The sequence below is a fragment of the Clostridium sp. J1101437_171009_A5 genome, assembly GCF_015547905.1.
Classification (GTDB): Bacteria; Bacillota; Clostridia; order Oscillospirales; family Oscillospiraceae; genus Pseudoflavonifractor_A; species Pseudoflavonifractor_A gallinarum.
The window spans coordinates 39,922-95,539 of the sequence record NZ_JADMVY010000013.1; the positions used below are offsets into that span (position 1 = coordinate 39,922).

At 59.9% G+C, this 55,618-nt stretch carries 51 protein-coding genes, 3 tRNA genes, 1 pseudogene and 1 riboswitch; of the genes and pseudogenes, 34 read left to right on the plus strand and 21 right to left on the minus strand.

All coding sequences use genetic code 11. The features are described from left to right. Positions 1-1,092 (plus strand): annotated as a pseudogene (locus I2C21_RS14865) (hypothetical protein); the annotation flags it as partial. Between the two features lie 81 nt (positions 1,093-1,173). On the opposite strand, the gene carB reads toward I2C21_RS14865, so the two are convergent. Next, positions 1,174-4,350 carry a carbamoyl-phosphate synthase large subunit gene (carB, locus tag I2C21_RS14870; protein WP_195279640.1) on the minus strand — a complete coding sequence of 1,059 codons (3,177 nt, stop codon included), beginning with the start codon at positions 4,348-4,350 and terminating at the stop codon, positions 1,174-1,176. Then, positions 4,343-5,437, minus strand: a complete 1,095-nt coding sequence (gene carA / locus I2C21_RS14875) for a glutamine-hydrolyzing carbamoyl-phosphate synthase small subunit (protein WP_193538816.1) — start codon at positions 5,435-5,437, stop codon at positions 4,343-4,345. The genes carB and carA overlap by 8 nt, the downstream gene beginning before the upstream one ends. 366 nt (positions 5,438-5,803) lie before the next feature. On the opposite strand from carA, the gene I2C21_RS14880 reads away from it, so the two are divergent. After that, the gene (locus I2C21_RS14880) at positions 5,804-6,673 is read left to right on the plus strand and encodes an aldose 1-epimerase family protein (protein WP_195279641.1); all 870 of its coding nucleotides are present in this window, start codon (positions 5,804-5,806) and stop codon (positions 6,671-6,673) included. A 56-nt stretch (positions 6,674-6,729) separates the two neighbouring features. On the opposite strand, the gene dapD is transcribed toward I2C21_RS14880, so the two are convergent. Genes dapD through dapA form a run of 3 tightly spaced genes read right to left on the minus strand, consistent with a single transcriptional unit; the run spans position 6,730 to position 9,063 of the window. After that, entirely contained in the window at positions 6,730-7,425 is a 696-nt protein-coding gene (gene dapD, locus I2C21_RS14885) for a 2,3,4,5-tetrahydropyridine-2,6-dicarboxylate N-acetyltransferase (protein WP_195279642.1), read from the minus strand. Positions 7,426-7,441: 16 nt separating this feature from the next. Further along, complete coding sequence (gene dapB / locus I2C21_RS14890; RefSeq protein WP_195279643.1) at positions 7,442-8,176, minus strand: 4-hydroxy-tetrahydrodipicolinate reductase; 735 nt, start codon at positions 8,174-8,176, stop codon at positions 7,442-7,444. Continuing rightward, positions 8,173-9,063 (minus strand): 4-hydroxy-tetrahydrodipicolinate synthase, encoded by an 891-nt coding sequence (dapA, locus tag I2C21_RS14895; protein ID WP_193538824.1) that lies wholly within the window; start codon positions 9,061-9,063, stop codon positions 8,173-8,175. Before dapA ends, dapB begins: the two co-directional genes overlap by 4 nt. A gap of 135 nt (positions 9,064-9,198) precedes the next feature. Continuing rightward, a riboswitch (Lysine riboswitch) is annotated at positions 9,199-9,368 on the minus strand. 132 nt (positions 9,369-9,500) lie between these two features. Between dapA and I2C21_RS14900 the strand changes: the two genes are divergently transcribed. The 13 genes from I2C21_RS14900 (at position 9,501) to I2C21_RS14960 (ending at position 23,202) form a co-directional block, all read left to right on the plus strand. Next, positions 9,501-10,601, plus strand: coding sequence for a M20 metallopeptidase family protein (locus I2C21_RS14900; RefSeq protein WP_195279644.1), 1,101 nt, complete (start codon positions 9,501-9,503; stop codon positions 10,599-10,601). A 449-nt stretch (positions 10,602-11,050) separates the two neighbouring features. Next, a complete protein-coding gene (locus tag I2C21_RS14905) occupies positions 11,051-11,926 on the plus strand; it encodes a YitT family protein (RefSeq protein ID WP_101691052.1) in 876 nt (291 codons plus the stop codon). Positions 11,927-11,968: 42 nt separating this feature from the next. After that, positions 11,969-12,106 carry a hypothetical protein gene (locus I2C21_RS14910; protein ID WP_502709461.1) on the plus strand — a complete coding sequence of 46 codons (138 nt, stop codon included), beginning with the start codon at positions 11,969-11,971 and terminating at the stop codon, positions 12,104-12,106. A 2-nt stretch (positions 12,107-12,108) separates the two neighbouring features. After that, the gene (locus I2C21_RS14915) at positions 12,109-12,687 is read left to right on the plus strand and encodes a dipicolinate synthase subunit B (protein ID WP_101691053.1); all 579 of its coding nucleotides are present in this window, start codon (positions 12,109-12,111) and stop codon (positions 12,685-12,687) included. A 194-nt stretch (positions 12,688-12,881) separates the two neighbouring features. Further along, the gene (locus I2C21_RS14920) at positions 12,882-13,808 is read left to right on the plus strand and encodes a DUF2156 domain-containing protein (protein ID WP_195279645.1); all 927 of its coding nucleotides are present in this window, start codon (positions 12,882-12,884) and stop codon (positions 13,806-13,808) included. Between the two features lie 271 nt (positions 13,809-14,079). After that, positions 14,080-15,036 (plus strand): ABC transporter permease, encoded by a 957-nt coding sequence (locus tag I2C21_RS14925; protein ID WP_101691055.1) that lies wholly within the window; start codon positions 14,080-14,082, stop codon positions 15,034-15,036. A gap of 3 nt (positions 15,037-15,039) precedes the next feature. Beyond that, on the plus strand, positions 15,040-16,362 hold the full coding sequence (locus tag I2C21_RS14930; RefSeq protein WP_101691056.1) for an ABC transporter permease: 1,323 nt from the start codon (positions 15,040-15,042) through the stop codon (positions 16,360-16,362). A gap of 16 nt (positions 16,363-16,378) precedes the next feature. Next, entirely contained in the window at positions 16,379-17,458 is a 1,080-nt protein-coding gene (locus tag I2C21_RS14935) for an ABC transporter ATP-binding protein (RefSeq protein WP_235964343.1), read from the plus strand. Beyond that, positions 17,451-18,485, plus strand: coding sequence for an ABC transporter ATP-binding protein (locus I2C21_RS14940; RefSeq protein ID WP_101691057.1), 1,035 nt, complete (start codon positions 17,451-17,453; stop codon positions 18,483-18,485). The genes I2C21_RS14935 and I2C21_RS14940 overlap by 8 nt, the downstream gene beginning before the upstream one ends. A gap of 361 nt (positions 18,486-18,846) precedes the next feature. After that, positions 18,847-20,565 (plus strand): peptide ABC transporter substrate-binding protein, encoded by a 1,719-nt coding sequence (locus tag I2C21_RS14945; protein WP_195279646.1) that lies wholly within the window; start codon positions 18,847-18,849, stop codon positions 20,563-20,565. Positions 20,566-20,846: 281 nt separating this feature from the next. Further along, positions 20,847-21,695 (plus strand): transporter substrate-binding domain-containing protein, encoded by an 849-nt coding sequence (locus I2C21_RS14950; RefSeq protein ID WP_235964344.1) that lies wholly within the window; start codon positions 20,847-20,849, stop codon positions 21,693-21,695. 102 nt (positions 21,696-21,797) lie between these two features. Beyond that, positions 21,798-22,493, plus strand: coding sequence for an amino acid ABC transporter permease (locus I2C21_RS14955; protein ID WP_101691059.1), 696 nt, complete (start codon positions 21,798-21,800; stop codon positions 22,491-22,493). After that, entirely contained in the window at positions 22,480-23,202 is a 723-nt protein-coding gene (locus I2C21_RS14960; RefSeq protein WP_193538831.1) for an amino acid ABC transporter ATP-binding protein, read from the plus strand. The genes I2C21_RS14955 and I2C21_RS14960 overlap by 14 nt, the downstream gene beginning before the upstream one ends. 61 nt (positions 23,203-23,263) lie before the next feature. Here I2C21_RS14960 and I2C21_RS14965 read toward each other — a convergent pair whose 3' ends face one another. Both I2C21_RS14965 and I2C21_RS14970 read right to left on the minus strand, forming a co-directional pair. Beyond that, complete coding sequence (locus I2C21_RS14965) at positions 23,264-24,949, minus strand: DAK2 domain-containing protein (RefSeq protein ID WP_195279647.1); 1,686 nt, start codon at positions 24,947-24,949, stop codon at positions 23,264-23,266. A 34-nt stretch (positions 24,950-24,983) separates the two neighbouring features. Beyond that, positions 24,984-25,334 carry an Asp23/Gls24 family envelope stress response protein gene (locus I2C21_RS14970; protein WP_101691062.1) on the minus strand — a complete coding sequence of 117 codons (351 nt, stop codon included), beginning with the start codon at positions 25,332-25,334 and terminating at the stop codon, positions 24,984-24,986. A gap of 180 nt (positions 25,335-25,514) precedes the next feature. Between I2C21_RS14970 and I2C21_RS14975 the strand changes: the two genes are divergently transcribed. Continuing rightward, positions 25,515-25,703, plus strand: a complete 189-nt coding sequence (locus I2C21_RS14975) for a hypothetical protein (protein WP_101691063.1) — start codon at positions 25,515-25,517, stop codon at positions 25,701-25,703. 67 nt (positions 25,704-25,770) lie between these two features. Continuing rightward, positions 25,771-26,274 carry a GreA/GreB family elongation factor gene (locus I2C21_RS14980; RefSeq protein WP_101691064.1) on the plus strand — a complete coding sequence of 168 codons (504 nt, stop codon included), beginning with the start codon at positions 25,771-25,773 and terminating at the stop codon, positions 26,272-26,274. 65 nt (positions 26,275-26,339) lie between these two features. On the opposite strand, the gene I2C21_RS14985 is transcribed toward I2C21_RS14980, so the two are convergent. From I2C21_RS14985 to I2C21_RS15025, 9 genes are all read right to left on the minus strand, one after another. Next, the gene (locus I2C21_RS14985) at positions 26,340-26,777 is read right to left on the minus strand and encodes a helix-turn-helix domain-containing protein (RefSeq protein WP_101691065.1); all 438 of its coding nucleotides are present in this window, start codon (positions 26,775-26,777) and stop codon (positions 26,340-26,342) included. A gap of 64 nt (positions 26,778-26,841) precedes the next feature. Further along, a tRNA-Gly gene (locus tag I2C21_RS14990) sits at positions 26,842-26,917 on the minus strand. A 105-nt stretch (positions 26,918-27,022) separates the two neighbouring features. After that, positions 27,023-27,098: transfer RNA gene (locus I2C21_RS14995), tRNA-Gly, on the minus strand. A gap of 105 nt (positions 27,099-27,203) precedes the next feature. Further along, positions 27,204-27,279: transfer RNA gene (locus I2C21_RS15000), tRNA-Gly, on the minus strand. 68 nt (positions 27,280-27,347) lie between these two features. Further along, positions 27,348-28,427, minus strand: coding sequence for a hypothetical protein (locus tag I2C21_RS15005; RefSeq protein ID WP_195279648.1), 1,080 nt, complete (start codon positions 28,425-28,427; stop codon positions 27,348-27,350). Between the two features lie 34 nt (positions 28,428-28,461). Further along, complete coding sequence (locus tag I2C21_RS15010) at positions 28,462-29,052, minus strand: lactate utilization protein (RefSeq protein ID WP_101691067.1); 591 nt, start codon at positions 29,050-29,052, stop codon at positions 28,462-28,464. A gap of 34 nt (positions 29,053-29,086) precedes the next feature. After that, positions 29,087-29,956, minus strand: a complete 870-nt coding sequence (locus I2C21_RS15015; RefSeq protein ID WP_101691068.1) for a YitT family protein — start codon at positions 29,954-29,956, stop codon at positions 29,087-29,089. Positions 29,957-29,986: 30 nt separating this feature from the next. Beyond that, complete coding sequence (locus tag I2C21_RS15020; RefSeq protein ID WP_195279649.1) at positions 29,987-32,230, minus strand: DNA gyrase subunit A; 2,244 nt, start codon at positions 32,228-32,230, stop codon at positions 29,987-29,989. Positions 32,231-32,300: 70 nt separating this feature from the next. After that, the gene (locus tag I2C21_RS15025; RefSeq protein ID WP_195279650.1) at positions 32,301-34,289 is read right to left on the minus strand and encodes a DNA gyrase/topoisomerase IV subunit B; all 1,989 of its coding nucleotides are present in this window, start codon (positions 34,287-34,289) and stop codon (positions 32,301-32,303) included. Between the two features lie 415 nt (positions 34,290-34,704). Between I2C21_RS15025 and I2C21_RS15030 the strand changes: the two genes are divergently transcribed. Both I2C21_RS15030 and I2C21_RS15035 read left to right on the plus strand, forming a co-directional pair. Then, positions 34,705-35,031: a YaaL family protein gene (locus I2C21_RS15030; protein WP_186964298.1), complete on the plus strand. Its 327-nt coding sequence runs from the start codon at positions 34,705-34,707 to the stop codon at positions 35,029-35,031. Positions 35,032-35,086: 55 nt separating this feature from the next. Then, positions 35,087-35,347 (plus strand): pro-sigmaK processing inhibitor BofA family protein, encoded by a 261-nt coding sequence (locus I2C21_RS15035; protein WP_101691099.1) that lies wholly within the window; start codon positions 35,087-35,089, stop codon positions 35,345-35,347. A 67-nt stretch (positions 35,348-35,414) separates the two neighbouring features. Here I2C21_RS15035 and I2C21_RS15040 read toward each other — a convergent pair whose 3' ends face one another. Further along, positions 35,415-38,027 carry a cation-translocating P-type ATPase gene (locus I2C21_RS15040; protein WP_195279651.1) on the minus strand — a complete coding sequence of 871 codons (2,613 nt, stop codon included), beginning with the start codon at positions 38,025-38,027 and terminating at the stop codon, positions 35,415-35,417. A gap of 112 nt (positions 38,028-38,139) precedes the next feature. On the opposite strand from I2C21_RS15040, the gene I2C21_RS15045 reads away from it, so the two are divergent. The 14 genes from I2C21_RS15045 to I2C21_RS15110 all read left to right on the plus strand — a co-directional run bounded on the left by I2C21_RS15045 (position 38,140) and on the right by I2C21_RS15110 (position 51,946). Further along, positions 38,140-38,403, plus strand: a complete 264-nt coding sequence (locus I2C21_RS15045) for a hypothetical protein (RefSeq protein ID WP_186964297.1) — start codon at positions 38,140-38,142, stop codon at positions 38,401-38,403. A 117-nt stretch (positions 38,404-38,520) separates the two neighbouring features. Beyond that, positions 38,521-39,153: an S-layer homology domain-containing protein gene (locus tag I2C21_RS15050; RefSeq protein WP_195279652.1), complete on the plus strand. Its 633-nt coding sequence runs from the start codon at positions 38,521-38,523 to the stop codon at positions 39,151-39,153. A gap of 210 nt (positions 39,154-39,363) precedes the next feature. Further along, positions 39,364-39,747 (plus strand): MarR family winged helix-turn-helix transcriptional regulator, encoded by a 384-nt coding sequence (locus I2C21_RS15055; protein WP_286167317.1) that lies wholly within the window; start codon positions 39,364-39,366, stop codon positions 39,745-39,747. A gap of 27 nt (positions 39,748-39,774) precedes the next feature. Continuing rightward, positions 39,775-40,863, plus strand: a complete 1,089-nt coding sequence (locus I2C21_RS15060) for a putative glycoside hydrolase (protein WP_195279653.1) — start codon at positions 39,775-39,777, stop codon at positions 40,861-40,863. Between the two features lie 369 nt (positions 40,864-41,232). Then, positions 41,233-41,580 carry a hypothetical protein gene (locus I2C21_RS15065; protein ID WP_286167318.1) on the plus strand — a complete coding sequence of 116 codons (348 nt, stop codon included), beginning with the start codon at positions 41,233-41,235 and terminating at the stop codon, positions 41,578-41,580. After that, positions 41,580-43,514 carry a V-type ATP synthase subunit I gene (locus tag I2C21_RS15070; RefSeq protein WP_101691076.1) on the plus strand — a complete coding sequence of 645 codons (1,935 nt, stop codon included), beginning with the start codon at positions 41,580-41,582 and terminating at the stop codon, positions 43,512-43,514. The genes I2C21_RS15065 and I2C21_RS15070 overlap by 1 nt, the downstream gene beginning before the upstream one ends. A 21-nt stretch (positions 43,515-43,535) precedes the next feature. Continuing rightward, positions 43,536-44,063: a V-type ATP synthase subunit K gene (locus tag I2C21_RS15075; RefSeq protein WP_235964347.1), complete on the plus strand. Its 528-nt coding sequence runs from the start codon at positions 43,536-43,538 to the stop codon at positions 44,061-44,063. A 38-nt stretch (positions 44,064-44,101) separates the two neighbouring features. Further along, the gene (locus I2C21_RS15080) at positions 44,102-44,701 is read left to right on the plus strand and encodes a V-type ATP synthase subunit E (protein WP_193538847.1); all 600 of its coding nucleotides are present in this window, start codon (positions 44,102-44,104) and stop codon (positions 44,699-44,701) included. A gap of 33 nt (positions 44,702-44,734) precedes the next feature. Next, on the plus strand, positions 44,735-45,736 hold the full coding sequence (locus I2C21_RS15085) for a V-type ATPase subunit (protein ID WP_235964348.1): 1,002 nt from the start codon (positions 44,735-44,737) through the stop codon (positions 45,734-45,736). Then, on the plus strand, positions 45,723-46,037 hold the full coding sequence (locus tag I2C21_RS15090) for a V-type ATP synthase subunit F (RefSeq protein WP_186964293.1): 315 nt from the start codon (positions 45,723-45,725) through the stop codon (positions 46,035-46,037). The genes I2C21_RS15085 and I2C21_RS15090 overlap by 14 nt, the downstream gene beginning before the upstream one ends. 77 nt (positions 46,038-46,114) lie before the next feature. Then, positions 46,115-47,890 carry a V-type ATP synthase subunit A gene (locus tag I2C21_RS15095; protein WP_195279654.1) on the plus strand — a complete coding sequence of 592 codons (1,776 nt, stop codon included), beginning with the start codon at positions 46,115-46,117 and terminating at the stop codon, positions 47,888-47,890. Continuing rightward, positions 47,887-49,269, plus strand: coding sequence for a V-type ATP synthase subunit B (locus I2C21_RS15100; RefSeq protein WP_101691080.1), 1,383 nt, complete (start codon positions 47,887-47,889; stop codon positions 49,267-49,269). The genes I2C21_RS15095 and I2C21_RS15100 overlap by 4 nt, the downstream gene beginning before the upstream one ends. A gap of 3 nt (positions 49,270-49,272) precedes the next feature. Further along, the gene (locus I2C21_RS15105; RefSeq protein WP_195279655.1) at positions 49,273-49,986 is read left to right on the plus strand and encodes a V-type ATP synthase subunit D; all 714 of its coding nucleotides are present in this window, start codon (positions 49,273-49,275) and stop codon (positions 49,984-49,986) included. A gap of 130 nt (positions 49,987-50,116) precedes the next feature. Then, on the plus strand, positions 50,117-51,946 hold the full coding sequence (locus tag I2C21_RS15110) for an LTA synthase family protein (protein ID WP_195279656.1): 1,830 nt from the start codon (positions 50,117-50,119) through the stop codon (positions 51,944-51,946). A 64-nt stretch (positions 51,947-52,010) separates the two neighbouring features. Here I2C21_RS15110 and I2C21_RS15115 read toward each other — a convergent pair whose 3' ends face one another. After that, entirely contained in the window at positions 52,011-52,391 is a 381-nt protein-coding gene (locus I2C21_RS15115; protein WP_195279657.1) for a hypothetical protein, read from the minus strand. A 228-nt stretch (positions 52,392-52,619) separates the two neighbouring features. Here I2C21_RS15115 and spoVAC point away from each other — a divergent pair, with 228 nt between their 5' ends. After that, positions 52,620-53,063 (plus strand): stage V sporulation protein AC, encoded by a 444-nt coding sequence (gene spoVAC / locus I2C21_RS15120; protein ID WP_101691084.1) that lies wholly within the window; start codon positions 52,620-52,622, stop codon positions 53,061-53,063. 33 nt (positions 53,064-53,096) lie between these two features. On the opposite strand, the gene I2C21_RS15125 is transcribed toward spoVAC, so the two are convergent. From I2C21_RS15125 to metA, 3 genes are all read right to left on the minus strand, one after another. Next, the gene (locus I2C21_RS15125; RefSeq protein WP_195279658.1) at positions 53,097-53,507 is read right to left on the minus strand and encodes a NifB/NifX family molybdenum-iron cluster-binding protein; all 411 of its coding nucleotides are present in this window, start codon (positions 53,505-53,507) and stop codon (positions 53,097-53,099) included. Positions 53,508-53,581: 74 nt separating this feature from the next. Further along, a complete protein-coding gene (locus I2C21_RS15130) occupies positions 53,582-53,926 on the minus strand; it encodes a DUF134 domain-containing protein (protein ID WP_195279659.1) in 345 nt (114 codons plus the stop codon). Between the two features lie 528 nt (positions 53,927-54,454). Next, positions 54,455-55,369: a homoserine O-acetyltransferase MetA gene (gene metA, locus I2C21_RS15135; protein ID WP_101691087.1), complete on the minus strand. Its 915-nt coding sequence runs from the start codon at positions 55,367-55,369 to the stop codon at positions 54,455-54,457. Between the last annotated feature and the right edge of the window lie 249 nt (positions 55,370-55,618).

The following is a 55,618-nucleotide window of genomic DNA, read 5'->3' on the forward strand; positions in this document are numbered from 1 at the left end:
CTGAATGCGATCTATCGCTTCCAGGTCGTGGTGACCGCGGATAACGAGGGCAAGCTGACGGCTGAGCTGAAGGATCAGAACGGCAATGCGATCGATGGTAAGTTTGCCTTTACCAACACCTACAATGGCTTCTATCAGCCCGCCGGAGAGCGGCTTGTGGTTCTTCAGGGCGGTGTCCGCCAGGCGGACGGCAGCCTGAAGCAGCTGTATCTGGAGAGCTATCACGTCTCGGTCAATGAGCGCTACGACATGACCGATGAGCTGGCTGCTCTGGAAAAGGAGCACTGCGCTGGATACACGCAGAAGGAAGTGTTTGGCAACCTGAAGGGTGAGGCCGGAAATTCCGATGTCAAGATCCTGGTGGAGTACACCAAGAACGAGACCCCGGAGACCGAGGGCACACTGACCATCCAGGTGGTGAACGAGAACGCCACACCGAATAGCTTCACTATCGTTGTGACCGGTCCCGATGATTTCCGCAAGGAGATCTCCAGCAGTGAGATGACCGGCCTGCAGACGATCCTTTCCAACCTGAAGCCCGGCACCTACACCGTGGTGGAGAGCGGCGCCGGTCTGAGCGAGTATGATCTCGTTGTCACCTATATGGTGGGGGATCAGAATGGCAACACCGTAGATGTGACTGCCGGCAGCAGTCAGACCATGGTGATCACGAATACATATGTCCGTGACGATGGCGGCGATGGTGGTGACGGTGGCGACGGCGGAAATACCGGCGATGGTGGTGACGGTGGCAACACGCCCACCCCCACTCCGACGCCCACTCCGGAGGAAGAGATCCCCGACGAGAACACGCCTCTGGGCCCCGGCCCTGAGGAGCCCGGCACCGGTACCGGTACCGAGTCTGGCACTGGCACCGAGCAGCCCGGCACCGGCACCGGCGACGGCGAGGGCGAAGCGGTCGTGGATATCGACGACGGGGAGACTCCTCTCGGAAACCTGCCTCAGACCGGTATGGTCGCCACGCCTGTGAATCCGGCTGTGACGGCTGGCCTGGTGGCCCTGGCCTTCTCCATGGTAGGCGCTGGCCTGCATCTCTCCTTCTCCCGGAAGAAGGGTGAGGAAGAGGACTGAGCCTCTGAGTAAGACCACAACAAAATAAGATCCAAAGCCCCCGCGGACATCGTCCGCGGGGGCTTTCCAATTCCTATAGAATTAGGCGATGGGGGCTACGCCCAAGGTCATCTCTTCCAGTACTTCCAGTACCATACGCACCGTGTCCAGAGAGGTAAAGATGGTGGCGCCATTTTCCACCGCACAACGGCGGATGAGGGTGCCGTCCTGGTAATGCTCCCCGGAAAGGATTGCGCGGGTATTGACTACACAGTTGATCCGTCCGCTGCGCAGATCCTGGAGGATCTGGTCATCGCCCTCGCAGATCTTACCGTAAACTCGGGTGCGCAGACCGCGCTGCCGCAGGTATTGGGCGGTGGCCTGGGTGGCACAGAGACTGTACCCCAGCCGATAGAAGCGCTCGGCCAGAGGGAATGCTTCGGCCTTGTCCTCGTCCGCCACGGTGAAGAGAATGGTGCCGTGGTCAGCCACCCGCACGCCTGAGGCCTGGAGCGCCTTGTACATGGCGCGGGTCAGACTGGGATCGTACCCAATGGCCTCGCCGGTGGACTTCATCTCGGGGGAGAGATAGGCATCCAGTCCGCTGAGTTTGGAGAAGGAGAAGGCGGGGGCCTTCACATACCAGCAGGCGGGACGGACAGGGGGGCGGTCGGCATAGCCCTGTTCCTTGAGCGAGATGCCCAGCATGACCCGGGTGGCGATGTCGGCCAGCGGCAGGCCGGTAGCCTTGGAGAGGAAGGGGACCGTGCGGGAGGAGCGGGGGTTGACCTCGATGATGTAGACCCGGTCCTCTTTGTCCACAATAAACTGGATGTTGTAGAGGCCCTTGATGCCGATGCCGGGGCCCAGCTGGCGGGTATAGGCCTCGATCTGCTCCAGTGCCTTCTGAGAGACCGAGAAGGTGGGGAACACGCTGATCGAATCTCCCGAGTGAATACCCGTCCGCTCCACCAGTTCCATGACACCGGGGAGGAAGACGTCGGTGCCGTCGCAGATGGCGTCTACCTCCAGCTCCTTGCCGGTGATATACTGGTCTACCAGCACGGGCTGGTCCTCGTTGACGGCGACCGCGGTGCGCAGGTAAGTGCGCAGGTCCTCCGGTTTGGAGACAATCTGCATGGCCCGGCCGCCCAGCACATAGCTGGGACGCACCAGGACGGGATAACCGATCTCGGCGGCGGCCTGCTCCCCGGCCTCCACACTGGTGACTGCCACCCCCTTGGGCTGAGGAATGCCGAGGGAGGAGAGTACCCGCTCAAAGGCGTCCCGGTTTTCGGCCCGCTCGATGGCTTCACAGTCGGTGCCGATGAGGGGAACCCCGCGCCGGGCCAGAGGCTCGGCCAGATTGACGGCAGTCTGTCCGCCCAGACAGGCCACGACGCCCAGAGGCTGTTCCAGCTCCACCACATTCATCACATCCTCCGGTGTGAGGGGCTCAAAGTAGAGCTTGTCGCTGGTGGTATAGTCGGTGGAGACCGTTTCGGGATTGTTATTCAGAAGAATAGCCTCATAGCCGTGGGCGCGGATGGTCTGGACCGCGTGGACAGTGGAGTAGTCAAACTCCACGCCCTGGCCGATCCGGATGGGACCGGAGCCCAGGACCAGGATTTTGGGCCGGTCGCTGACCCGGGACTCGTTCTCCGCCTCATAGGTGGAGTAGAAGTAGGGAATGTAGCTGTCGAATTCGCTGGCACAGCTGTCGATCATCTTGTAGACCGGCAGGATGCCATGCTCCTTCCGCAGGGCGCGGAGGGCGTCCTCTTCCATCCCCCAGGTCCGGGCGATCCAGGCATCGGAGAATCCGGCGCGCTTGGCCCGGAGGAGGACGTCGGGGTCGCGGGGAGCGGCAGAAAGCGCCTGCTCCAGGGCTACGATGTTCCCCAGCTTATCCAGGAAAAAGGGGTCGATCTGGGTTCGGGCTGCAATGAGCCCGGGGTCCATGCCCAGGCGCAGCAGCTGAGCCACGGCATAGATCCGGTCATCGGTACCCAGGGTGATATAGGAGAGAAGCTCCTCCCCGGTCATGGGGTCAAACTTGGGCAGGTGGAGGTGGCAGGCGCCGATCTCCAGAGAGCGTACCGCTTTGAGCAGGCTCTCCTCCACGGTGCGGCCCACGCTCATGACCTCGCCGGTCGCCTTCATCTGGGTGCCCAGGCGGTTGGAGGCGTCGGTAAACTTGTCAAAGGGGAAGCGGGGCATCTTGGTCACCACATAGTCCAGGGCGGGTTCAAAGCAGGCGGGCGTATTGGCCAGCTGGATCTCGTCCAGGTGCAGGCCCACGGCGATCTTGGCCGAGACCCGGGCGATGGGATAGCCGCTGGCCTTGGAGGCCAGGGCCGAGGAGCGGGAGACCCGGGGATTGACTTCAATGACATAGTAGCGGAAGGACTGGGGGTCCAGGGCAAACTGGACATTGCATCCGCCCTCGATGCGCAGGGCGCGGATGAGCCGCAGGGCGCTGTCCCGCAGGAGATGATATTCCTTATTGGTCAGAGTTTGGCTGGGCGCCACCACGATGGAGTCGCCGGTGTGGATGCCCACGGGGTCCAGATTCTCCATGTTGCAGATGGTGATAGCGGTGTCGTTGGCATCCCGGATGACCTCGTATTCGATCTCTTTATAGCCCTTGATGCTCTTTTCCACCAGAACCTGCCCCACGGGGGAGAGAGCCAGGGCGTTGACCAGCAGGTCAGCACACTGCTGGGGATCGTCAGCAAAACCGCCGCCGGTGCCGCCCAGGGTGAAGGCGGGGCGCAGGACCACCGGATAGCCAATGGAATCCGCCGCGGCAAGTCCTTCCTCCACACTGTGGACGGTCTCGGAGGGAAGGACGGGCTCCCCCAGAGACTGGCACAGGGCTTTAAACTCCTCCCGGTCCTCCGCCCGGCGGATGCTCTCCCGGCTGGTGCCCAGCAGCTCTACGCCGCACTCCTCCAGCACGCCCAGGTCGGACAGCTCCATGGCCAGGTTGAGGCCGGTCTGCCCGCCGATGCCGGGGACCAGGGCGTCGGGGCGCTCCCGCCGGAGGATCCGGGCCACATATTCCGCGGTGAGAGGCTCCATATAGACCTTATCGGCCATGGCCGGGTCCGTCATAATGGTGGCCGGGTTGGAGTTGACCAGCAAGACCTCATACCCCTCCTCCCGCAGGGCCAGGCAGGCCTGTGTGCCCGCATAGTCAAATTCGGCGGCCTGGCCGATGACGATGGGGCCGGAGCCGATGACCATGATCTTGTGAATGTCGGTACGCTTAGGCATGGGTCTTGTCCTCCTTCATGAGCTCGATAAACTGGTCAAACAGGTAGCCGCTGTCCTGGGGACCGGGGGCACTCTCCGGGTGGTACTGAACGCTGAAGATTCGTTCTTCGGGGCAGGCCACGCCCTCCACCGTGCCGTCCAACAGGTTGGTGTGGGTGGGGATGAGACCGGTGCCCGCCAGCGAGTCGGCATCCACCGCATAGCTGTGATTCTGGCTGGTGATCTCGATCTTGCCGTCGGAGAGTCGGAGGACGGGGTGATTACCGCCGCGGTGGCCAAATTTGAGCTTATAGGTACGTCCGCCGAAGGCCAGGGAGATGAGCTGATGTCCCAGACAGATGCCAAAAATGGGCCAGCGCCCCCGGATGGCGCGGATGAGCTCGATCACGGGCCCCACATCCTCCGGGTCACCCGGGCCGTTGGAGAAGAAGACCCCATCGGGCTGGTAGAGGGCAATCTCCTCCGCGGTGGTGTTCCAGGGCACTACGGTCACGTTGCAGCCCCGGCGGTTCAGGCTGCGGATGATATTGAGCTTGATGCCGCAGTCCACCGCCACCACATGAAAGCGGTGGTCGGCGGTGCGGGCATACCAGCGCTTTTTACAGCTCACCCGGGAGACGGCGTCCCGGGGCACCGGAGTGGCGCGCAGGCGGGCCAGGGCGGCCTCCCGGGGGACGTCGGCCCCGGTGAGAATGGCCCGTCGGCTGCCATGGGCGCGGATGGAGCGGGTGAGCTGCCGGGTATCCACGCCCCAGAGCCCGGGAATGCCGTTCTCCTCCAAAATCTCCGAGAGGGTCTTGGTGTAGCGGAAATTGCTGGGGCGGTCGTTGTATTCCCGGACCACCAGTGCGCCGATGGTGGGAAAACGGGTCTCAAAATCCTCGTCGGTGATACCGTAATTTCCGATCAGGGGATAGGTCATCACCACCATCTGGTCGGTATAGGAGGGATCGGATACGATCTCCTGATATCCCACCATGGAGGTGTTGAAGACCAGCTCGCACACCCGGTCGGCGGGATAGCCGAATCCGTGGCCGTAATACTCGCTGCCGTCCTCCAGGACCAGCTTTCGTTCCAGTGTTTGCATGGGTGTCATCCTTTCTCTCAGAGGCGTGGGCAAAAAAAGGACGGTGGGCAAATATGCCACACCGTCCAATGCCTATAAGACATCATTTTCCAGGAGGAAGAAAGACTGGGGGAAGAACGCCTTGACCAGATTCATGGTGTTCTTGCTGCTGCCCATACTTTGCTCACCTCCGGGAATTTGCATTGTGCGATATTGTACGGAAAAGAAAGTATACTGTCAAGTATAAAGTTTATTCTTTATAGGAGTGAACAAGAAAAGGGCGGGAAACGCCCCGCAGGATGGTTGCGGCAGGGCAGCACAGAGGGTATAATAAAATGCAAAAAGGCCGCGCTGCTCGGCCTTCTGGAGCAAGGAGGACAGATTGTCATGGAATATGAACTGAGCCGCGACGGCATGACCATCCGGGTGGCGGAGATGGGGGCCGAGATCCAGTCGTTCACGGCCTGCGGCAGAGAGTGGGTGTGGAGCGGGGACCCATCTGTGTGGCGACGGCATGCCCCAGCCTGTTTCCCCTGGTGCGGGCGGCTGAAGGACGGCTATTTTGAGCAGGACGGCGTGCGCTATGAGAACGGCCCCCACGGTTTTGCCCGGGAGTATCCCCATACCCTGGTCGGGCAGGATGGGGCGTCCCTCACCTTCCGGCTGGACTGGAATGAGGAGACCTGGAAGCGCTATCCCTGGAAATTCCGGCTGGAGACGGAGTACCGGCTGGGGGAGGGGGTCCTCTCCTCCACCTATCGGGTCTATAACCTGGATGAGCGGGAAATGCCTTTTCAGGCGGGGTTCCACTATGCCCTCGCCCTCCCGCTGACGCCGGGAGGACAGACCGAGGACCACGAGCTGCGCTTTGCCGGCGCGGAGGAGCCCGAGGAGATCCTGACGCTGGAGGGCGGACTGGTCAGCGGACGCCGTCCCCGGTTTACCGGAATGGACCATGTGAAGCTGAATGACCACCTGTTTGATCAGGACTCTATCTGCCTGTCCGGGCTGCGCACCCCTTGGATCGAGCTGGCCAGCCGGACTGGGGAGACGGCCATCCGGCTGGGTATGGAGGGCTTCCCCTACGTGCTCTTCTGGTCCAAGCCCGGCCCGATGCGTTTTGTGTGCATTGAGCCCTGGCATGGTCTGCCGGACGATGCACAGGGGGATCACAATCTCTTCCACCGCCCCGGCATCCGGGTGCTGGGACCGGGGGAATCCTTTACCTGTACCCAGACACTGACACCGCAGGGATAAAACAAAAGGCCGCCGGGATGGAATTCCATCCCGGCGGCCTTTTGTATCCAGTTGGCTTAGAGGGTGCGCAGAGCGTCCTGGAGGGCGGTCTTCTGAGAGGTGCCTGCATCCTTGTGCTCCTTGATGATACGGGCGGGCACACCGGCCACCACGGCTCCGGCGGGAACGTCCTCGATGACCACGCTGCCCGCGGCCACGACAGCGCCCTGCCCCACGTGTACCCCCTCAATGAGGACGGCGTTGGCGCCGATGAGGACGTCGTCCTCCACAATGACGGGTACTGCACTGGCGGGCTCCACCACGCCGGCCAGCACCGCGCCGGCTCCCACATGGCAGTTGCGGCCCACCGTGGCCCGGCCACCCAGCACCGCGCCCATGTCGATCATGGTGCCGGAGCCCACCACGGCGCCGATGTTGAGGATGGCGCCCATCATGATGACCGCATTGTCGCCGATCTCCACCTGGTCCCGGATGATGGCACCCGGCTCAATGCGGGCATTGATGCCCTTCAGATCCAGCAGGGGAATGGCGGAATTGCGGCAGCTGTTCTCCACCACCAGATCGTCGATGCGATCGGCATTGGCGGCCAGGATGGGGCCCAGCTCCTTCCAGTCTCCGAAGATGACCTTGTCCCCGACGCCGAACACCTGGGCCGAGCCGTAGTCGATGGGGGCTTTTTCCCGGAGGGTGACCTTGACGGGGGTCTTCTTCTCCGCCTGTGCAATATAGCGAATGATTTCCTGTGCGTCCATGTATGATCCTTCTTTCTCAGGGTTGATGGGGAGTGGGGAAGAGCAGGTCCTCCAGAGCGTAGAAGCCGGGCTCTCTGCTGACAAGGAGCCGTGCGGCCCGGAGGGCCCCGGCGGCAAAAATAGAGCGGTTGTCGGCCCGATGGCTCAGATGGAGCTCCTCCTGGGGGCCGAAAAAGGAGACCGTATGGGCGCCCGCCACCGTGCCGCCCCGGAGGGCGTGGACCCCGATCTCCCGGGGAGAACGGCGGGCGGAGCGTCCCTCCCGGGCGTAGACGGGGGAGTAGGTGTGACCGGGATCCACCGCCTCCAGCAGAAGTTTGGCGGTGCCGCTGGGGGCGTCAGCCTTCTGATTGTGGTGGGTCTCCACGATTTCGATGTCAAAAGCGTCTCCCAGCACCTCCGCGGCCTGGGCGGCCAGGCGGCGAAGGACCGCGATGCCGATGGAGAAGTTGGCGCTGTGCAGTACGGGTGCGTAGTTGCCCAGCTGGCGGAGCAGGTCCATCTGCTGGGGAAGATAGCCGGTGGTGCCGCTGACCAGGGGAGTGCCGGTACGGCGGACATACCCGGCCACCGCGCACAGACTGTCCGGCGCGGAAAAATCCACGATGACGTCGGCCGGGGGAGCCGTGCGCTCCAGATCACTCAGGTTGGTGCGGTGGAAGGCGGCCAGAATGGTGAGATCCTCCTCCTGTTCCACCAGGGTGCGGAGCATGGTGCCCATCCGGCCGGTGCCGACCAGAAGGAGGTTCATGCCAGAACACCTGCCTTTTCCATGGCCTCCCGCAGAGCGGCGCGGGGACCCTCCGACATGGTGGTCAGAGGCAGCCGGTAGCCGCCCACCTCCATGCCCATGAGGTTGAGGGCCTCCTTCACCGGGACGGGATTGACCTCCAGGAACAGGCCGTTGATGACATCCAGATAGCGCAGCTGGGTCTCCAGCGCGGCGGCACGGTCCCCGCGGAGGTAGTTCCACACCATATCGTGGATCTCCCGGGGCAGGATGTTGGCGGCCACCGAGATCACGCCGCTAGAACCCAGCGCCATCATGGGCAGGACGATGTCGTCGTTGCCGGAATACATGAGAAAATCATCCGAGAGATAGCGGGCGATCTTGGTGGCATAGCTCAGGCTGCCCGAGGCCTCCTTGATGCCCACGATGTTGGGGTGGACCGACAGGCGGCGCACCACGTTTTCCGAGATGGAGCAGCCGGTCCGTCCGGGCACATTGTAGAGAATACAGGGGATGTGGACCGCGTCGGCCACCGTCTTGAAGTGGAGGTACATGCCCTCCTCGTTGGTCTTGTTGTAGTAGGGGGTGATGAGGAGCAGACCGTCCACCCCCAGGCGCTCAAAGCTCAGGCTCTTTTCCACCATGGTCTCGGTGCAGTTGGAACCGCTGCCCGCGATGACCGGGACCCGGCCGGCCACCCGCTCGACGGTGTAGGCGCAGACCGCGTCGTCCTCCTCGTGGGTCATGGTGGAGGACTCGCCAGTGGTACCCAGAATGAGAATGGCATCGGTCTGGTTGGCCAGATGGAAGTCGATCAGCTCCCCCAGCTTTTCAAAATTGACCGATCCGTCGGGGTGGAAGGGGGTGATCAGGGCAACGATGGAACCTTGGATGTGTCTGGCGTTCATGTGAAAGACTCCTTTCTCGAATGGCGGACAGATGCCGCGATGCGGACAGAGGAGCGGACACAAAACAAAAAACGCCAGTAGGGCTATGCCTTACTGACGGCCCAGGTTCTCCGGTGCATTTGGGGAGAAACCTGCAGTAAGGATAGCACTCCCGCGGGTCATCCCCGCAGACAGTGCCGCAGATCTTCTCCACGGCCCCACCCGGCCGCCGTGCCCGGCGTCCGAATTCGGCAGGTTCGCCTCCGCCCGGGATCGCTGTCTGCCGACTCCCCCGGGGTATTCTCACCTGCGCCTCTATCCTGAGTTTGGCCTATTTTAGCACGGCGCTGCTTTAGTGTCAAGAAGTTTTTTCTGCGAATTTCACTTGCACCCGGCGTCCCGGGACCGTATAATAGCGGACAAAGAAACCGCGTCTGCGGGGAAATGAGGGATGTAACATGCTCCAACTGCTCCAAACTGTCCGCCGGGATCTCCATCGCATTCCGGAGCTGGATGACCAGCTGCCCCAGACCACGGCCTATCTGCGCCGCGCGCTGGAGGATCTGCCCTGTACGCTCTTTTCCCCGGACGGACGGGCTCTGTGCGCCTGGTTTGACGGGGGGAAGGAGCGGGCTGTGGCCTTCCGGGCGGACATGGACGCCCTGCCCATTTTGGAAAAGACAGGGGCGCCCTATGCCTCCTGTCACCCGGGGCAGATGCACGCCTGCGGCCATGACGGCCATATGGCCATGCTGATCGGCCTGGCCCACACGGTGGCGGAGCGTCTTTCCACACTGCCCCGCAATGTGCTTCTGATCTTCCAGCCCGCCGAGGAGACTACCGGCGGGGCCCGTTCCATCTGCGCGAGCGGCGTGCTGGAGCGCTATGGGGTGGAGCGGATCTACGGCTTCCACCTCTGGCCGAATCTGCCGGCGGGGACGCTGGGCAGTCGTCCGGGGCCCCTGATGGCACGGGCCAGCGAGGTGACGGTGCGGATGACCGGCCGCAGCGCCCACATTGCCCGCTGGCAGGAGGGGGCTGACGCCCTGATGGCGGGGGCCCGCTTCCTGTGTGAGGCGGAGGCGTGTACCGGGAAGCTGAACCGGGAGCAGGGTGTATGCCTCCTCAAATTCGGGCGGATGGAGAGCGGGAGCGTCCGCAATGCCATCAGCGCCGAGAGTACGCTGCTGGGCAGTCTCCGAGTGGACTCGGACGAAGTGTTTCAGAGCGCCAAGGAGGAATTGCGTGCGCTGGCCCGAACGGTGGGGGAGCAGTACGGCGTGGAGGCGGAGATCCGGTTCTCCGAGGGATATCCCCCGGTGTGCAACGATCCGGAGCTCTATGCCGCCAGTGCGGCCACCCTGCCGGAGCTGCGTCTTCTGGAGGAGCCCCTCCTGATCGCGGAAGATTTTTCCTTTTACCAGCGCTGTGTGCCGGGCGTCTTTTTCCTGCTGGGGACGGGAACCGGGATCCCGCTCCATGCTGACACCTTCGATTTTGATGAGCAGGTACTGGAGGCAGGGGTTCGGTTCCAGCAGCGCCTGCTGGAGTTAGCCTAGGGAAAACTGTGAGCGGAGAAAGAACATGTCTTTTTAAGACGAACAATAGGGAAACCGGGCCATACCAGAGGATGTGGCACAGGAAGGCCATGTGTCCGAGCGAGGACTGTCCTGCCGGGCGGGAGGAAAGAAAGCCTGTTATACCTTTATATAATAAGATATGCGGATTTCGAACCATAGAAGCAGAGAAACGGATGGAAGGATGAGAGAGACACTGTGCTGCCCGCCTGGGTCACCCCGGGCGGGCAGACGAGGGGAGCAGCCTGCGCGTGGGACCTCGCTGTGTGCGTGAAACCCGGACTGCACGCGAGCAGAAAACAGACTTGCCAGAGGAGAAAAAGTGTGGTATAAAAGAAGGGTATTAGGCGAAAGCCTCGATCCACGTTTGTCAGGGAAAATCCGACAGACGTGGTTTTCTTTTTTTACAGGAAAAGAAAGGATGGGTCTCTATGAAGCGAAATCTGGGCCTGGATCTTTTGCTGGTGGTACTGGGAAATGCCCTGTACGCCTTCGGCGTGGCGGCCTTCCTGCTGCCCGGCGGACTGATCACCGGGGGGACCACCGGAATCGCGCTGTTTGTGCGGCACTGCTTTCCGATCTCGATCTCCGCGTTCGTGCTGGGCTTCAATGTGGTGATGCTGCTGCTGGGGCTGGCGGTGCTGGGGCGGAAGTTTGCGGCCACCACGGTGCTGAGCAGTCTGCTCTACCCTGTGCTTTTGGAGCTGTGGGAGCGCGTGCTGCCGGCACAGGCCATCACGCAGGACGTGATCCTGTGCACTGCCTTCGGTGGAATGTGCATCGGCGCGGGCCTGGGGATCGTCATTCGCACCGGAGCGTCCACGGGTGGTATGGACATCCCGCCCCTGGTGCTCAACCGACTCTTTCATCTTCCGGTGGCGCCCATGCTCTATGGATTTGATATGGTCATCCTGCTGCTCCAGGCGCTGTTCAGCGACTGGGAACAGATTTTGTACGGGATTTTGCTGGTCTTCATCTATACGGCGGTGCTGAACAAGGTGCTGGTCTTGGGCCAGCAGAAGGTGGAGGTCAAAGTGGTCAGCGAAAAGGTGGAGGAGATCCGCCGGGCCGTCCTCTCCCAGGTGGACCGGGGCGGGACCCTTCTCCAGAGCCGCACGGGCTATATGCTGCGGGAGACCGAGATGCTCCTCTCCGTAGTTTCCCCCATGGAGCTGGGGAAGGTGGAGCGTCTGATCCATGACATCGACCCGGAGGCATTCCTGATCGTCAGCCGGGTCAGTGAGGTGAGCGGCCGGGGCTTTACCCGGGCCAAACGCTATCTCGCTTCGGCCGAGACGGGCAAGTAACTAGAATAAAAAATACCCCTTCCCATTCACACACCCGCCGGGGTGGACTTTGAGGCGGCCCGCCGTCTGGGCGTCAAGGCAGTATGGGCCCTGTCCCTGCCGGGAAAAGTGGCGCCGGTGACGGCGGCCAGAGCCATCAAGAGTACCATCTATAATATCCTCAACGAATTGGGAGTGTGAATATGGAAGAGATCCATGTGGGATTTGCCTTTACCGGCTCTTTTTGTACTTACGCCAAGGCCATGGAGACCCTGGAGCGGGTGGCGGAGCGCTATGGCAGCGTGACGCCCATTGTCTCCGAACGGGGGGCGGGAACCGACTCCCGCTTTGGCAACGCCGCTGATTTTGTGGCCGAGATGGAGCGCATCTGCGGCAAACGGGTGGTGGACTCGGTGGTCAAGGCCGAGCCCATCGGGCCCAAAAAGCTGCTGGATGTGTTGGTGATCTGTCCCTGTACTGGGAATACACTGGCGAAACTGGCCGCCGGGATCACCGATTCCTCGGTCACTATGGCAGCCAAGGCCCACCTGCGCAACGGGCGGCCCCTGGTACTGGCAGTGGCCACCAATGACGGTCTGGCCGGGGCAGCCCGCAACATCGGTACGCTGCTGGACAAGAAGCACGTCTATTTTGTCCCCTTCGGCCAGGATGATCCGGAGCACAAGCCCACCTCTCTGGTGGCGGATTTTGACCGGGTACCTGAGACCATTGACGCCGCCCTCTGCGAGAGACAGATCCAGCCAATTTTGCTGCGGGAATGAATTCCGAAACCGGAAAAGGAGCGCTTCTCTGCCCGAATTTGGGGTGGAGCGGAGCGCTCCTTTTTCTTGCCATTTTCATAGAGGCGTGGTAGGATAAAAGAGCTCGCGGCCCCCCGATACTTCGCAGGGGGAGGAGAAGTACCCGCGATGGATGCGGGAATGGATATCAAGAGCAAAAGGAGTCGTTTTCATCTATGATCGCATTTCATACACCGGAACTGGCAGACAAGTCCTGGGTGGACAAGCTGCTGCTGGGGGCGGATTCCAGAGGATGTGAATACAGTTTTACCAATCTCTATACCTGGCGCCACGCGTTCCACTATGCCATTGCCCCGGTGGAGGGGTTTCTGGCGGCCCGTCTGTGTGGAAGGCTGGGGTGCAGCTATCTCTACCCCGCAGGGGAGGGGGAGGTAGAGCAGGTGCTGCATGCACTGGCCCAAGACGCCGGTGAGCGGGGGGAACCCTTCCGCCTGGTCTGCCTGTCCAGGGAACAGGCGGAAGGACTGGAGGCCCGTTTCCCCGGATGCTTTCAGATCGAAGCGGACCGGGACAGCTTTGATTACCTCTATGAGATCGATCGGCTGGCGGAGCTCCCCGGCAAACAGCTGCATGCCAAACGAAACCACATCAATGCCTTTATCCGCGCCTTTCCGCACTGGACCTATGAGGAGATGACTCCGGCCGTCCTGCCGGAGTGCCTGGAGATGGACAAGGAGTGGTACCGGCGCAGCCGGGAGCGGGAAGGAGCAGCGGAGGCCGGGGATCTGGGCAATGAGGGGCTGGCCCTCCGGGATGCCATTGCCCACTTTGAAGAGCTGGGACTGGAAGGCGGCGTGATCCGGGTCTACGGGGAAGTGGTTGCCTTTACCATGGGGGACCGGCTGGGAAAGGACTGCTATGACGTCCACTTTGAGAAGGCCTATAACGAGCTGCGGGGCGGCTACACGCTGATCAACCGGGAATTTGCCCGCTGGGTCCGAAACCGCTATCCCGATGTGCGTTATCTCAACCGGGAGGATGACATGGGTGTCCCCGGGCTGCGGAAGGCCAAGGAGTCCTATTATCCTGACTGCATGGTGGAAAAATACAGCGCTACGTTGAAAAAAGATACAAAATTTTGATAAACTAGCGCGATAAAGCGGCGGGCTGTTACTACAAAAAAGTACGAGGGGCCTAACAAATGTCTCTTGACTGAGGACATAATTTAAGATAAAATATAAAAACTGCGTAAAAGTAGGGCGCAGAGGGCCTCAGAAGGGTTAGAATGGAACGAAAACTGAAATAATTTTTCAAGCATCCGGGCGCTTGAAAAGTGGTTTCAGATTCACTCATTCACCGGAAAGAAAGGCCCTCTGAAACAGAGTGGAGAAAGAAAGTTTAGGAAGTGAAGAAATGGCAAAGTACATATTGAAGCGAGTCGTTATGGCAATCATTACGGTCCTCATCGTGTCCTGTGTCACCTTCCTGCTGATGATGTCGGTGCCTGGCAGCCCGTTTGCCTCGGAAAAAGCGCTGACGCCGCAGCAGCAGGCCACACTGGATGCAAAGTACGGCTTTGACAAGCCGCTGCCCATTCAGATGGTGAATTACCTGAAAAATGCGCTGCACGGCGATCTGGGCGAGTCCCTGAAGATGCAGAAGGGACGCCCGGTAGCCGAGATCATTGCGGATATGTTCCCCATCTCCGCCAAGATCGGCGTGATCGCCCTGGCCTGGGCTGTGGTGGTCGGTATCCTGCTGGGCTGTTTGGCCGCCTATTACCGAGGGAAGTGGGTGGACAGCCTGCTGCGCGTGGTCTGTACCTTAGGTATCTCCATGCCGGGATTTGTCGTGGCCTCGTTCCTGCTGATCCTGTTCTGTTCCCCGGTGGGACCGGAGCTGCTGAAGAGTTTTGAGCTGACCGCCATCTTTAACCCGGATCTGGGCGCCAAGGCCTATTTCATGCCCTGCTTCGCACTGGGCCTCTATCCCATGTGCTACACCGCCCGGCTGACCCGGTCTTCCATGCTGGACGCCATCAATCAGGAGTATATCAAGACTGCCCGGGCCAAGGGCCTGAAGGGCGGCAAGATCATCTTCAAGCACGCCCTGCGCAACGCCCTCATCCCCGTCATCACCTACCTGGGCCCCCTGGTTGCCTTCACCCTGTGCGGCGGCTTCGTGGTGGAGAGCGTGTTCTCCATCCCCGGCCTGGGCCGCTATCTGGTGCAGTCCATCACCAACCGCGACTACTTTGTGATTATGGGCACGACCATCTTCCTGGCGACCTTTGTGGTCCTCATGAACCTGGTGGTGGATATCATCTACAAGCTGGTCGATCCCCGCATCGATCTGACGAAAGGAGAGTAACCAATGGCGAATCGAAAGAAAAAACCGGTCATCGGCTCTCTCCAGCCCGATGTGGACTCCATGCTGGATTGGAATACCCTGACCAACGATGATTTTGCGCCTGCCTCCAGTGAGGAGAAGGCCGACTTTATTCAGCAGCGCAAGAGCGTGTCCTACTGGTCGGACGCCTGGCGCCGCCTGCGCAAGAACGTGGTGGCCATGGTGGCTCTGGGCGTCATCGTGCTGCTGATCCTCTTTGCCTTTGTGGGCCCGATGCTGGTGCCCTATGGGTATGAGCAGCGCAACCTGGGCGCCGAGAATCTCTATCCTCACCACTACACCCTGGAGGAACAGGAGCAGTACCGCCAGGCTACCAGCACCCTGGACCCCCAGGAGGCGGTGGAGCAGGCCCGTGCCGAGGCTGAGGCCAAGGGCGAGAAGCTCACCAGCCGTGAGGAGGCTCTGATCCGCGCCAAGGCCAAGACCGGCGGAGAGTATGCCGGTATGTCCGAGGAGGAGGTCTATGCCGCTCTGGGCATTCACAGCCATCCCTTTGGATACTCCAATGAGGAGCTCGAGCGCATCGCCAACGGCGAGAAGGTGTTCCCCCATGTGTTCGGTACCGATAAGCTGGGCCGTGATATCATGGTGCGCACCATGTACGGCACCCGGGTGTCCATGACCATCGGTCTGGCCGCCGCCTTTATCGTGCTCATCATCGGCTCCCTGTATGGCTCCATCTCCGGCTACTTCGGAGGCAAGGTGGACGTGGTCATGCAGCGCATCGTCGACGTCATCTACTCCGTGCCTGAGGTGCTGGTCATCCTGCTGATCTCCACCAGTATGAGCCCCCATATCACCCAGTTTATTTCGGACCATCAGGGCAACGCCCTGGCGGAGTTCATGCGCACCATCGGCCCCAACCTGATCGCCATGTTCATCGCCTTCGGCCTTCTGTACTGGGTCAGCCTGAGCCGCATCATCCGCGGTCAGATCCTCCAGCTCAAGCAGCAGGAGTATGTCACCGCGGCCCGGGCGCTGGGCGCCTCCGGCGGACGCATTATCCGGCGCCACCTGCTGCCCAACTGCATCGGCCAGATCGTGGTGACCACCTGCCTGCAGATCCCCTCCGCCATCTTCCTGGAGTCCTTCATGTCCTACCTGGGCGTGGGCGTGTCCGCCCCGCTGACCAGCCTGGGCTCCATGTGCCGGGACGCTCTGAGCGGCTTTACTACCTATACCTACCGCCTGATCATTCCGGCTGTCATCATCAGCGTGATGATCCTGGCCTTCAACCTGTTTGGCGACGGCCTGCGCGACGCGCTGGATCCGCGCCTGAAGAAGTAAGAGAGGAGGAGCGAGCATGGATCGGAACAAAGAGAACGAGGAGCGCCGGGACGGGCAGCTCCACACCGAAGCACCGGCCAGCGGTGAGAAGCTGCTGGAAGTGAAGGACCTGCGGGTCTCCTTCTTTACCCCCGCCGGCGAAGTCAAGGCCGTGGGCGGGATCAGCTATGAGCTCAACTACGGCGAGGTCATGGGCATCGTGGGCGAGTCTGGCTCCGGCAAGAGCCAGGAGGCCTACTCCATCATCGGCCTGCTCCAGTCCCCCGGCAAAGTGGTGGGCGGCTCCATCCATTTTGAGGGCCGGGACGTCCTTGCCTTCAACAAGGATCAGATGACCCAGTTCCGGGGCAGCGAAGTGGCCATGATCTTCCAGAACCCCATGACCTGCCTCAACCCGGTCTACACCGTGGGCAACCAGCTGGTGGAGGCCCTCAAGGCCCACGACAAGAAGATCTCCAAGGCCGACGCGGAAAAGCGCGCCATGGAGATGCTGGAGCTGGTGGGCATCAACAACGTGGAAAAGCGGATGAAGCAGTATCCCCATGAGTTTTCCGGCGGCATGCGCCAGCGCGTGATGATCGCCATGGGTCTGATCTGCCATCCCAAGCTGCTCATTGCCGATGAGCCCACCACCGCTCTGGACGTGACCATTCAGGCCCAGATCCTGGAGCTTATGAAGGACCTGCAGAAGAAGACCCAGATGGGTATTATCTTCATCACCCATAACCTGGGCGTGGTGGCGGAGATCTGCGACAAAGTCTCGGTCATGTACGCCGGAAAGATCGTGGAGCAGGGTAAGGTAGACGATATTTTCTACCGCACCGGTCACCCCTATACCATGGGCCTGCTGCGCTCCATGCCCCGTGTGGACGCGGAGAGCCACGAGCGCCTGATCCCCATTGAGGGCACCCCTGTGGATATGCTCAACCCGCCCGAGGGCTGTCCCTTTGCGCCCCGCTGCGAGCACTGCATGAAGATCTGCCTGCAGAAGATGCCCCCCTATGTGGAACTGGGTGAGGGCCACCGCGCCGCCTGCTGGCTGCGGGTGCAGGATGAGCTGAAGAAGCAGAGAGAGGAGGGCGCGCAGAATGGCTGAGGATAAAATTCTGCTGGAAGTCCAGAACCTGAAGAAATACTTCCCTGTCAAGGGAACCAAGGGCCCCGGCGTGCAGGCGGTGGAAAACGTGTCCCTCTTCATCCGGAAGGGTGAGACCCTGGGCCTGGTGGGCGAGTCCGGCTGTGGTAAGACCACACTGGGCCGCACCATTTTGCAGCTCCATGAGCCCACCTCCGGCAAGATCGTCTATGACGGAGAGACCATTTTTGAGGGCGCTGATCCCTGGCAGAAGGACGCCCAGGGCCACGCCACCCGGGTTAAGGTGGCCAAGCCCAAGATGGTGAATATGCTGCCCTACCGCCGGAAGATGCAGATCATCTTCCAGGATCCTTCTGCCTCTCTGGACCCCCGTATGACGGTGGGAGAGATCATCGGCGAGGCGCTGGATATCCATAAGCTCTACGCCAGCAAGGCCGAGCGCACCGATCGCATCAAGGAACTGCTGGGCATGGTCGGACTGAACACCGAACACGCCAACCGCTATCCCCATGAGTTCTCCGGCGGCCAGCAGCAGCGCGTGGGCATCGCCCGCGCCCTGGCAGTGAAGCCCGAGTTCATCGTCTGTGACGAGCCCATCTCCGCACTGGACGTGTCCATCCAGTCTCAGGTGGTCAACATGCTGGAGGATATGCAGAACGAGATGGGGCTGACCTATCTCTTCATTGCCCACGATCTCTCCGTGGTGCGCCACATCTCCAGCCGCATCGGCGTAATGTATCTGGGTTCCCTGGTGGAGCTGGCGGAGAGCTATGAGCTCAACAAGCACCCCCTCCACCCCTATACCAAGACCCTGCTCTCCGCTGTGCCGGTTCCCGACCCCGAGGTCAGCCGCCAGCGCCAGCGCATCGTCCTGGAGGGCGACATTCCCTCTCCCATGAATCCCCCGACGGGCTGCCGGTTCCATACCCGCTGCCCCTATGCTACCAAGGAGTGCAGCGAGGCCGCCCCGGTTTTCCGGGAGGTGGAGCCCGGTCACTGGGCCGCCTGCCATCTGCTGAACAAGTAATTTTCCTGTCCGCGTAGATTGGACGTATCTGCCGTGGGAAAACGGGGATAAGCACTGTTGGATATGTGACTATTTTGCAGAGAATTTTGTTGCATCCAATGGAGTGTCATTGTATTTAAATGCAGAATCCGCGCGGAAAGGCGAAGAAAACCCGAGTTTTCTTCGCCTTTCCTTCCTATTACGGGTTAACAATTTTGAAACATTTTACTTTACAAGAGTAATGCACCGTGGTATAATCAGCCTCGGATTCCACCGAAACGCTTTTGTGGAAGAACATCTGTCCGGCTGAACAGGACAGAAGATGACCGTGTATCACGCTGGAAAGGCGAGAGGATACAAAAAAACTTTGGAGGTTTTCGCAATGAAGAAGACGAAACTTCTGGCTCTGGGCCTGTCGGTCGCCATGACCGCCTCCCTGCTGGCCGGATGCGGCGGCACTGAGACGGCTCCCACCGGGACCACTGCTCCTGAGAACAGCGGCGCTCCCGCTGCCGAAGGCGTCAGCATGAGCGTCTGTGTGGCCAGTGAGCCCGAGACCATGGACCCTGCTCTGAACCGTACCGTGGACGGCGGCATCATGGCCCATCACCTGTTTGAGAACCTGTACAAGTGGGTGGACAGCGCCGAGGGCAACAACCCCGACGGCGGCGCCACCGCCGTTCTGGACCTGGGCATGGCCGCGGAGGAGCCCGAGGTGGTCGAGAATGCCGACGGCACCTACACCTGGACCTTCAAGCTGCGTGAGGACGCCAAGTGGTCCGACGGTCAGGCTGTGACCGCCAACGACTTCGTGTATGCCTGGCAGCGCCTGGTCAACCCCGAGCTGGCTGCTCCCTACAACTACATCATCGACATGGTGGTCAACGCTGTGGAGATCCGCAACGGTGAGAAGGATCCCTCCGAGCTGGGCGTCTCTGCTCCCGACGAGCACACCTTCGTGGTCAACCTGACCTACAACTGCCCCTACTTCAAGGAGATCTGCGCCTTCCCCTGCACCATGCCTCTGCGTCAGGACGTGGTAGAGGGCAACGCCAACTGGACTCAGGATCCCGCTACCTACATCTCCAACGGCCCCATGAAGCTGGAGTCTTGGTCTCACAACGCTGAGATCGTCATGGTTCCCAACGAGAACTACTATGACGCTGCCAGCGTGACCGTGAGCAAGCTGACCTTCAAGCTGATGGACGACACCCGCGCCATGCTGACTGCCTTCAACAATGGCGAGCTGGACTTCGTCAACAACGTCCCCGTGGACGAGACCGCTACCCTGCTGGCCAACGGCTCCCTGATCGCCGGGGACTACCTGGGCACCTACTACATCGACTTCAACAACTCCAAGGCTCCCTTTGACGATCCCCGCGTGCGTCAGGCCTTCAACCTGGCCATTGACCGCAACTACATCGTGGAGAACGTGAGCCAGGTGGGCGAGATCCCCGCTGACGGCTGGGTGCCCTACGGCGTGTATGACGCTGCTGGCCCCGACGGCGATGACTTCCGCACCACCGGCGGCACCTACTGGAGCGTTGCCCCCGAGGACTACGAGGCCAACTGCGAGAAAGCCCGCCAGCTGCTGGCTGAGGCCGGCTATCCCGACGGCGCCGGCTTCCCCGCTGTCACCTACCTCTACAACACCGATGACAAGCACAGCGCCATCGCTGAGGCCCTCCAGTCCATGTGGAAGGATGTCCTCAACGTGGACGTGACCCTGAACAACCAGGACTGGAACGTGTTCCTGTCCACCCGCAGCGAGGGTAACTACAACATCTGCCGCGACGGCTGGATCAGCGACTACAACGATCCCGTGTCCTTCCTGGATATGTTCATGACCGGCAACGGCAACAACAACGCTCACTACTCCAACCCTGAGTATGACAAGATCATGACCGAGGTTCTGAGCGACTCCGATGCCGCGGGCCGTATGGAGCTCATGCATCAGGCTGAGGATATGCTGATGGAGCAGGATTGCGCCATCGCTCCCCTGTACTTCTACACCCAGCCCTACATGATCAACAGCGATCTCAACGGCATGTACTACACCCCCCTGGGCTTCTTCATGTTCACCCACGTGACCTCCAAGTAAGACCTGAGGGCTGTATAAAACCTGCATAAGAATGAAAACGGCGAGGCCAGTGGCTTCGCCGTTTTCTGCTAGAAAATGTCATACATATCCAGAATACGGTCCGATTGTCGACACGATGCACAAGAGAACGGGCGGGAAGAAAGCAGACTTGGTCATATTCATAAATATGCAAAAAAGACTTGCATTTTCATGAATATGGTGTATAATCATAGCATATCAATCCAACACCGGCCGGCACGGGAAAGACTGGCCGCGAGTTGCTCATGAAGGAGAAGATGAATATGAAAAAGTTCTTTGCTCTTGGTATGGCCGCGGCGCTCTCTCTGAGCCTGCTGGCCGGCTGCGGCAGCACTTCCAGCGCCCCCAGCGCCGATCCTGGCGCCGCCAGCCCTGCGCCCACCGAGGAGACCGGAAACACCTGGACCTCTGTGGAGGATCTGAAGGGTAAGAAGATCGCTGTGCAGGAGGGCACCACCGGCAACGATATTGCCAAGGAGATCGAGGGTGCCGAGGTCAGCGCCTTCAAGGCTGCCACCGCCTGCGCGATGGAGCTCATCAACGGCCGGGTGGACTGCATCATCATCGACACCAATCCTGCCCAGTCTCTGGTGAACGCCAACCCCGACAAGCTGCAGCTGCTGGACTTCCCCGCCTCGGAGGAGAGCGAGACCTACGCCATCGCCACCCAGAAGAATGAGGAGGGCGCGGCTCTGGCTGAGGAGTTCAACGCCGCTATGGAGACTCTGAAGGAGAATGGTACCTTTGACGCCCTGGTGGCCAAGTACATCTCCAAGGAGGAGGACGCCACCCTGCCTGAGCTCGCCCCTGTGGAGAATCCCAAGGGCACTCTGGTGATGGGCACCAACTGTGAGTTTGAGCCCTTTGAGTACCTGACCAGCGACGGCCAGCCCACTGGCTTTGATGTGGATTATGTGAAGTACCTGTGCGCCGAGATGGGCTATGAGGTGACCGTGGAGAACATGGACTTTGACGCCCTGATCCCCGCCCTCCAGTCCGGTCGGATCGACTTCATCGCCGCCGGCCTCACCAAGAATCCCGAGCGTGAGGAAAACGCTAACTTCACCAACGGCTACTATGAGGCGGTCCAGTCCATCGTGGTGGCCAAGTAAGAACACAGTCTGAATCAGGGAAGCCTGCGCCGCTCGGATTGGCGCAGGCTCTCCTGCGCTTTTGAATCTTTCCAAAACAGAGAAAAAGGAGGCGGTATCCCCATGGATATCCTGAATTGGTTTGCGGATTTCGGGGACAAGCTCTACCAGGCATTCCTCTTTGAGGACCGCTGGAAGCTCTACCTGGACGGCATGGGCGTCACACTGGGCATCACCCTGGGCGCGATTCTCATCAGTACGGTGCTGGGCATGGTGCTGTGTCTCATGAAGCTCTCCAAGCATGCGGTGCTGCGGGGGCCTGCCAAGGCCTACATCGACATCATCCGGGGGATCCCCGTGGTGGTGCAGCTGCTCATCATGTACAATGTCATCCTGCTGGATGTGACGGACAACAAGATGGTGGTGGCCATCATTGCCTTTGGTCTGAACTCCTCGGCCTATATGGCGGAGATCTACCGCTCGGGCATCAATGCTGTGGAGAAGGGACAGATGGAGGCCGGGCGCTCCCTGGGACTGACCCAGGCGCAGACCATGTGGCACATCATCTTCCCCCAGGCCCTCAAGAACTGCCTGCCCACCTATACCAGCGAATTCATCGTCCTGGTGAAGGAGACCGCCGTGGTGGGCTATATCGCCCTGGTGGACCTGACCAAGGTCTACTCCTCGGTACAGAGCATGACCTATGACGCCTTTGGCCCGCTGTTTATCATTGCGGTGGCCTACTTCTGCATCACCAAGGTCCTTGCCGTCATCTTCGCTGCTATGGAAAGGAGGCTGTGCGCCAGTGATCGACGTTAAGAATCTGTCCAAGTCTTTTGGACACATCCACGTGCTCAAGAACATCAATGAGCACATCTATCCCGGCGAAAAGGTGGTCATTATCGGGCCCTCCGGCTCGGGCAAATCCACCTTCCTGCGCTGCCTCAACCTGCTGGAGACGCCCACCGAGGGCACCATCTCCTTTGAGGGGACGGTCATCAACGATCCCAAGACCGACATCAACGCCATCCGCCGGCAGATGGGCATGGTCTTCCAGCATTTCAATCTCTTCCCCAATATGACCATCCGGAAAAATATTACCCTGGCACCGGTCCAGACCAAGCGCATGGGCCAGGAGGAGGCCGATGAGACCGCCCTCAAGCTCCTGGAGCGGGTAGGACTGAAGGACAAGGCGGAAGCCTATCCCAACCAGCTCTCCGGCGGTCAGAAGCAGCGCATCGCCATCGTGCGGGCGCTGGCCATGAAGCCTAAGGTGATGCTCTTTGACGAGCCCACCTCCGCCCTGGACCCCGAGATGGTGGGTGAGGTGCTGGACGTCATGAAGGAGCTGGCCAACGAGGGCATGACCATGGTGGTGGTCACCCATGAGATGGGCTTTGCCCGCGAGGTGGCCTCCCGGGTGCTCTTCATGGATGGCGGCAACATCCTGGAGCAGAACACGCCGCAGGAGTTCTTTGCCAACCCCAAGGAAGCCCGCACCATCGAATTTCTCTCCAAGGTACTGTAAGGAAAAAAGGCCCCGGACATCCATCAGGATGTCCGGGGCCTTTGTCATGTTCTGTATGGAGTTATTCCGCAGAGATCATATAGTAGTAGACAGGCTGACCGCCGGAGAGCAGGTTGACCTCGGCGTTGGGACAGGCCGACTGGAAGATGGAGAGCGCACGCTGGGCATCCTCCTCGGTCACATCAGAGCCATAGAAGATGCTGATGAATTCCGCGTTCTGCTGAGGCTCCGCCTGGGCCAGACGCTCCAGCAGGGCGTCCAGATCCCGGTCGGTGCCGAAGAGCTGATGCTCTGCCAGGGCCAGATAGTCGCCCTGCTTGATGGCAAAGCCGTCAAAATCCGAATCCCGGGCGGCATAGGTGATCTCGCTGGTAGCCACGCGGCCAAAGGCCTCGGTCATGGCGGCGATGTTCTCCTCTTCGCCGGCGTCCGGGTCCATGGAGAGCAGGGCGGAGATACCCTGGGGCACTGTCTTGGTGGGGAGGACCACCACCTTTTTGTCCTCGGCCAGGGGAATACACTGCTGGGCAGCCATGATGATGTTGCCGTTGTTGGGCAGAACGAAGACGATCTCAGCGGGGGTCTTGTCGATCTCACGCATGATGTCATCGGTGGAGGGGTTCATGGTCTGACCGCCCGAGATGATGCCGTCCGCGCCCAGATCGGCAAAGACGGCGGCCAGTCCCTCGCCGGCGCACACGGCCACCACGCCGTATTTCTTCTCAGGGGCGGCCTTGGCGGGGGCGGAAGCGCAGCCCTGCTCCAGCTCGGCCTCCACCGCGTCCAGATCGTCGGTGCTCTGGACATGCTTGCCGGCGGCCAGATCCTCGGCCTGGGTGCGCATGTTCTCAATCTTGGCCAGCTCCAGCACGCCGTACTTCTGGGCCTCGTTCAGGGCGTCGCCGGGGGTGTTGGTATGGACGTGGACCTTGAAGGCGTCATCGTCCTCACCGATGACCAGACTGTCACCGATGCTGTTGAGGTAGGCCTGATAGGGGGTCAGATCCACATGGCGGTTGGTCTTACGGACGATAAAGACGGTATCAAAGGCAAAGGTGATCTCCTCTTCGCTGAGCGCGGCGAAATCGGCCTTCTCTTTGACGGTGCCCTCGTCCTCGGTCTCGGGCATGGGGAGGCCCCGCAGCTCATCCAGCATACCCTGGAGGATGACCAGGAAGCCCTTGCCGCCGGCATCCACGACGCCGGCCTTTTTCAGGACGGGGTTCTGGTTGATGGTGTCGTCCAGGGCCACATGACCTTCCCGAATGGCGGCCTCCAGCACCACCTCGGGGGTGGCATCCTCCCGGGCGGTAGCGGCCGCCTGGGCAGCGGAGAGACGGGATACCGTGAGGATGGTGCCCTCGGCGGGCTTCATGACCGCCTTATAGGCGGCGGCCACGCCGAAGTCCAGCGCAATGGCCAGATCCCGGCCGTCGATGGTCTCCTTTTCCTTGACGGCCTTGGCAAAGCCGCGGAAGAGCAGGGAGAGAATGACGCCTGAGTTGCCGCGGGCGCCCCGCAGCAGGGCGGAGGCGTTGGTGGAGGCCACCTCACCCACAGTGCCGGCCGGCTTCTTTTTCAGCTCGGTGGCCGCCGTGCCGATGGTCAGGCTCATATTGGTGCCGGTGTCTCCATCGGGCACCGGGAAGACGTTGAGTTCATTGATGTGCTGCTTCTGGCTGTTGATAGCGGCGGCAGCATGAATGAGCATACGGGCCAGCAGCGCCCCGTCGATGGTATCTCTCATGTCGGTGTTCCTTCCTTTCGATGCATAAGGCCGATCAGCCGATGACCATGGAGTCGATGCAGACATCCACGCTCTTGACTTCCACGCCGGTGGTGCGGCTGACGATATAGCGGACCTCACTCATGATGGAGCGGCTGACCGCCATGAGGTTGACCCCGTTGTCCACAATGATGTGCAGTTCAATGGAGACAGTGGAGTCGTCGTTGTATGTGACTTTTACGCCCTTGGACATGGACTCCCGGCGCAAAAGGTGCACCAGACCGTCGGTCTTGGAGCGGATGGCCATGCCCTTCACGCCGTAGCAATTGGTGGCGGCCGCACCGGTGATGTTGGTGAATACCTCACTGCTGATGCGGATCTCGCCCTTTTCGGTCTGCAGCTTCATAAAGGACCTTCCTTTCTATCCGAGCCTAAAACGCGTATGCGCCTGATTTCGGTTCATTGGTTTCTCTATTATATTCTATTTCCGACCAAACTACAAGGGAAAAAGTTTCAGATAATGATTGTAATTTGCCCGAAAAGCGTGTAAACTAGAGCTATCATTTGAGTAAGGAGGGGACGGGATATGAAAATCGCCCGTTTTGTGCTGAAAATTGTGGCTCTCTCTCTGACGGTCGCGGCCAGTGTCTGCTGCATCATTGCATATTGGGATAAGATCGCCGCCTTTTTTGCTGGAATCGGTGAGAAGCTGGAGGCGAAGAAGCCCTGCTGCTGCCACTCTGAGTTTGATGATTACGCCGACTGGGATGACTGAGATCATGCAGTCTGAGGCCGCCCGCAGGGGCGGCCTTTTTCCATAAAATGCGAACAGGAGATCGATCATGCACAACGAGCTGACGAAAAAGGACATACAGATGATGCGGGAAGAGCTGGATTATCGCCGCATCGAACTCCGCCCCAAGCTGTTGGAGGCGGTAAAGGAGGCCCGCGCCTTCGGCGACCTGAGTGAGAACTTTGAATATAAGGCGGCCAAGCAGGAAAAAAATCGGAACGAGAGCCGCATCCGCTTTCTGGAGAATATGATCCGCACAGCGGTGGTCATCACAGATCGGGCGGGGGAGGACGCCGTGGGTCTCTACGACAAGGTGACCGTCTATGTGGAGGAGGATGATGAGACAGAATCCTACCAGATCGTTACCACCATGCGGCAGGATGCGCTTCACGGACTGATCAGCAAGGAGTCTCCGGTGGGCCGGGCCATCCTGGGCAAAAAGGTGGGAGAGCGGGTCCACATCCAGGTCAGTGACGACTATGGCTATGACGTTGTCATCCGCTCCATTGAAAAGGCGGGGGACGACGGCTCCATCCCGCTCAACGGGTTTTAAACAAGAGGGGCGTGTGCCGCAGAAGGGATTCTGCGGCACACGCCCTGTTTGATCTCGGGGACAGCTTATTTTTGCAGGGCCTTGCGGATGAGGTCCTGCCCCTCGGGGGAGCGAAGGGTATCCAATACGATCTTCCGCAGCAGCTCCTGCACTGGCTTGCTGGCCAGCACGGCATCCAGCATAGCGCCCTGGGGCTCCTCCTGCTTGGGACGCTTGGGCTTGGGGGCCGGGGTGGGGGTGAAGCCGGGCTCGTCATCGTTCAGGCTGACGCCGGACATCCAGTCCTCCTGGCGGGTGCGGTCACCGCTCTCCCCCCGGAGATAGAAGAGGGAGACGCCGAAATGGGCGGCCAGCTTCTCCTGTTGTTCTTTGGAGGGAGTCTGACGGCCGGTCTCAAACTTTTCAATGGAGCCCTTGGGGAAGCCAAGGGCGGCCGCCAGCGCGGGGCGGCTCAGATTGGCCTCGGTGCGGAGGGACTCGATGCGCTGTGCCATGGTTACCATCGTAAAAAACCTCCTTGATGGATGGGAGATAAAGAAAAATCCCTCTCCAGATGGAGAGGGATTTTGGAGCAGGTGACGAGGCTCGAACTCGCTACCTCCACCTTGGCAAGGTGGCGCTCTACCAGATGAGCTACACCTGCGAGAGACAAATGATATTATAGGGGAAGAGAGTGGTTTTGTCAAGTATAAATTTTCATTTTTTAAAAAAGTAAAAGAAAAATCCCTCTCCAAACGGAGAGGGATTTTGGAGCAGGTGACGAGGCTCGAACTCGCTACCTCCACCTTGGCAAGGTGGCGCTCTACCAGATGAGCTACACCTGCGAGAGACAAATGATATTATAGGGGAAGAGAGTGGTTTTGTCAAGTATAAATTTTCATTTTTTAAAAAAGTAAAAGAAAAATCCCTCTCCAAACGGAGAGGGATTTTGGAGCAGGTGACGAGGCTCGAACTCGCTACCTCCACCTTGGCAAGGTGGCGCTCTACCAGATGAGCTACACCTGCAAGCGACAAATGATATTATAGCCGCAGGGAGGGAAAAAGTCAAGCCTTTTTTTGCGTTTTTATGCCGATCAGAGACAGGGGGGAATTTCGTTCCGGTCCCAGGTATATCCCAGTGCCTCCAATGCGGCATCCGAGAGAAGCAGTACCTCCTCATCGGAGGCGTCCACATGGGCATACTGACCGGGAGAGAGCGTCAATACATTCCAGAAGTGTGGGGCGCCGTCCTTCACACCCTGTACCACCCGGCTCTCCAGTCCGGTCCGGTCGCACAGCAGCTGGAAGGCCAGGGCCATCCCCTCACTATCGGCCTGGTGCTCCACAAGAGCGTCATAGGCAGTGGAGGCGGTGCCCGCCGGGGCATCTGTCACCTGCTGGCGGAGCAGGGCATGGACGGCGCGGCCGCCCTGTGCGCCCGAGAGCTCTCCCAGTGTGTCAGCCAGCAGATCGGCCTGCCGGAGGAGGCTTTGGCTCTTCTGGCGCAGCTGATCTACCGGAGCGGGATAGGTGAGGAGGATCTCCACAATGCGCTCCTGACTGCTTTCCTGGGGATAGAGGGTCACGGTATACTCGGGCATTCCAAAGGCCACCGCCGGGGCGTCATAGTAGGCCTGCTGGATCAGATGGGAGATATGGGCCTCATCCTCCGTAAAGTAGGCCACCTGGAGGACCACCTCGGGGGAGAAAAGAGAGAGCTGCTCCAAAAGGACCTGGCGGATGGCGCTGCTGCCGGTCACGTTTTTGATGCTCTGGATCTGCTCCAGTGTGCGGCGGTAAGTAATGTGGATGGTGGATTCATAGTACTTGACCACCCGTGTGCAGTCGTGCTCGATGTAGTCCACCGCATAGGCGCCCAGGGGCGCGTCCTTGGCCACCTCCAGGCAGGCGTTGTTGAGATCGGTCTCCACATCGCGGGGGTAGTTGGTCAGACGGATGACCCCGGTCTCCATGCCCTGATTGACAAAATAGAGCACGTCGTTGACCAGATCCTGATAGGTCTCGGCCTGGAGGACGTTGGAGTCGTCCGCGGTGACCGGATGTTCCGCATGGGGGGAGACCACCAGATAGCTGCGCTCCAACATGGAGGAACAGCCGCTCAGAGGGACCAGGCCCGCCAGAAGCAGGATAGAGAGGACAAGACGGTTTTTCACAGCGGGTCTCCTTTCTCCCGGCCGGGGAAATGGATCAATAGCCCAGAGATTCGCCCACCAAAATCACTTCGGCGTAGGAAATGGCATTGGGCTTGCGCCAGAGCACGGTGAGGGCCTTACAGATACGCTGGGGGCTGTTGCAGTCATAGCAGCGGTCGCCTTTCACAGCGCAGGGAGTCTGGACGCCCAGCCGCTGGGCATTCTTGGGGGAGGCGATATTCCGGGCCCGCCACAGGGCCTGTTCAAAGCTGCTCTCCACTTTATTGATGCCCACGATGAGATAGAGCTCTTTGTGGCCGTAGATGGTGGAGGCCACCCGGTTGCCGGTGCCGTCGATGTTGATGAGCTCTCCGGTCTCGGCTACGCCGTTGACCGAGGAGAGATAGACCTCCGCTCCGGCAGCCTGCTCATGGGTGCTCCCTGTCCAGTGGGAGTAGAAGGTATTATGGGTGGGCAGACGGTCCACCAGGCCCATGTCCTTGATGGTCATGGAGCCGCCCATGCCGATGGTGCGGCCGTCCAGCTTGGCGTCCAGATAGTCGGCCGCCTCCTTGGCAGTGTCGAAATAGACGGCGTGGAAGCCGTTCTTCTCCAGGTTTTCACAGAGTTTTTTGATGTCAGCCATAGGTGAGCTCCTCCTTTGTCAGTCGATACGGATGTTACAGGGAATCGTGCTTGTACTCCCGGAAACCGTCTCCCAGCACCTCGTGGGCGTTGCAGACGATGAGAAAGGCGGACGGGTCGATCTCCTTGACCATGCGCCGGAGGGGAACGATCTGCTTTTGCTTGAAGGCGCACAGCAGAACTTTTTTGGGCTCCCCCGACCAGCCGCCCTCCGCGTGGAGGAAGGTCACCCCCCGGTCCATCTCCCGGAAGATGGCCTTGGAGATCTCGTCGGGCTTGCTGGAGATGATATAGGCCACCTTGGCGCTGTCCAGACCGTAGAGCACCATATCCATCACAGCGGTGGAGATATAGAGGGAGACCACGCCGTACAGGGCGCTGGACAGATTGCGGAAGGCCAGGGCCACCGCGGCGATGACCACCAGGTCCACCCCCATGAGGAGCTTACCCATAGGGAGCCAGGAGATCCGGAGCTTGAGCAGGCGGGCAAAGAGATCGGTACCCCCCGTTGTGGCCCCCTGGAGCAGAATGATGGCCAGAGAGAGGCCGATCAGAATGCCGCCGAAGATGGTGGCCAGCATGGGGTCCATGGGGGAGAAAGGGACGGCCGCATTGAGCAGGTCCACAAAGATGGAAGAGATAAACATGGCGTAGAGAGAGGAGAGCAGCAGATGCCCGCCCAGCAGACGCCAGCCGAAAAAGAAGAGAGGGACGTTGAGCAGGATCACCAGTACGCCGATGGGCGCCCAGGGGAGGGCGGCGTTGATGATCTGGGCAAGGCCGGTGATGCCGCCGAAACCGATCTCGTTGGGGGCGTAGCACCAGTCAAAGCCCAGAGCATAGGCCGCCGAGGCCACAGTGATCCAGAGATAGGAGAAAAAAAGCTGACGGGCTTTCTGCTTCATGGGAATTACCTCGTTTCCGTGTCAGACATATCAGAGGATGGAGAGCTGTTCCTCCCCCCGGTCCTCCTCCTTGAGAAGGGCGCCGGCGGCGGGAAGGGCCCGGGGACGGTAGCGGCTCACCTGAACCACGGTGGTCTCCTCCAGCGGGAGGACCTTTTCCACCTTATATTTGGGCTTGAGGGTCATGACCGCCACACCCTGGGTGGAGCGGGTGGACTTAGGGGCCAGAACCGAGGTATGGAAGATCAGGCAGCGGCCCTCACTGGAAAAGACGGCCAGCTCCCGGTCCTCGGAAAGCAGCAGCGCGGCGGCCAGGGGAGATTTGTCGGAGTAGGCTCCGGTCAGACGCTTGCGGCGGGTCTGGGTCTTGTAGGAGGCGAGCTCCACCCGTGCCACCTTGCCGTTCTGGAAGAAGAAGAGCAGGTGCCCGGCGTAGTCACTGGTGATGCAGGCCCACACCACGCTCTCCCCGGCGTCCATGCCCAGGCGGGTGGGCAGATACTCGCCCAGGACGCTGGCCTTGGTGTCTGCAAAGTCGGAGAGACGGGTCTTGTAGCACTGCTGCCGGTCGGTAAAGACCAACAGCTCGTCCCGGTTGTTCCCCTCCCACTGGAGGAAGGGACCGTCTCCCTCCTTGTACTTCTGCTCCCCGCTCATGCGCAGGGACTGAGGGGTGATCTTCTTGAAGTATCCCTCCAGAGAGAGGAAGGCATGCACCGGATAGTCGGGGATCTCCTCTTCCGGGTCGGGGCGGGTCTCATTGGAATAGTCGTAGAGGATCTCGGTGCGGCGGGGGAGGGCATATTTCTTCTTCACCGCCTGGAGCTCCCCGATGATGACCTTTTTGATGCGAGAGGGGTTATCCACCAGATCCTTCAGGTCGGCGATCTCTTCGGCCAGAGAGCTGGTCTCCTGGGTGCGCTTGAGGATATACTCCTTGTTGATGTTGCGCAGCCGGATGTCGGCCACATACTCGGCCTGGACGGCGTCGATCCCGAAGCCGATCATCAGGTTGGGGATGACCTCGGAGTCCTCCTCGGTCTCCCGGATGATGCGGATGGCCCGGTCAATGTCCAGCAGGATCTTCTGGAGGCCCTCCAGCAGGTGGAGCTTTTCCTCCTTCTTTTTCATGACAAAGTAGGTCCGGCGGCGCACACCCTCCATCCGCCAGGCGGTCCACTCCTCCAGGATCTCACCCACGCCCATGACCCGGGGCATTCCGCTGATGAGGATGTTGAAGTTGCAGGAATAGGCGTCCTGCAGGGGAGTGGAGCGGAAGAGCCGGGCCATGAGCTTGTCCGGGTCGGCCCCGCGCTTGAGGTCGATGGTGAGCTTGAGGCCGTTCAGGTCGGTCTCGTCCCGCATGTCGGCGATCTCCTTGACCTTGCCCGACTTGATGAGCTCGGCCACCTTGTCCATGATGGCCTCCACCGTGGTGGAGTAGGGGATTTCAAAGATCTCGATGAGGTGCTCGGACTTGAGATAGCGCCACCGGGCCCGCACCTGGACGGAGCCGCGGCCGGTCTGGTAGATCTGGCGCAGGGTGTTCTCGTCATAGAGCAGCTCACCGCCGGTGGGGAAATCGGGGGCTTTAAGCAGGGGAAGCAGGTCGCAGCCAGGCTTTTTGAGCCAGGCGATGGTGGCGTCGCACACCTCCCCCAGGTTGAAGCCGCACAGGTTGGAGGCCATGCCCACGGCAATGCCCTGGTTGGCGCTCACCAGTACGTTGGGAAAGGTGGTGGGCAGCAGCGCGGGTTCCTGCATGGAGCCGTCGTAGTTGTCCACAAAGTCCACGGTGTCCTGGTCGATGTCCCGGAAGAGCTCGGCACAGATGGGGTCCAGGCGCACCTCGGTGTACCGGCTGGCCGCCCAGGCCATGTCCCGGGAGTAGACCTTGCCGAAGTTGCCCTTGGAGTCCACCAGAGGGTGGAGGAGGGCACCATAGCCCCGGGAGAGGCGCACCATGGTGTCATAGATGGCCGCATCGCCGTGGGGGTTGAGCTTCATGGTCTGGCCCACCACATTGGCGCTCTTAGTACGGCTCCCACCCAGCAGCTTCATCTGGTACATGGTGTAGAGGAGCTTTCGGTGAGAGGGCTTGAAGCCGTCGATCTCCGGGATGGCCCGGGAGACGATGACACTCATGGCGTAGGGCATGTAGTTGAGCTCCAGCGTCTCGGTGATGGGCTGTTCCAGCACCTCGGGCCGCAGGCCCATGACGTTGGGATTGTTGACTTTTTTGGCCCCGGTGTCCGGAGCTTTCTTTTTGGGCATGGTATCAGTCCTTGTCCTTTGCGTTATATCTTATCTCTATATTACAAAACGGAATGGAATAGAGCGGGTATTACGAGATATCCGCCAGTTCCAGATACTTGTACCCGTTGTCCGCAATGTGGTCCTTCCGGCCCTGGAGGTTGTCCCCCAGCAGCAGGTCAAAGACGGCGGCGGTGCGCTCCACGTCCTCGGGCATGACCTTGATGAGGCGGCGGGTCTCCGGATTCATGGTGGTGAGCCACATCATGTCCGGCTCATTCTCGCCCAGACCCTTGGAGCGCTGGATGGAGTATTTCTTGCCCGCCAGCACGCCGTTTACGATCTCACTCTTCTCCGCATCGGAATAGGCAAACCAGGTCTTTTCCTTACAGGTGATCTCATAGAGGGGGGACTCGGCGATGTAGACATAGCCCCGCTGGATGAGAGTGGGCACCAGTCGGTAGAGCATGGTGAGGATGAGGGTGCGGATCTGGAAGCCGTCCACGTCGGCATCGGTACAGATGACTACCTTATTCCAGCGGAGATTCATCAGGTCAAAGGCGGCCATATCCTTGGCGTGCTTGTCCTGTACCTCGCAGCCGCAGCCCAGGACCTTGAGGAGGTCCATGATGATCTCGCTCTTGAAGATCTTGGCGTAGTCGGCTTTCAGACAGTTGAGGATCTTGCCCCGGACCGGCATGATGCCCTGGAACTCGGCGTCCCGGGAGAGCTTGACCGCGCCCAGAGCCGAGTCGCCCTCCACAATGTACAGCTCCCGCCGCTCCGTGTCTCTGGTACGGCAGTCCACGAATTTCTGCACCCGGTTGGCGATGTCCACGCTGCCCGAGAGCTTTTTCTTGATGTTGAGCCGGGCCTTCTCCGCACTCTCCCGGGAGCGCTTGTTCACCAGTACCTGCTCGGCGATCTTCTCCGCGTCGAAGGGGTTCTCGATGAAATAGACCTCCAGCTGGGCCTTGAGGAACTCGGCCATGGCATCCTGCACGAACTTGTTGTTGATGGCCTTTTTCGTCTGGTTCTCGTAGGAGGTCTGGGTGGAGAAGTTGTTGGAGATCAGGACCAGGCAGTCCTCGATGTCCACCCAGGTGATCTTGCTCTCGTTTTTCTGATACTTGTTCTGCTGGCGGAGATAGGCATCCACGCCGGAGACAAAGGCGGATTTGACCGCCTTCTCCGGGGAGCCGCCGTGCTCCAGCCAGGAGGAGTTGTGGTAGTGCTCGATGACCTGCACCGTGTTGGAAAAACAGAAGGAGACCGAGAGCTTTACCTTATATTCCGGCTTGTCTGCCCGGTCCCGGCCCTTGCGCTCGGTCTGCCAGAAGACGGGCTGGGTCAGGGGAGAGGGACCCGAGAGTTCGTTGACATAGTCCACGATGCCGTTTTCATACTTGAATTCCGTGGTCTCGAACTTGGAGCCCACCTGATTGCGGAAGCGGAAGGTGACCCCGGCGTTGACCACCGCCTGCCGCTTCATCACGTCCAGATAGTACTCCACCGGGATATTGATGTCGGTAAAGACCTCCAGGTCAGGCTTCCAGTGGAAGCGGGAGCCGGTCTTTCGGCCGGAGTAGGGTTCCTTTTTCAGGCCGCCGATATTCTCGCCCTTTTCAAAGTGAAGGGAGTATTCAAAGCCGTCCCGGTGGATGACGGCGTCAAAGTATTCACTGGCATACTGGGTGGCGCAGGAGCCCAGACCATTGAGACCCAGGGAGTACTCGTAATTGTCCCCGTCCCCGTTGCCGTACTTGCCGCCGGCATACAGCTCACAGAACACCAGTTCCCAATTGAATTTTTGTTCCCGCTCGTTCCAGTCCACCGGACAGCCCCGGCCAAAGTCCTCTACCTCAATGGACTGGTCGGCGTAGCGGGTGACCGTGATGACGGAACCGTGGCCCTCACGGGCCTCGTCGATGGCGTTGGACAGGATCTCAAAGACGGCATGCTCACAGCCGTCCAATCCGTCCGAGCCGAAAATAACACCGGGACGCTTGCGGACCCGGTCGGCACCCTTGAGGGCGGATATGGATTCATTGCCATATGTGTTCACACTGGTCTTTGCCATGGAGTTCTCCTTACCGTGTCAGAATTGGATGCGATACATTTTACATTCTATCTTACCCTATTTTCAGGGGAAGTGTCAAGAAAAGGGCAGGACGCAACGAGGGCCGCCGCACCGAATGCACTCGGCACGGCGGCCCTCCACGGCAGCCTCACCCCTCCGGAGCTGTTCCGGAAGCGGATGGAGCCGTTCGGACGGACAGGCCGCCGCTCCTTTCGCCTTTCGCCAGAGGGTACGCGTACCCGGCACCGGCTTAAAAGGAGATGCGTCTGGAAGGCGTTGTCCCTTCTCCGCCTGTCCGAGTGTAGTATGGCCGCAGACGCGGAGACCATGCGCGGGAAAAACTGGTATAGAACGGTCTCTTTCGGACAAACTGGACATACAGTGGACCAAGAAGTGCACATGGAAAGGAGCGCCTATGCAACGCAAGAGCGACCGGAAAAGACAGGGGCAGAGACAGGAAGAGCGGCAGGTCCTGCTGGATGCCCTGGAGCGGACCCGGGTCCTTCTGACCCAGGCCCATGGTGATTTTAATGCCGCGTCCGACCCGGATCTCACCGAGTCCTATATCTATGAGATCAAAGCCCTCCAGGCCAGATACGGCTATCTGCTGCGGCAGATCAAGGAGCTGAGCGGGGAGGAGCTGACGCAGCCCATGGCCCGTCCGCCGGAGACGAAAAAACGCGACTCCTCCGGCGGGACCCTCCGCCAGGGACCCTGGCGGCCCATTTCAGCCTACCAATGAGAGAACAGCCAGGGCTCTGGCAGAGAACGAATGGGAGGAATGCGCGGTGGAATGGATGGTAGAAAATCTGCCTCTGGTCACGCTGGGGCTGATCTTATTTGTGGTGGCTCTCACGCTGCACAAGACAGTGGGGCGATGTGTGCGCCTGCTGGGGCGTACCGGCGTGGGGCTTGCCTTTCTGGCCCTGTGGAGCCAGGTGGGGGGGATGCTGGGGCTCTCCCTGGGGGTGAATCTCTTCAATGCCCTGGTGCTAGGCCTCCTGGGGATCCCGGGCTTTGGACTACTTTTGATGATGAACTGGGCCCTGGGGGCATAAAAGAGAGAATTGGGCGGTGGAGCTGTCAAAATGGCTCCACCGCCCAATGTTTGTTTTATAGAACCGCTCAGCGGCCCCGGATCAGCTTGAAGATCTGGATGATCAGCGTGGGGAGGAAGGCAAGGCCCAGGATCTCCAGCAGATGGGTCATATCCAGTGCAGTGGCCTGGAAGAGGGTATTGAGGCCGGGGATAAAGAGCACAGCCAGCAGCAGCAGCACACCGCCGCCGAAGGCGGCCAGGGAGAAGGGGTTGGAGCGGAAGCCCAGGCGGAAGATGGACTCCTCGCCCCGGCAGTTAAAGCCGTGGAACAGACGGGCCAGGGTCAGGGTAGCAAAGGCCATGGTGGAGGCAGCAGCCGGTCCGCCATAGGAGAGACCCAGATAGAACGCGGCCATGACGGGGACAGCGATGAGTAGGCCCTGTCCGAAGATGCGCTGGAGCAGGCCGCGGTCCAGAATGGGCTCCTTGGGGTCCCGGGGCTTATGCCGCAGCAGGCCCTTCCGGGCGGGCTCCATGCCGATGGCAATGGCGGGCAGGGAGTCGGTCAGCAGATTGATAAAGAGCAGATGGACCGGCGCGAAGGGGACGGACAGACCCATCACCGAGGCATAGACCACGCAGAGGATGGCCGACATATTACCCGAGAGCAGGAACTGAATGGCGTTTTTGATGTTGGCATAGACGCTGCGGCCGTTGACCACCGCCCGCACGATGGTGGCGAAGTTGTCATCGGCCAGGATCATGGAGGCGGCGTCCTTGGAGACCTCGGTGCCCGTGATGCCCATGGCCACGCCGATGTCGGCCTTTTTGAGGGCGGGGGCGTCGTTGACGCCGTCGCCGGTCATGGAGACGATGCAGCCCCGGCGCTGCCAGGCGGAGACGATGCGGATCTTATGCTCCGGGGAGACCCGGGCGTAGACCGAGACATGGGGCAGGATCTGATCCAGCTCCTCGTCGCTCATGGCGTCCAGCTCCACACCGGAGAGGGCGGTGTCTCCCTCCTGGAAGATGCCGATCTGGCGGGCGATGGCCGAGGCGGTGACCTTGTGGTCGCCGGTGATCATGATGGTGCGGATGCCGCCGGTCTTGGCGTCGGCCACGGCCTGGATGGACTCCGGTCTGGGAGGATCGATCATGGAGACCAGACCCACAAAGGTGTAGTCGTTCTCGTCCTCCAGGGTGAGGTCGCGGATGCCGTCCATCTCCTTCTGGGCGAAGGCCAGGACCCGCAGGCCCTCATTGGACAGCTGCTCATTGACCGCCATGATCTCGGCACGGCGCTCCTCGGTCATGGGCACCGGGCCCTCGCTGGTGAGAAGCTTGGTGGAGCGGCCCAGCAGCACGTCGATGGCGCCCTTGGTGAGCAGGGTGGGCACGCCGTCCAGCTGGTGCAGGGTACTCATGAGCTTGCGGTCGGAGTCAAAGGCCAGCTCCCGCAGACGGGGGTGGTACTGTCGGTAGAGCTCTTCCTCCACGTCGAAGGCGTTGGCCAGCTGAAGCAGTGCCACCTCGGTGGGGTCGCCGATGGAGGAGCCGTCGGCGGGATCGTAGGTGGCGTCGCTGGCCAGAAGGCCGATCTTGAGGAGCAGACGCTGGGGGGTGTTGGCAAGCTCCAGGTCCTTACCCTCCAAGAGCTTACCGTCGGCATAGATCTTCTGCACGGTCATGCGGTTCTGAGTCAGGGTACCGGTCTTATCCGAGCAGATGACCGACACGGCGCCCAGGCTCTCCACCGCCTTGAGGTCCTTCATAATGGCGTTCTGCTTGGCCATCTTCTGGGTACCCATGGCCAGCACGATGGTGACGATGGAGGAGAGCGCCTCGGGGATGGCTGCCACCGCCAGGGCCACGGCGAACATCAGGGAGTCCAGCACCCCCATGTGGGAGCGGAAGATGGACAGGGCAAACACCACGGCACAGATGGCCATGATGACCACCGCCAGCTTGCCGGAAAAGTCGTCCAGGCTCTTCTGGAGAGGGGTCTTGCGCTGCTGGGTCTGGTTCATGAGAGCGGCGATCTTGCCCAGCTCCGTGTTCATGCCGGTGGCAGTGACCGCCACCGTGGCCCGGCCATAGGTGACCAGGGAACCGGAGAAGACCATGTTTTTCTGATCGCCCAGGGCCACCTGCTCCCGATCGATGGGGGCGGCGTCCTTCTCCACACCCTCGCTCTCGCCGGTGAGGGAGCTCTCATTCACCTTCAGGGAGAAGTTTTCGATGATGCGCCCGTCGGCCACCACCAGATCGCCGGCCTCCAGCAGCACGATGTCGCCGGGGACCACCTCGGCCGAGGGGACCTCCACCCGGACGCCGCCGCGGAGCACTTTGGCGGTGGGGGAGGACATGGCTTTCAGACTTTCCAGGGATTTTTCCGCCTTGAGATACTGCACGGTACCCAGTACGGCGTTGAGGATCAGGACGGCAAAGATGACGATGGTGCTCTCCACATTTTCCGTCAGGGCAGAGATGACGGCGGCAATGAGGAGGATGATGACCAGCAGGTCCTTGAACTGCTCCAGAAAGAGAACGGCCACGCTCTTACGCTTGCCCTCCTGAAGCTTGTTGGGGCCATACTGCTCCATGCGCTGCTGGACCTCCTGGGCGGAGAGGCCAGCCGGTGTGCTGCGCAGCTCGGACAGAGTGTCCTCCGGCGAGCGGCTGAACCAGGGTTTGGACATAATGGTGCACTCCTTTTCAGTTCTTTCTCGTGCGTCCCCACCGGAATGCGCCGCATGACCGGGTGGGAGCTGGGGAAACGACAGCGGATGGGGGAGCAGGGCGGCGAATGGTATGTGGGCAAAAGAAAAAGACTTTTTGACGGCTGCAAAACACGACAGCCGTCAAAAAGTCTTGTTACCAATCGGATCGGCGCATACCGCCAGGCATCCAAGAGACGCCGTGGTGTTGACGGTACGCCCGGACACCCAAGGCGTCCGGAACTACTCCCTTTTTCACGTGATGTCAATGTATCATAAGCAAGGAGGAAAGTCAAGCAAATCCGCCGGAAAAGACAGGAAATTTTACAGAGACGGCGGCTTGTTCACACATTTTTAAAAAAGGTATAGTAGGATGATTCTGTTACAATGATCCCATTGACGAAAAATACCGGCAGGAAAATTAGATTTGGATGGATTCCTGCCGGACAGACTACGATAAAAGGAGTGCCCTGACATGCTTCATAAATCCGTTTATCGACTCCGGCGGAAAGCGGCGGCCTGTGCGGTATGCGCCGCTCTGCTCCTTACGCCCACACTGGCAGCCAGCTTTACCGATGTGCCCCAGAACGCCTGGTATGCCGCCGCAGTCAACGAAGTGGTGGACGCCGGGCTCCTCTCCGGTACCAGCGCCACGACCTTTCAGCCCAGCGGGAAGGTGACCCGGGCCATGACCGTGACCGCACTGTGGCGTCTGGCGGGTTCTCCCGCCCCGAAGAGCAGCCAGAGTTTCAGCGACGTTCCGTCCGATGCCTGGTATAGCCAGGCGGTGGCCTGGGCGGCCGAAACCGGAGTGGCCTCCGGCAATGGGAAGGGAGCTTTCCAGCCGGGGAACCTGGTCACCCGGGAGCAGCTGGCGGTTTTTCTCTACCAGTATGCCCAGAGCCAGGGGCTTGATACCGCACAGGGAAAGCTGAGTGCCTATACGGACGGCAATACCGTATCCAAATGGGCCGTGGATGGCATGGAGCACGCCGTGGGGGCCGGTCTGATCTCCGGCAGCAAGGGGAAGCTCTCCCCCAAGGCCAACGCCACCCGGGCAGAGCTGGCGGTGGTGCTGGAGCGCCTGATGACCCCGGCGGTCGGGTAAAAAACAGGACCGAAACAGGGAGCGGGGCACCCGCCGTCTCTCTGGCAGGAGCGATTGACAAATACAGGAGCAGAGGGTATGCTCTTAAAGAGCCCGATTCGGGGAAGGAGCGAACACCATATGGAAGAGAGGCCCAGTGTTTTGATGTCATATCTGCGTGTGACGCAGCATATGTCGCAGCAATTTCGTGCACATTTCGGCAAGCTGAACTTGACCTTCCCACAGGCACTGGTCCTCAATGTGCTGGGGGAGGAGGGACCGCTCCCCATCAGCGTCCTGGCCGAGCGGACGGGCAGTGCCAACAGCACGGTGTCCGGGATCGTGGACCGGTTGGAACGGCTGGGGCTGGCCCGGCGGGAACGCTCCGAGCATGACCGGCGGGTGATCTATGTCTCTGCAACCGAGCAGTATCGGCTTCTGCACCAGAAAGCAGCGACCGATGTGAGCGGCTATTTTAATTCGCTCCTGGACACAATGACACCGGAGGACCGCGCCATGGTGGCAGAGGCCCTCTATAAGTTGGATAACCTCCTCTCCACGGCGGAGAGAACTGTGCGCCTGGATGGCGACGGAGAAGCGCCCCAGAAGCGCTGAACAACAATTGACAGGTGGGAATCAGACATGGCAAGGCGAGGAAACCGGTATGGATACGGAGGCTATCATGGCCGCTCCCGAGGGCAGGGCGTACTGAAAGTCATCATTGCGGTGTTGGCAGTGGTGCTGCTGCTGGTGCTGGGACTCTTCTTTTTGCAGGAGAATCACCTGGCCTTTTCCAGCGATGGGGCCCACCTCTCCCTCCCGTTTTTTGGAGGGGATGAAGTCCTGCCCGAGCCGGAAGTGAGCGAGCCGGTGGTGGTGACCACTGCTCCTACCCCGACCCCCACGCCGACTCCCACGCCGGAGCCGCCCACACAGGCGGCCCTGCTGCCCCGCAGCGCGCTGAAGGACGGGACGGCACCGGCTCTGCTGGGGGAGGCGGGAGCCAATACTGCGGTATTTGATATGAAGGCCGATGATGGGAGCCTTGGCTATGTCTCGAACCTGGAGCTGGCCAAGCAGGCGGGGGCATCCGCCTCGGATCCGGAGCTCAATCAGGCCATTGAGAACTGGAATGCCGGAAACGTCTACACGGTGGCCCGGGTATCCTGCTTCCGGGACAATAAGGTGCCCTATGCGGTGCCGGCTCTGGGGGTCAAGACAAACAGCGGCTACAACTGGCGGGACCAGGATGACCTGCGCTGGATGAGCCCCAGCAGCGAGGAGGCACGGGCCTATATCGTGGATGTGTGCGTGGAGCTTGCAGAGCTGGGATTTGATGAGATCCTGCTGGACAACAGCGCCTATCCCGTCCAGGGCCATTTGGAGTATATCAAGCGGGGAGAGAACTATGACCAGAGTAAGTTCCAGGAGACCATCACCGCTTTTTATACCCAGGTAGAGACGGCGCTGGCGGCCTATCCGGACGTAAAGCTCTCCATTCGCACCGAGGGCGAGGTGCTGGTATCCGGCCAGGATGCGGTCAGCGGGCAGAGCGCAGCAGCACTGGCGGAACATGCGGATCGTATCTGGGTAGACCTAGGAGAGGTGTCCCTGACCGCGGCGGCAGAGGCACTGGGCGGCACCGGCGCAGAGGAGAAGCTGGTCCCCATCCTGGGGACGGCAGGCGGAGCCGGTGAGGCCTGGGCGAATTTGAACACAACGGAACCGTAAATTGGTAAGACGGCGGCATGGATCTCCATGCCGCCGTCTTTTTTGCGGGGAAACGTGTGTGGAAGGGGGAAAGAGCGGGAACACTGTGAGTGTTCCAGGGCAGGGACACTTTGGGAAAACAAACTGATGAGTATACAAAATGCACAAAAAAGATGCGGGAATTTCTATATGGCGAAAAGCCTGGGAGATAGAAAGGGTTTGATTGCACAAAAAACAGACCCAATAGTCAAAAATTTAACAAAAATAAGAAGTATACTGAATGGTTTAGTTGCAAAAAAAGACAGGTACTACAACGATTCGGTTGGAAAATTGAACTTGCATTTTATAGACAGTTCGAGTATGATTTCAATATAATCAGGATGGTTTATTATGGAATACGACCAAAAGAAAGGCGGTGAAGATATGTCTTTGGAGGGAATCAAGCAGGTGACAGAGGCCGAGACGCTGGCGCAGCAGCGCAAGAACGAGGCACTGGCGCAGGCGAAAAAGACCGTCGCGGACGCCCGCCGCGCCGGGGAGGAGCGTTTGAGCTCCGCCCGGATCCAGGCTGAGGCGCAGGTGAAGGGATTTTTGCAGGAGGCCGAAGAGCGTGCCTCCAAACACACGGAGCAGGTGCTGGCCGAGACCAGGCAGGCCTGCGACGCGCTCCGGCAGGAGGCTGAGGGCCGACTGGCGGATGCCGCGGCACTCATTGTCAGAAGGGTTGTGAATGTCTGATGTCCATCGTCAAAATGAAGCGGATTCGCCTCTTTGGCATGCGGTCAGACAGAGAAGAGATTCTCCGGGTACTCCAGCGGGCAGGCTGTGTGGAGATCGATGAGCCCTCCGATCTGGAGGGCGCGGCCTGGCAGGGCCTTTCCCGGCCGGATGACCGGGCGCTCAACGAGGCCAGAGAGGCCAGTGCGGCCGCTTTGGCAGCCCTGGGTATCCTCAAAAAATATGCTCCCGCAAAGGGCGGACTGCTCAAGGCGCGGCCCGTCATTTCCGAGCGGGAGCTGTTTGACGAGGAGGCATACCGGGCCGCACTGGATACAGCGCACAAGCTCGTGGAGGCAGAGCAGCATATCACGGGACTCAATGCCGAGATGAGCAAGGTGAAGAGCCAGAAGATGGCGCTCGCCCCCTGGCTCGGACTGGATCTGCCGTTGGAGACGGCCTCGACCCGTGAGGTGACCATCCGCCTGGGCACGGTGCCCGGAAAGGTGGTCATGGAGGAGCTTCTGAGCGCGCTGAAGGGCGTTACGGATCTGGTACAGCTCACCGAGATCAGTGCCGATCAAAATGCCCACTATCTCTTCTTTGCCTGCCACAAGGCGGCGGAGGAAGCGGCGGATCAGGTCCTCAAGGATTACGGCTTCTCCCTGGCCAGCCTGAAGGGCTGGACCGGCACCGCCCGGGAAAACGACCGAAAGCTGGATGAGACGCTGGCGGAACTGGAGCGCGAGCTGGAAGCGGCAAAAGCCGGTATTGCGGACCAGAAGGGGGCCAGAGAAGCGCTGGAGCGCTGTGCCGACCGGGCGGCCCAGGAGGTGCGCCGGGAGGAGGCCAAGAGCCGTCTGCGGGACACCGAGACCGCCTTCTTCCTGGAGGGCTGGGCCCCGGCCGAGTCGCTGGATGTCCTGCGGCAGAAACTGGAGCCCTTCGGATGTGCGTTTCAGGCGGAAGACCCCACAGAAGAGGACTATCCCAGCGTTCCGGTCAAGCTCAAGAACAATGCGCTGACTCGGCCGCTGAACATGGTCACGGAGATGTATTCGCTCCCGGCCTATAACGGGATCGATCCCAACCCGCTGATGGCGCCCTTCTTCATTCTCTTCTACGGCATCATGATGGCGGATATGGGCTACGGCCTGCTGATGATGCTGGCCTCGGTATTCGTACTCAAGAAGGCCAGACCAAAGGGCGGGATGCACAACTTCTTTGCCCTGCTGGGGCTGTGCGGCATCAGTACCTTTGTAATGGGCGCCCTGACCGGCGGCTTCTTCGGTGATTTTATCCCGCAGCTGCTCAAGGTTATCAACCCGGAAAGCCAGTTCGTCTGGTTCTGGAAGCCCCTGTTCACACCGCTGGACAACACCTTGCAGATCCTGGTGGGGTCCATGGTACTGGGCTTTGTACAGATCAATGCGGGTATGCTCATCAGCTTTGTGAAAAAGCTGAAGGAGGGCCAGTATATGGACGCGCTCTGGGAAGAGGCCACCTGGTGGGTGGTCTTTGTGGGAGCGGGCCTGGCCATCCTGGGCGTGACCCCTCTGGTCCTGGCACTTGGCGGTATTCTGGTGGTAGCCGGTCCGGTGGTCACAAACAAGGGATTTGGAAAGATCACCGGGATCTTTGGCTCGCTCTATAACCATGTGACCGGATACTTTGGCGATATCCTCTCTTATTCCCGACTGATGGCCCTGATGCTGGCCGGTTCGGTCATTGCCCAGGTGTTCAATACACTGGGCGCCATCCCCGGAAATGTGGTGATCTTCGTGATCATTTCCATGGCGGGCAACGCGCTCAACTTTGCGCTCAACCTGCTGGGATGCTACGTCCATGACCTGCGTCTGCAGTGCCTGGAGTACTTCGGAAAATTCTATCAGGACGGCGGCAAGCCGTTCCGACCGCTGGAGATCAACACGAAATTTGTGGATATTCAAGAGTAATCGTTTGAGGAGGAACTAACAATGACTGATATGAATGCATTGATGGAGCTGCAGCAGAGTCTGACTTTCCTGGGCAGCATCGGCGGCCTGGCCCTGGCCCTGCTGGGCGCCGGCCTGGCGGCAGTTTTGAGCGGCATCGGCTCGGCAAAGGGCACCGGCATCGCCGGTGAGGCCGGCACCGGCCTGCTGTGCGAGGACCCTTCCAAGTTTGGTAAGGTCATGATCCTTCAGGTTATCCCCGGCACCCAGGGCCTGTATGGTCTGGTGGTGTGGTTCTTCGCCATCTTCCGCATGGGCCTGCTCTCCGGCACCCTGCCTGAGCTGACCATTGCCCAGGGCATGCAGTACCTCTTTGCCTGCCTCCCCATGGCGCTGGGCGGCCTCTTCTCCGCCATCGCGCAGGGCCGCGTGGCTGCCGGTTCCATCAACATTCTGGCCAAGAAGCCGGACGACTGGGCCAAGGGCATGGTGCTGTGCATCACCGTTGAGTTCTATGCCATCCTGTCCCTGCTGGCCTCCATGCTGATGATCATCAACATCAGCGCCTGATCGGGACGCCCCACTGTGGAAAGGCGGTAGACGACATCATGGACGGAATCGATAAAATCACCAGCCGCATCAATGCCGACGTGGACCAGGAGATCGCAGAGATCCAGGCCCAGACGGCGGCGGAAGCGGCTCAGATCGCCGCGGAGTACGACCAGCGGTGCACCCAGGAGACGGAGGAGATCCTCTCCCGGGGCCGCAAGACGGCGGAAGAGCGGGAGGAGCGGCTGGCCAGTGTGGCACAGCTGGAGGCCCGCAAGCTGATCCTGGCGGCCAAGCAGGAGGTCCTGGAAGAGGCCTTCCGCAAGGCGCTGGAGGATCTTCTCAGCCTGCCGGAGCAGGAGTATGTGGAACTGCTGGCCAAACTGATTACCAAGGCCAGCCAGTCCGGGAGTGAGCAGGTCATCTTCTCGCAGAAGGACCGGCCCCGTTATGGAAAGGCGGCGGTCACCCGCGCAAACGAACTGTTGGGTGAGCGGGGACACCTGACGTTGGCGGTGGAGACCCGCCCCATCGGCGGCGGCTTCATCCTCAGCGACGGAGATGTGGAAGTCAACGGCACCTTTGAGACTCTGGTCCGCATGCAGCGCCGTGAGATGGACGCTGCTGTGGCCAAGGTCCTCTTCCATGAAGGAGCTTGATTCCGCTCCCCAGACGGGAAAGGAGGAAGTGTCTTGTCCAAAAAGTTGAAAGACACGGATTATCTCAGCATTTCCACCCGGGTGCGGGCCATGGAGAACCGGCTGCTGACCCGGGAGCGCATGGAGCGGATGATCGATGCACGCACGGACGAGGAGGCCGCCAAGGTCCTGAGCGAGTGCGGCTATGGAGAGCTCTCCCGGCTCACTGCAACGGCGCTGGACGAGGTGCTGGCCAAAGCCCGGGACGCGGTCTATCAGGATCTGCGCACGGCTGTGCCAGACAAGCACCTCATCGATGTATTTCAGATGAAATACGACTATCACAACATCAAGACGCTCATCAAGGCGGAAGCCATGGGCGTAGACGCGGGACTTTACCTCTCCAGCGGAGGGCGGTACTCCCCGGTCAAGCTGACCGACGATTTCCGCCGGGAGGAGCTGCGGGATTACAGTGATATCTTCCGCACGGCGGCGGGCAAGGCCAAGGAGACGCTGGCCGCCACCCAGGACCCGCAGCTGGCCGACTTCATCCTGGATAAGGCCTATTTTCAGGAGATGATCGGCGCGGCCAAGGCGGTGGGAAGTCCTTTTCTGACCGGCTATGTGCGCCTGCTGGCCGATGCGGCCAACCTGCGCTCGGTGGTGCGCGCGGCCCGGATGGGGAAGGGGAGCGATTTTCTCGCCCTGGCCTTGGTCCCCGGCGGCAGCATTGAGGAGAGCACTCTGTGCCAGACCAAGAGCAGCGAGCTGACCGCCCTCTTCCAGGGCGGGGCGCTGGCGGAGGCTGCCGCCCTGGGTGCCGGTCTGATGGCCGGTCAGGGGCACTCCTTCACCGCGTTTGAGCGGGCCTGTGACAATGCGGTCAACGCCTATCTGTGTACGGCCCGGCGGGTGCCCTTCGGAGAGCATCCGATCATTGGCTACCTCTATGCCCGGGAGGCGGAGATCACCGCCATCCGCACCATCCTTTCCGGACGTATGGCCGGTCTGAGCGCGGATATTATCCGGGAAAGGCTGCGTGATGCCTATGTATAAGATTGCAGTACTGGGAGACAAGGACAGCGTTCTGGGCTTCAAGGCCCTGGGACTGGACGTGTTTCCGGTGGAGAGCGTGGAGGAGGCCCGCCGGGTGCTCCACGCCCTGGCCAGAGAAAATTACGCGGTGATCTATCTCACCGAGCAGGCGGCTGCTCAGATGGAGGCCGACGTAAACCGCTACAAGGATGAGCTCACACCCGCGATCATCCTCATTCCCGGGAAGGAAGGTTCCCTGGGGATCGGTATGGCCAATGTGAAAAGCGCGGTGGAACGGGCCGTTGGCGCGGATATCCTGTAAAAAGCCGCGGCGGAAAAGTCCTCTCCGGCGGAGAGGCAATGAGTTTGAAATCTGCCTTGAAAGAAGGTTGAAACCGAATGGGCAAAGTTGTTAAGGTTTCCGGTCCTCTAGTGGTAGCCACCGGGATGGAAAACGCCAACATGGCCGACGTGGTCCGCGTGGGCGAACAGCGTCTGATCGGCGAGATCCTGAATATGAACGGGGATTCCGCCTCCGTCCAGGTCTACGAGGAGACCTCCGGTCTGGGGCCTGGCGCCGAGGTGATTACCACCGGCTCCCCCCTGGCGGTGGAGCTGGGGCCCGGCCTCATTGAAAATATCTACGACGGTATCCAGCGTCCGCTGGAGGAGATCATGCACAAGGCGGGCGCCAACATCACCCGCGGAATCGAGGTCCCGGCTCTGAGCCGGGAGAAGAAGTGGGCCTTCACCCCCGTGGCCAAGGTGGGCGACAAGGTCCAGGGCGGCGACGTGATCGGAACGGTACAGGAGACCAGCGTGGTGCTCCACAAGATCATGATCCCCCCCAAGATGAGCGGTACGCTGGAGATGGTGGCTGTGGCCGGCGACTACACCGTGGAGGAGACCGTGGCGGTCCTCAAGACCGACAAGGGTGAGAGCGTCTCCCTCACCATGGTGCAGAAGTGGCCCGTCCGTGTGGGACGCCCCTATAAGCACAAGTATCCCCCCAAAGCGCCCCTGTGCTCCGGCCAGCGCATCATCGACACCATGTTCCCCATCGCCAAGGGCGGTACCGCCGCCGTGCCCGGCCCCTTCGGCTCGGGCAAGACCGTGGTGCAGCACCAGCTGGCCAAGTGGGCGGATGTGGACATCGTGGTCTACATCGGCTGCGGCGAGCGCGGCAATGAGATGACCGACGTGCTGCGGGAGTTCCCTGAGCTGAAGGACCCCCGTACCGGCGAGTCCCTGATGAAGCGCACGGTGCTTATCGCCAATACTTCCGATATGCCCGTGGCCGCCCGTGAGGCCTCCATCTACACCGGGATCACCATCGCCGAGTACTTCCGTGACATGGGCTATGACGTGGCTGTCATCGCCGACTCCACCTCCCGCTGGGCCGAGGCCCTGCGTGAGATGTCGGGCCGTCTGGAAGAGATGCCCGGCGAAGAAGGCTACCCCGCCTACCTCTCCTCCCGTCTGGCGCAGTTCTACGAGCGCGCCGGTATGGTGGAGTGCATCGGCTCCGATGAGGACCGCAGAGGTTCTCTGACCGCCGTAGGCGCAGTCTCGCCTCCCGGCGGCGACCTGTCCGAGCCTGTCTCCCAGGCCACCATGCGCATCGTCAAGGTGTTCTGGGCCCTGGACTCCTCCCTGGCGTACAAGCGCCACTTCCCGGCCATCAACTGGCTCAACTCCTACTCCCTGTATCTGGACTCCCTCAAGCCCTGGTTTGACGAGAAGCTGGGCAAGGAGTTCCTGGTGGACCGTGAGAAGGCCATGTCCATCCTTCAGGAGGAGGCCAGCCTGAACGAGATCGTGCAGCTGGTGGGCAAGGATTCCCTCTCGCCCAGCGATCAGCTGACCCTGGAGACGGCCAAGATGGTGCGGGAGGACTTCCTCCAGCAGAACGCCTTTGTGGACATCGACAGCTACTCCAGCTATGACCGGCAGGAGAAGCTGCTCTCTCTGATTCTGAGCTATGACCGCCTGTGCCGCGCCGCCATTGAGAAGGGCGCCCAGACGGTGGATCTCTTTGCCATCCCTGCCCGGGAGCGGATCGGCCGCGCCAAGAGCGCCGAGGCGGACCAGTATGTGGAGGTCTACGCCGATATCGCCCGCAGCATGGCCAGTGAGATCGACGCATGTGCCGAGAAAGGAGGACTGGACGTATGATCCGGGAATATAAAACGATCCAGGAGGTCAACGGTCCTCTGATGGTGGTCAAGAAAGTGCAGGGCGTCGCCTACGACGAACTGGGCGAGATTGAGCTGCCCGACGGCACCGTCCGCCGCTGCCAGGTGCTGGAGGTCAACGGCGACAACGCGGTGGTCCAGCTCTTTGAGGCCAGCGCCGGCATCAACCTGAAGGACTCCAAGATCCGCTTCCTGGGCCATCCCCTGGAGCTGGGCGTGTCCGGCGATATGCTGGGACGCGTGTTCAACGGCATGGGCCGTCCCATCGACGGCGGCCCCGAGATCCTGGCGGAGGAGCACCGGGACATCAATGGCCTGGCCATGAACCCCGCCGCCCGTGACTACCCCAACGAGTTTATCCAGACCGGTATCTCCACCATCGACGGCCTGAATACCCTGGTCCGCGGGCAGAAGCTGCCCATCTTCTCCGGCTCCGGTCTGCCCCACGCGGCTCTGGCTGCCCAGATCGCCCGTCAGGCCAAGGTGCTGGGCGACGACGCGGGCAACTTCGCCGTGGTGTTTGCCGCCATCGGCATCACCTTTGAGGAGTCCGACTTCTTCGTGCAGGAGTTCAAGCGCACCGGCGCCATCGACCGTACCGTCCTCTTCACCAACCTGGCGAATGACCCCGCCGTCGAGCGTATCGCCACCCCGCGTATGGCGCTGACGGCCGCCGAGTACCTGGCCTTTGAGAAGGGCATGCACGTACTGGTCATCCTGACCGATATCACCAACTACGCCGAGGCGCTGCGTGAGGTTTCGGCCGCCAAGAAGGAGGTCCCGGGCCGCCGCGGCTATCCCGGCTACCTCTACACCAACCTGGCGACCATCTACGAGCGCGCCGGCCGTCAGCTGGGCAAGCCCGGCTCCATCACCCTGATTCCCATTCTGACCATGCCGGAGGACGACAAGACCCACCCCATCCCCGACCTGACCGGCTATATCACCGAGGGACAGATCATCCTGAGCCGTGAGCTCTTCCGCAAGGGCATCAACCCGCCTGTGGATGTGCTGCCCTCCCTGTCCCGTCTGAAGGACAAGGGCATCGGCGTGGGCAAGACCCGTGAGGACCACTCTGGTACCATGAACCAGCTCTTTGCCGCGTACTCCACCGGTAAGGAGAACAAGGAGCTGATGTCCATTCTGGGCGAAGCGGCTCTGAGTCCCACCGATCTGCTGTACGCCAAGTTTGCAGATGAGTTCGAGAAGCGCTATGTCTCTCAGGGCAATGAGACCAACCGGACCATCCAGGAGACCCTGGATCTGGGCTGGGAGCTGCTCTCCATTCTGCCCCCCGCCGAGCTCAAGCGCATCAAGCCGGAGTTTATCGAAAAGTACCTCCCGAAAAAGGAGGGATAACGCATGCCGGCCATCAACGTGAACCCCACCCGCATGGAACTGACCCGGCTGAAGGGCCGGCTCAAGACAGCTGTCCGGGGCCATAAACTGCTCAAAGACAAGCGCGACGAGCTGATGAAGCAGTTTCTGGATGTGGTGCGGGAAAACCGGGCCCTGCGCAAAAAGGTGGAAGACGCCCTCATGCAGGCCTATGGCTCCTTTACGGTGGCCTCGGCCCTCATGTCCGGCGAGATGCTGGAGCAGTCCCTGCTCTACCCCAAGCAGAGTGTGGAGCTGGATATGAGCTTCCAGAACATCATGTCGGTCAATGTGCCCGTCTACCACTTCAAGACCAAGAGCGAGGACCCCGGAGAGGTCTATCCCTACGGCTTTGCCACCACTTCCGGCGAACTGGATGACGCCGTAGACAGCATGGCATCCGTCTTTCGGGATATGCTCAAGCTGGCTGAGATCGAAAAGACCAGTCAGCTCCTGGCAGAGGAGATCGAAAAGACCCGCCGCCGCGTCAACGCGCTGGAGTATGTCAAGATCCCTCAGATGCAGGAGGCCATCAAGTATATCTCCATGAAGCTGGATGAAAATGAACGCGCCACCACCATTCGTCTGATGAAGGTGAAGGATATGCTTCTGAAGGAAGCCATCGAGGAGCGGCAGGAAGAGACCCGCCGTGCCATCGAGGCATCCGGAGGACACCTCGGCCAGGCGGAGGAAATCTGATCCCGGGCACAGACACACCGGTATTTCAAACCGAAATGCCGGTGTGCTTTTTTGTCCCATTTTGACAGGAAGGGCAAATGGGTGTATAATGACGACTCCTGCCACGAAAAGAAACATGGGAGAATTTCGAATGCAAACAGTTCAGATATCGAATCAAACAAAGAAAATTGGAACTTATTTTGGCAAAGCTGCCCTGCTGCTCCTGCCGCCCCTGAGCGCCTTCTGGCTCATGCAGTTTATCCTGGGGGCCATGCCCTGGGAGATGGGGGTGGGGATCACGCTGGCCAATACGGCGTGCCTGGCCGGGCTCTATTGGCTCGCCTGCGCCATTTCCGGCTATCCGGCCATCTGCTGCATCGTGCTGCACGCCGCGGCAGGGCTGTGGGGAGCGGCCAACTACTTTGTGTCCGTGTTCCGTGGGACTCCCATTCTGCCCTGGGATTTCACCGCGCTGGGCACTGCGGCGGCAGTAGCGGGAAGCTATCGGTATACGCTGACCTGGCAGATGGCCGCGGCTATGGCAATCATGGCGCTGCTGATCTGGGGACTGCGCCATCAGATTCGAGGGGGCACCTTCCGTCCCAGCCGCCGCAGTCTGCCCCTTCGGCTGGGCGGTCTGCTGTTGGGCGGGCTGTGCCTGTTCCCGGTGCTTCAGCCCCAGTGCCTGGCCGCCTTCGGCGTGGAGACCGACGTATGGGACCAGACCGGGGCGTACCGCAATGGCGGAGCGGTGGCTGTATTTCTGCGCAATACCGAATTTATGCAGGTGACGCCCCCGGAGGATACCACGGCGGAGCGAGTCTCGGCCATTGTGGAGGGAGCGGACGAGGTGCCCTCTGCGGCAGTAAACGTGGAACACCCCAATATCATCGCCATCATGAATGAGTCCTGGGCGGATTTTGAATCCTTTGGAAACCTCTCCCTTAGCGAGAGTTTGACCGACTACATTGATTCTCTGGACAATACGATCCGGGGAAAGGCATATGCCTCGGTCTTCGGCGCCGGTACCAGCGCCAGTGAATTTGAGTTTTTGACCGGCAACTCCATGGCCTTCCTGCCCTCGGGCAGCATCCCCTATCAGCAGTATGTGCTGGGCCCTACCGACTCCATGGCTTCCCTCCTGCGGGAGAACGGCTATGAGACCCGGGCCTTTCATCCGGGGGCCAGAACGTCCTGGCAGAGAAATATCGCCTACCCCCGCCTGGGCTTCGACACCTTTAAATGCAGAGAGGATATGGATGTGCCCCAGACGGAGGAGCATGGATATGTGAGCGATGCCTCGGACTTTGCCCAGCTGATCTGGGAATTGGAACACAAGGAGGAGGGGAAACCCCTGTTCCTCTTCAACGTGACCATTCAAAACCACGGGAGCTACACGGTGGAGGACTATCCCGCCGAGGTGACCTTGACCGATGAGCCGGGGATTTATCCCATGGCAGAGCAGTATCTGACCCTGGCGAATAAGACGGATGAGGCCTTTGCCCAGCTCATCTCCTATCTGGAGCAGATGGAGGAGCCCACGCTGGTGGTCATGTTTGGAGACCACCAGCCGTCCGTGGAACAGGCCTTCCTGGATAAGGCCTATGGTGTGACACAGAGTGAGATGACCATGGAGCAGTACATGGGGAAATTCCAGGTGCCCTTTGTGATCTGGGCCAATTATCCCCTTCCCCAGGAGGGGCCTGAGATCACCAGCCTGAACTTTTTGCGGCAGCATGTGCTGCGGTATGCCGGAATCGAGAGCAGCCTGTATGGGAATTTCCTGTGGCAGATGCAGGAGAGCGTGCCTGCGTTGTCCTTCCCGGGATATTGGGATACCCAGGGAAAGGCGTACAGCCATTTGGAGAGCAATGGGTACACGGAATGGATCCAGGACTATGAACGGGTCCAGTATAACAATCTCTTTGGCGGAGAAGAGCGGCAGGACGCGCTCTTTGGAAGACGCCAGAGCGACGGATAAACGGATGGAGCGGCGCATTCCGATTCGGAATGCGCCGCTCCATGTCAAAGAGGGGGAAAGAGAGTTATGAGGCACGCTCCACGGAGACCAGATCGGCAGTGATTTTCTCCGAATCAGCATCCAATGTGCCGGTATATGTAACGACGACGCGGTCGCCGGGAGCTACATGGGAGACATCGACACCATTGAGGCTGAATTGAAAATAGCTATCACCGGAGGCAAGAACCATATAATCCAATTCGGTATCCACTAGATAGAATGTGCCGGTTACAGTTTCGGTTTCAAGCTCCGGGGTGCTGGAGGGAGCTGGGGTGTCTGCGGGGAGTGATGCGGAGGGAGAAGGAGAGGGAGTGCCCCCTCCCAGTGCAGGAATACTGCAGGAACTTAACGCCAGACTGAGGACAAGACAACCTGCAAGGAGAAAGGGAACCTTTCTTCTGAGCATAAGATCACTTCCTAATATTGAAATGACCGGTACAAGGACACCGGTGGGCACAAGATATCACATGGTATGCGCAATGACAAGGGCTTTCCAGCAACCTTTATCCTTCCGTAAGAAAGTATCATACTTTATCAAAGAATTAGAAAGAAACCTGACAAAAGGATGAAGATCAGCTGTATAAAAAATAAGAGTTGGCCCACACTAAAATCAAGAACAAAGGAGGATGCGCAAATGGATATGACCAACCGGGAATACGGGGCCTATGTCAAAGCAAAAGCGGGGCGGTCGCCCCTCTGGAAAGACCTGATATGGGCCTTTCTGGTGGGCGGGCTGATCTGTGCCGGAGGGCAGGGACTGCGGCAGTTTTATATGAGCCGGGGTATGGATGCGGATGCCGCCGGAGGCGCGGTATCCATTACCTTGATCTTTTTGGCGGCTCTTCTGACTGGACTGGGGACCTTTGATAAGCTGGCCAAGCGGGCTGGCGCCGGAACGCTGGTCCCCATTACGGGATTTGCAAATGCCATGGTCTCCCCGGCGCTGGAATTCAAAAGCGAAGGACTGGTGACCGGTGTGGCAGCCAAAATGTTTACCATTGCGGGGCCGGTGTTGGTATTCGGCATCAGTGCCAGCGTGGCATATGGCCTGCTGCTGGTCCTCTTTGGATTAAACTAAAAAAATCCGCCCTTTGATAAAGGGCGGATTTTTTTAATGCTCATGATGAGAACAGTCGTGATGATGCTCGCCGCATCCGTGGTCGCCGCAGGTATGGCCCTCCTCATGATGGTGGTGGGAGCAGACCGTGTTGGGATCGTAACGGAGAGCGCCGGCCAGAAGGGCCGCCACATTTTCATCTGCGCTGCCGGAAGCGCCGGGGTAAAGCTGAATCCCGGCCTGGGCCAGCGCCGTGCGGGCGCCGCCGCCGATGCCGCCGCAGATGAGAACATTAACTCCGTGCTGCTGAAGGAAACCGGCCAGCGCGCCGTGGCCGCTGCCGTTGGCGTCAATGACCTTGGAGGAGAGGATCTGGGAGCCCTCTACCTCATAGACCTTAAACTGCTGGCAATGCCCGAAGTGCTGAAAAATCTGTCCGTTTTCATAGGTGACTGCGATGTTCATGCCAATGCCTCCTATTTTTTAGCTGATATACGTATTGTACACCTGTTTCTGACATAAGTCAATAAATAAAAGGCTCAGCGCTCCTCACTGGTCTGGCGGCGTGGGCAGGGCTTTCCACAGCAGCCATGGGCATGGGGACAGAGGTCATAGACACCGCCGCGGATGGAAAGCCGTTTTCCGCAGACCAGAGCCTCCGCCAGTTTGTGCCGGGCGGACTCATAAATAGCCTGCACGGTAGTGCGGGCAACCTTCATCTGCTGGGCACACTCCTCCTGAGAAAGGCCCAGGTGGTCAATGAGGCGGATGGCCTCGTATTCATCGATCGTCATGTCAATCTGACCGGTACAGGATTGGAGCGGCACAAACTCCACCACTTTGGGCAGCTGACAGATCCGCCTACGTTTGATTGGGCGTGCCATGAGACAGACCTCCTTTGTGTTTGGGGAAATCGCTTTTATGGTCATTATAGAGAAGAGCACAGTGAAAAGTCAATGGGGGACATGTGCAGAAGATTTTAGATGATATTTCTAAAAAGGCATTGACAAAACGGGAAAACAATAGTACAATATAGCCAGAAAGAAAGGAGAGAGTCCAATGTACTAGGACAGAAAAATCCTTTCCGTGGATCGATCCGAAGAGGAAGATCCATAGCAGCGCAAGTGATCCAGGCAAGAGAAGATCCAGACGTCACAAGTTCCAAACTACCTCACGTGTGTGAGAAAAAGCGCCAAAGCCCCGGAAGCGAAATATCGTTGAAGGAAGACTTAGCGTAGAAGAAGTTTTTGGGTAACTGCAAAGGCGAGGAACACTTCACCAGCAAGGATCTCAGCAAGCGCAAATCTGTAGAAAGCAAGAGGTTGAGACATGACGGAAATCCAGAATCAGAAGTAGCCCCCCAGCCACGATGGATGGCTGGGGGGTTGTGTTTTATATTTCGGATTTCCGAATCAGATCTCCCGAATATCATATGGCGTGGTCTGATATACATAGTAATTCAGCCAGTTCGTGTAGAGCAGCTGTCCGGCAGAGCGCCAGCGTACAATGGGAGGACGACTGGGATCATTGTCGGGGAAGTAGTTGGCGGGAACATCAATATCCAAGCCCTTCTCTACATCCCGTCGATATTCCTTGGCCAGGGTATCCGGATCATATTCCGGATGCCCCATGATATAGAACCGGCGACTGTCCTGGGTTTTGACGGCAAATACACCGGCCTGCTCTGACGTGGCGATGAGCTCCAGCTCGGGGCGGCTCAGGATATCATCTGCCCATACCTCGGTATAGCGGGAGTTAGGGGCAAAAAAGACATCGTCAAATCCGCGGAACAGGGGAGAGCTGGGCTTGAGCACCTTGTGCTCATAGACACCAAAGAGCTTTTTGGGGAGACTGCGCTTTTGAATTCCGTGATGGAAATACAGTCCTGCCTGGGCTCCCCAGCAGATATGAAGTGTGGAATGCACGTGGGTACGGCTCCACTCCATGATCTCACAGAGCTCCGGCCAGTAATCCACCTGGTCAAATTCCATATTCTCCACCGGAGCGCCAGTGATGATCATGCCGTCAAACTTCCGGTCCTTCACCTGGGAGAAGGTCGTATAGAAAGAAGAGAGGTGGGATTCATCGGTGTGGCGGGAGACATAGCTGCTGGTCTGAAGAAGCTCAACCTGGATCTGAAGCGGAGTGTTGGAGAGCTTTCGCAGGATTTGGGTCTCGGTCACGATCTTCGTGGGCATCAGGTTCAGGATCAGAACATTCAGCGGGCGGATATCCTGATGCATCGCCCGATATTCCGTCATGACAAAGATGTTTTCTCCCTCAAGGGTGGTGCGAGCGGGAAGAGAATCAGGAATACGAATTGGCATGGGCGACATCTACCTTTCTGTCCGGTTCGAGTTTGATAGGAATACTTATATAGAGTAGCACACTTCAAAAAGAGGCGCAATGTCCATTTCTCTTATATAGTAATTAAGGGGAGAGAAGGGGAAAACGAAAAAAGGAAAGAAAAAGTGAAAAAGGTGTTGACAAAAGTGGTGTGGGGTGGTATTCTATCTGAGCGCCTCACGAGAGGGCACTGAAACGAGTCGAAAAGTGAGAAGAAACCGAGCGGAAGC

Bases quoted from the DNA above. Each gene is read 5' to 3' on its own strand.
- I2C21_RS14935 (WP_235964343.1), top strand. From the start codon at position 16,379: ATGGATCGGAACAAAGAGAACGAGGAGCGCCGGGACGGGCAGCTCCAC.
- I2C21_RS14915 (WP_101691053.1), top strand. From the start codon at position 12,109: ATGGAAGAGATCCATGTGGGATTTGCCTTTACCGGCTCTTTTTGTACT.
- spoVAC (WP_101691084.1), top strand. From the start codon at position 52,620: ATGGATATGACCAACCGGGAATACGGGGCCTATGTCAAAGCAAAAGCG.
- I2C21_RS15025 (WP_195279650.1), bottom strand. From the start codon at position 34,289: ATGGCAAAGACCAGTGTGAACACATATGGCAATGAATCCATATCCGCC.
- I2C21_RS14965 (WP_195279647.1), bottom strand. From the start codon at position 24,949: ATGAGAGATACCATCGACGGGGCGCTGCTGGCCCGTATGCTCATTCAT.
- I2C21_RS15125 (WP_195279658.1), bottom strand. From the start codon at position 53,507: ATGAACATCGCAGTCACCTATGAAAACGGACAGATTTTTCAGCACTTC.
- I2C21_RS14900 (WP_195279644.1), top strand. From the start codon at position 9,501: ATGCTCCAACTGCTCCAAACTGTCCGCCGGGATCTCCATCGCATTCCG.
- dapA (WP_193538824.1), bottom strand. From the start codon at position 9,063: ATGAACGCCAGACACATCCAAGGTTCCATCGTTGCCCTGATCACCCCC.
- metA (WP_101691087.1), bottom strand. From the start codon at position 55,369: ATGCCAATTCGTATTCCTGATTCTCTTCCCGCTCGCACCACCCTTGAG.
- I2C21_RS15045 (WP_186964297.1), top strand. From the start codon at position 38,140: ATGTGGGCAAAAGAAAAAGACTTTTTGACGGCTGCAAAACACGACAGC.
- I2C21_RS15100 (WP_101691080.1), top strand. From the start codon at position 47,887: ATGATCCGGGAATATAAAACGATCCAGGAGGTCAACGGTCCTCTGATG.
- dapD (WP_195279642.1), bottom strand. From the start codon at position 7,425: ATGGACGCACAGGAAATCATTCGCTATATTGCACAGGCGGAGAAGAAG.
- I2C21_RS14980 (WP_101691064.1), top strand. From the start codon at position 25,771: ATGCACAACGAGCTGACGAAAAAGGACATACAGATGATGCGGGAAGAG.
- I2C21_RS15090 (WP_186964293.1), top strand. From the start codon at position 45,723: ATGCCTATGTATAAGATTGCAGTACTGGGAGACAAGGACAGCGTTCTG.
- I2C21_RS15040 (WP_195279651.1), bottom strand. From the start codon at position 38,027: ATGTCCAAACCCTGGTTCAGCCGCTCGCCGGAGGACACTCTGTCCGAG.
- I2C21_RS14920 (WP_195279645.1), top strand. From the start codon at position 12,882: ATGATCGCATTTCATACACCGGAACTGGCAGACAAGTCCTGGGTGGAC.
- I2C21_RS15060 (WP_195279653.1), top strand. From the start codon at position 39,775: ATGGCAAGGCGAGGAAACCGGTATGGATACGGAGGCTATCATGGCCGC.
- I2C21_RS14945 (WP_195279646.1), top strand. From the start codon at position 18,847: ATGAAGAAGACGAAACTTCTGGCTCTGGGCCTGTCGGTCGCCATGACC.
- I2C21_RS14975 (WP_101691063.1), top strand. From the start codon at position 25,515: ATGAAAATCGCCCGTTTTGTGCTGAAAATTGTGGCTCTCTCTCTGACG.
- I2C21_RS14940 (WP_101691057.1), top strand. From the start codon at position 17,451: ATGGCTGAGGATAAAATTCTGCTGGAAGTCCAGAACCTGAAGAAATAC.
- I2C21_RS14925 (WP_101691055.1), top strand. From the start codon at position 14,080: ATGGCAAAGTACATATTGAAGCGAGTCGTTATGGCAATCATTACGGTC.
- I2C21_RS14985 (WP_101691065.1), bottom strand. From the start codon at position 26,777: ATGGTAACCATGGCACAGCGCATCGAGTCCCTCCGCACCGAGGCCAAT.
- I2C21_RS15030 (WP_186964298.1), top strand. From the start codon at position 34,705: ATGCAACGCAAGAGCGACCGGAAAAGACAGGGGCAGAGACAGGAAGAG.
- I2C21_RS15035 (WP_101691099.1), top strand. From the start codon at position 35,087: ATGGTAGAAAATCTGCCTCTGGTCACGCTGGGGCTGATCTTATTTGTG.
- I2C21_RS15110 (WP_195279656.1), top strand. From the start codon at position 50,117: ATGCAAACAGTTCAGATATCGAATCAAACAAAGAAAATTGGAACTTAT.
- I2C21_RS14905 (WP_101691052.1), top strand. From the start codon at position 11,051: ATGAAGCGAAATCTGGGCCTGGATCTTTTGCTGGTGGTACTGGGAAAT.
- I2C21_RS15020 (WP_195279649.1), bottom strand. From the start codon at position 32,230: ATGCCCAAAAAGAAAGCTCCGGACACCGGGGCCAAAAAAGTCAACAAT.
- I2C21_RS14970 (WP_101691062.1), bottom strand. From the start codon at position 25,334: ATGAAGCTGCAGACCGAAAAGGGCGAGATCCGCATCAGCAGTGAGGTA.
- dapB (WP_195279643.1), bottom strand. From the start codon at position 8,176: ATGAACCTCCTTCTGGTCGGCACCGGCCGGATGGGCACCATGCTCCGC.
- I2C21_RS15065 (WP_286167318.1), top strand. From the start codon at position 41,233: ATGGAATACGACCAAAAGAAAGGCGGTGAAGATATGTCTTTGGAGGGA.
- I2C21_RS15050 (WP_195279652.1), top strand. From the start codon at position 38,521: ATGCTTCATAAATCCGTTTATCGACTCCGGCGGAAAGCGGCGGCCTGT.
- I2C21_RS14930 (WP_101691056.1), top strand. From the start codon at position 15,040: ATGGCGAATCGAAAGAAAAAACCGGTCATCGGCTCTCTCCAGCCCGAT.
- I2C21_RS14880 (WP_195279641.1), top strand. From the start codon at position 5,804: ATGGAATATGAACTGAGCCGCGACGGCATGACCATCCGGGTGGCGGAG.
- I2C21_RS15105 (WP_195279655.1), top strand. From the start codon at position 49,273: ATGCCGGCCATCAACGTGAACCCCACCCGCATGGAACTGACCCGGCTG.
- I2C21_RS15095 (WP_195279654.1), top strand. From the start codon at position 46,115: ATGGGCAAAGTTGTTAAGGTTTCCGGTCCTCTAGTGGTAGCCACCGGG.
- I2C21_RS15010 (WP_101691067.1), bottom strand. From the start codon at position 29,052: ATGGCTGACATCAAAAAACTCTGTGAAAACCTGGAGAAGAACGGCTTC.
- carA (WP_193538816.1), bottom strand. From the start codon at position 5,437: ATGCAAACACTGGAACGAAAGCTGGTCCTGGAGGACGGCAGCGAGTAT.
- I2C21_RS14950 (WP_235964344.1), top strand. From the start codon at position 20,847: ATGAAAAAGTTCTTTGCTCTTGGTATGGCCGCGGCGCTCTCTCTGAGC.
- carB (WP_195279640.1), bottom strand. From the start codon at position 4,350: ATGCCTAAGCGTACCGACATTCACAAGATCATGGTCATCGGCTCCGGC.
- I2C21_RS15015 (WP_101691068.1), bottom strand. From the start codon at position 29,956: ATGAAGCAGAAAGCCCGTCAGCTTTTTTTCTCCTATCTCTGGATCACT.
- I2C21_RS15130 (WP_195279659.1), bottom strand. From the start codon at position 53,926: ATGGCACGCCCAATCAAACGTAGGCGGATCTGTCAGCTGCCCAAAGTG.
- I2C21_RS14955 (WP_101691059.1), top strand. From the start codon at position 21,798: ATGGATATCCTGAATTGGTTTGCGGATTTCGGGGACAAGCTCTACCAG.
- I2C21_RS15080 (WP_193538847.1), top strand. From the start codon at position 44,102: ATGGACGGAATCGATAAAATCACCAGCCGCATCAATGCCGACGTGGAC.
- I2C21_RS15075 (WP_235964347.1), top strand. From the start codon at position 43,536: ATGACTGATATGAATGCATTGATGGAGCTGCAGCAGAGTCTGACTTTC.
- I2C21_RS15115 (WP_195279657.1), bottom strand. From the start codon at position 52,391: ATGCTCAGAAGAAAGGTTCCCTTTCTCCTTGCAGGTTGTCTTGTCCTC.
- I2C21_RS15070 (WP_101691076.1), top strand. From the start codon at position 41,580: ATGTCCATCGTCAAAATGAAGCGGATTCGCCTCTTTGGCATGCGGTCA.